Consider the following 56791-nt stretch of genomic DNA (forward strand, 5'->3'; position numbering starts at 1 on the left):
GGGTTCCGGCGGCATCGAACATGTAGCTGCCTTCGCAGCGCTGGAAGATCTTCGGCGGATCAACGTAGTGCACGGTGTCGCCGAAGGAGCTGTAGCGGGCTTCGTCTGCCAGCAGCTGTGCATCGGTGATGGCGGCATCGGCGTTCTTGTCAAAAATATTCATCGGTTCGGTTCCGGAGAGGGCATTCAAAGGAAGCAACGGGCGGAGCGATCAGGCGGTGGCGAGCAGCCGCGGAAGCGAGGGCTGAAGCAGGCTGCCGTCGAGCAGGCGCGGCAGCAGCGCAGTAGCGTCGTGGAAGGTGTCGATGGCGGCGTGGGGAATGCCGGCGTCGGTGCAATGGGCAATCAGGCGGCGCTTGGCGAACACGAAATCGGCGTGTTCGGACACGCAGAAATCGGAGGCGCCATCGCCGATCATCAGCACGCGGGGAGCTTCGTCAGCACGCGCCTGCGCCGCGCAGGTGCACTTGCAGGTGCCGCTGCGGCAGCCTTCGGCCTGGTACGGAGATTCAAGCTGCCAATGGCCGTCAGACCAGCGCAGGTGGTTGGCCACCACAGGCAGCGGCGGCAGGCCGTGGTTGGCGAGGATGCGATGGATTGCGTAGTCCAGGCCGTCGCTGACGATGCGCAGTGGCAGGCCCAACGCCTGCGCGCGATTGACGAAGGCGGCGAAGCCCGGATCGATCCGTACCTGGTCCAGGTGTGCATCGAGGGTGGCCGGATCCAGCTTCAGCAGGCGGACCTGGCCCTGCATGCATTCACGCGAACCGATCTCGCCCGAGCGCCACTGGTCTTCCAGCTGCTGCCAACCGGGCTGGCCGAAGTTTTCCAGCAGCGAATCAATGACGTCCTCGAGGCTGATGGTGCCATCGAAGTCACACAGGATGCTCCATTGCATGGGCAGCTCCGTCGATGAAGAGAGGCCTTGGCACGATGCCGGCGACGGGGCCAATGTAGGCAGGCCGTCTTTCTCGTTCCTTTCCACCTGAAAGCCCGAACGGAGGCACTCGGGAAACGTTCAGCCAGTGAGCGCGAAGCAGGCTTTGCTCGCCTTCAGCCTCTACTGGCCAGCCAGTACCTTCACGATCTCGCAGCTGTCTTCGTGGGTCAGCCAGGGGCTGTTGCCCACGGTCAGGGAGCGGGCGGCGAAGTCGCGGGCATTGGGTACGTCCGCGTCTGCGACGACGCCTCGCAGATAGGCATAGTCCGGCAGGGCGTGGATGAACATGCGGCTGACACCCAGGCCGCGCTGCCACAGCGATGAAAGCGCTTTGTCACGCGCACGTTCGCTGGGCAGCAGCAGCATCAGCATCGGCCAGGTGCCAAGAGTGCCAGGCATCCCGTCCACCACTTCAACGGCAGGCAGCGATTCCAGCTGCACGCGCAGCTGCAGCGCGCGCAGGCGGGCGGCCTGCAGGAAGGCGGGCAGGCGCTGTGCAGCGTGTGCCCCGACGTTCTGCCGCCAGCGGCTGACGCGATGCTGCGGAATAGCCAACGGAAACACATCACCCACCGCAGCTTCCAGGTCGCCACGGCGCAGGGAACGCCGCAGCGGATTTCCATACACCAGCGACAGCAGGGAAGGGCGGTAGCAGGCCGCCAGGCCCAGCAGCTGCAGGCTGCGGGTCAGCTCCCAGCGCGGGTTGAAGGGCGTGTGTCCTGCGGCCTGCTCGATCAATGCCGCACGCAGTTCTTCATCACGTGTCAGCAGCAGGCCGCCCTCATGCAGGCTCAGGCCCTTGCCGGCGGCCAGGCTGAAGAAGCCGATGTCGCCGCGCAGGCCGACGCTGTTGCCGGCCACGCGTGCACCCAGTGCCTGTGCAGCGTCCTCGATCACCCACGCACCGACGCGGTGCGCAATGGAGCATGCGCGATCAACATCGGCGATGCGCCCGCCCAGATGCGTGGGCACGATCGCCAGCGTGCGTGCATCGGCTGCGGCGTGCAGCGCCACCGGGTCGAAATCGAAATGGTCGCGGCGGGTATCGCACAGGTGTATGCGCAGGCCGAGGCTGTGCACGGCAATCGGTACCAGCGGACAGGTATAGGCCGGCAGGATCACCGTATCGCGCTGCGGCGCGCGCCTGCGCAGGGTGCGCAGGGCAATCAGCAGGGCATGGGTGCCCGAGCAGGTCAGCTGCAGCGGCGGCGTGCCCAGCTGCTCGGCGAGAATCGTGCACAGGTCGCCGCCGCCGGGAAGGAAATCGCCGGCCTGCAGGGGCAACCCAGCGGTGGGAGGCAACTCGCGCGACAGCAGGCTCACGGGGCTGCTTCGGTAACAGCATGCGGATCATCCGCCTCGGCACGGCCCAGGCAGATGATGCCGGCCACGATCAGCACCGCACCGATCAGGTGATGCAGCGTCAACGGTTCGTGCAGCAGCCACGCCGACAGCAGCAGCACGCTGATCACTTCCAGGTGCGAGGCCGCGAACGCAGGGCCGATCGGCGCGTGCCGCAGCAGGCTCATCCAGGTGAAGAACGCGCCGACGTAACCGAGCATCGCGCCGTATACCCAAGGCTGTGACAGCACGCGCAGCAGCCATGCGCTGTTGGCCTCGACCGGCAGCGCGGCGTCGCCGGCATACTTGAAGCACAGCTGGGCCAGGGTGTCGAAGGCCATCAGCAGCGGGAAGCCGACCAGGTACAGCCGCCTCATGTTCCGGCTCCGACCACGGCAACGCCGGCGCTGACCAGCAGCATGCCGGTCACCCGCAACGGCGTCAGCCGCTCGCGGAACAGGATGCGGCCGGCCACCATCAGCGCGACGATGTTGATCGAGCCGAGCAGCACGCCCTGCGACAACGGCACCAGCGACAGGAAGGCGATCCAGGCGACGAATTCAAGCACGTAGCAGGCGATGCCCAGCCACAGCCAGGGACGGCCGAACATGTGTTTCCAGCGCTGCAGGCCTTCGCCATCCTGCGGGTCGCTGGCGGCAGCCTTGAAGGCCAACTGGCCGCCGGTATCGAGCACCACGTTGACCAGCCACAGCAGGGTCGCAAGCGATCCCATCTCAGGCGACCGCCTGCAGCACGCCCGCACGTTCGCCGATGTCGCTGAAGAAGCGCGCGCTGCGGCGGATCACTTCGCGCCGTTCGCGATCGATGGTGATCATGTGGTAGCTGTCTTCCAGTACAACCAGTTCGGTCGGTCCGCTGACGCGCGAGATCACCAGTTCGGCATTGCCCATGCTGGCCACGTCATCCTCGCGGGCATGCATCACCAGGCATGGTGCCGTGACCTGGTGCAGGTGACGGCGTGTCCAGGTGCTCAGTGCACGCATTTCGGCCAAGGCATGCCACGGGTTGCCTGGCAGGCCGGCAGCGGCACTGTCACCAGAGAGCATGGCGGCGCTGACCTGCGCACGCAGGCGCTCGTCGCGCAGGCCGTACGGCGGCTCTTCCATGAACATGCGGTCGCGGCCGATGCCCAGGCGCTTGAACCACGGCAGCAGGAACGAGAAGCGTGCGACCGCCGGAATGTTCCAGCCGTCGTAGCGGAACGTGGCGCCGTACACCCCCACGCCGGAGACCCAGTCCGGCCGCCGCGCGGCCAGCGCCAGCGCCAGCACCGCCCCCATCGACAGGCCGCCGACGAACAGCTGGTCGACCTTGCCACGCAGGTCCGCCGCCGCATCTTCCACGCCCTGGTACCACTGTTCCCAGCGGGTCTGCAGCAGGTCTTCGACGCTGCCGCAGTGACCCGGCAACTGCACGCCATGCACGCTGAAGCCCGCGTTGTTCAGCCCTTTGCCCAGCATGCGCATTTCGGCGGGCGTGCCGGTCAGGCCATGGATCAGCAGGACACCCTGCGGGCCACCGGGAAGAAAGAACTCATGGGATGCAGGCACCAGTCGGCTCCAGCGCGGCAGTCGGGAAGGTCAGCATCGCAAGCGCGATTTTCGGCAACCTTTCAACGGTCCGTCTGGATCAAGGGCCCTTCAGCAACGGTATGGTGATGGACACCTTCAGGCCACCGCCGGGGCGGTTGAGGTAGCCCAGGCGTCCGCCCAGGTGCTCGACGGCCTCATGGGCGATGGCCAGGCCCAGGCCGGTGCCGCTGGCTGCAGTGCCGGGCGCACGGAAGAAGCGCTCCCCCAGCCGCGACATCACGTCCTCGGGCACGCCCGGGCCATTGTCTTCGACGTACAGCTCGACATCGTTGTCGTCCAGGGCCTGCACGCCGACGGTGACGGTCGCATCCGCGCCGGCGTAGCGCAGGGCGTTGTCGATCAGATTGTCCAGCGCCTCGTGCAGCAGTGCGCCGTTGCCCAGTATCCGCACCGGCTGCTGCGGACCCAGGTAGCCCAGGTCGATGCCATCGCGGATCGCTTCGGGCACGCGCATGCCCACCCATTGCGGCACCAGCTCGGACACATCCAGCGCCTCCACCGTCTCCGGCACGGTCTGTGCCCGGCTCAACGCCAGCAGCTGGGTGCTGACGCGAGCGGTGCGCTGGTTGAGCCGGCGGATGTTCTGCAGCGCTTCGCGCACGGTCTCTGGATCGCCGTGCGCCAGTGCCTGGTCCACGTGCAGTGCCATGCCCGCCAGCGGCGAGCGCAACTGGTGGGCGGCATCGGCAATGAAGCGGTTCTGCAGCGTGATCATTTCCGCCTGCCGCGCGAACAGGCCATCGATGGTGCTGATCAGGGGCTGGATTTCCTCGGGCACGTCCGCGTCGGAAATCGGTGCCAGCTCGCCGCGGCGCTGGGCCAGGCGCGAGGTCAGCGGGGTCAGGATACGCAGGCCGTGGGTGACGCCGAACCAGACCAGCGCGGCCATTCCCAGCGCCAGCATGGCCATCAGCGGAATGACGATCATCAGGATCTCGCGCGCACGCTGGCGACGGTCGGCCATGCTTTCGGCCACGGTCACTGCCAGCTGGTCCTGCGGATCGTTCATCGCCTGGGTGCAGACCGTCGACATGCGCACCTGCTGGCCGTTCAACTCACCTTCGTACAGCGCCGGGTGCGTGCCGCTGCAGTCCTGCGAGGGCGCATAGGCGCTGAAATCTGCGTTGCCGGCGATGGTGCCCAAGCGGCTGCTGTCGACGTTGAAGTAGCGATGACCGTCGGGGTCGTACTCGATCAGAAAACGTGCCTGCGGAGACAGGTCGCTGCTGACCGGCATCGTGCTGAGCATCTGTGCGAACGACACGGTGTCATCGGTCAGGTTGCGGTCGTGGATGCGGTTGGAGTAGTCCAGCGCCACGTAGTAGGCCAGCAGCGTGTTGAAGGTCAGCAGGCCCAGCATCGGCAATGCCAGGAAGGCGAGCAGGCGCCGGCGCAGGCTGGGCGGTCCGCTGATCACGCGCTGGCGTCTTCCAGCATGTAGCCCAGCCCGCGCACCGTGCGGATGCCCATGCCGCCCGGCTGCAGCTTGCGGCGCAGGCGGTGCAGGGCGATGTCCAGGCCGTTGTCGGTCAGGTCCTGGCCCCAGTCGCACAGGGCCTCCACCAGCTGCGCACGCGAGACGATGCGCTCGGCACGCACCGCCAGGGCGGACAGCAGGCCGAACTCGCGCGCGGTCAGTTCCAGCGTCTGCTCGTCTATCCACACCCGGTGCCCGGTCAGGTCCAGGCGCAGCCGGCCGATGCGCAGGTCGGGGTTGCCGTTGCTGGTGACCCGGCGCAGCTGTGCGCGCACGCGTGCTTCGAATTCGTCCAGGGCGAAGGGCTTGACCAGGTAGTCGTCGGCTCCCAGGTCGAGCACCCGCACGCGCTCGGCCAGGCCATCGCGTGCGGTGACCACCAGCACGGCCAGGCCATCGCCGCGCTGGCGCAACCGCTGCAGCACGTCGCGGCCATCCAGCTGGGGCAGGCCCAGATCCAGCACCAGCAGCGCGTACTGGGTGGAGTTCAGGGCTGCATCGGCATGCGCGCCGTTGTCCACGTGGTCGACCACGTGGCCCTGCCGGCGCATCGAGGCGCACAGGCCAGAGGCGATGTCCGGGTCGTCTTCTGCGATGAGTACGCGCATGCGCGGGGCTCCTGGGGGCGGATGGGCCGCCCGCTGGACAGGGCGGGCCTCTCGGCTGCCGAGGGTAGCGGCAAACGGGGTGGAGGTGGCAGGCGTGGGGGGGCCAGGCGCACCCGGCGCTGGCCCTTCGTTCAGTCCTGCAGGCCAGGCTGGCCCTCGGCCAGCGGCACCCGCGATCCGTCCAGCAGGCCGCGACTGAGCTTGCCGTCCTCGATGAACAGCAGTTCGCCGTTCTCGCCATTCTTGATGCTGCTGTCGATGGCAATCACGCGGCCGTCGTGGAAGCTGCTGACGTGTGGCATCGAGGTGTGGCCGACCACGATGCGCTTGAGCTGGAGACGGTCGAGCACCGCCTGTACGCCCTGGCTGTCCAGGCGCCCGTCGAAGTAGCCGCGGTACCAGATCGGGCTGGTCTTGCCGTCGTACAACGGTGCGGTGGCGGGGTCTGCCTTCACCTCGGCCTTGGGAATGCCCAGCGAGGCCTGGTAGGCGGCATTGGTGTGGGCCGGGTGCAATGCCATCTGCACCGCTTCGGGCGAGATGCCGCCATGCAGGAACAGGGTATCGCCGATCTGCAGCAGCACCGGCCGCGTGCGCAGCCACTGGCCGATCACCGAGTCGGCACCATACAGCTGCGGATAGCTGCGACCGAGCAGCTGCGCGCTGCGCAGGTATTTCGGATTGACGTAACGCAGGTCGTCGTACAGCACCATGGTCTCGTGGTTGCCGAGCACGAAATGCACCGCGCCACCGGCGGCCGCCGCCTGCTGCTGCAGGCCATACAGCAGCCAGAACGCTTCGGTCACCTGCGGGCCGCGATCGAACACGTCGCCGGCGATCACCAGCGTATCCGTGCCCAGTGCCCAGCGGTCCTGCGTGTCAATCACCCGGTTGGCGCGCAGCAGGCGGACCAGCAGCGCGTACTGGCCGTGGATGTCGGACACGGCGACGATGCGCGGCACGGCCGGCAGTACCGATGCCGACGGCGCGCTCGGCGGCAGCACATGCACCGCATGCGGGTAGCCGCAGCGCGCGGCAACCTCCGTGCCATCGGTGCCGGCCTGCACGCTGTGGGTTTCCACCTGGTCCTGGCAGATCCACTGCGCTTTCAGCTGCGCGCCCTCACGGAACAGGTAAGGGCCGTCGCTGTCCACGTGCTCTGCAGGTGCTGCCACGTCGCGGGCAGAGGCCGGTGGTGCGGCCAGCAGCAGGACCAGTGGCAGCAGGATCGACAGGGTTCGGGCGTGGTTCGGCATCGGCGGCATCCAGCGGCAGGAGACGAGCGATGCTAACCGCCCACGGACGCCACCGGTGTGCGCGAACGGGCGGATCAGGCCCGGCCGCCTTCCCCCTTGAGCTTGCGCACGCGGGTATCGGCGGCGCGCACGGGCTGGCCGTCACGGCCATGGGGTTGCATGTAGGGTAGTGGCCGGCGGCTGCTGGATTCGATCAGTTGCGAGTGCGCTTCGCCAGCAGCGAAGCAATGCCGTTCTCCCCATTGGCGCAGGGCCACCAGCAGCGGGAACAGGTCCTGGCCGGCTGCGGACAGCACATAGTCGTGGTAGGCGCTGCCATCGGCGGCGGGCTGCTGCACCAGCAGCCCCGCCTCGACCAGGCGCCGCAGGCGGTCGCTGAGGATGTTGCGCGCCGCGCCCAGGCTGCGCTGGAAATCGCCAAAGCGACTGACGCCATCGAAGGCATCGCGGATGACCAGCAATGCCCAGCGGTCGCCGAGCAGATCGGCGCTGCGGGCCACGGGGCAGGGGCTGTTGGCGTGCATGGCGGACTCCCTCGATTGTGGTTGCAGTTTAAAACCAGTGGCGCTACCGTGCACCTGGTTTCAAAATGCAACCACACTGATGATGCCTTCGCTGTCCCGCCCCGTGTTGGGCCTGCTCGCCATTGCTGCCGGTGCCAGCGTGGCCAATGTCTATTTCGCGCAGCCGCTGCTGGAGCGCCTGGCCCATGATTTCGCCCTGGATGCCGCCGTGGCCGGTGCAGTGCTGGCTGCCACCCAGGCCGGCAGCGTGCTGGCCCTGCTCGGTCTGCTGCCGTTGGCCGACCGTGGCGACCGCCGTCGACTGCTGCGGGTGCAACTGCTGGCGCTGGTGGTGGCGCTGCTATGGCTGGCCGCCGCCCGCAGTACCGCGTGGTTGCTGTCGGGCATGCTGCTGGCGGGTCTGCTGGGTACCGCGCTCACCCAGGGACTGATCGCCTACGCCGCCAACCTCGCTGCACCGGAGCAACGCGGGCGGGTGGTCGGCATGGTCCAGGGCGGCGTGTTCATCGGCCTCCTATCGGCACGCGTGGTCTCAGGTGCGGTAGCCGCCGTAGCGGGATGGCGCGCGGTGTACCTGCTGTCGGCATTGCTGATGGCGGCGCTGGCACTGCTGCTGTGGCGGCGCCTGCCGCACGTGCCGGTGCCCGCAATGCCGCCGTCGTGGCGCAACCTGCTGCGTTCGATGGCCGATATGCTGCGGCAGGATCGCGCGCTGCGCGAACGCGGGCCGCTGGCATTGTTCCTGTTTGCCGGTCTCAACGTGTTCTGGGCCGCAGTGCCACTGCCGTTGTCGGCGCCGCCGTTGAACTGGTCGACCGCCGCCATCGGCGCGCTGGGCCTGGCCGGCATCATCGGCGCACTACTGGCAGCGCGGGTCGGGCACTGGATGGATCGTGGCCTTGCCCACCGGGTGAGCCTGGGGGCGCTGCTGCTGATGCTGGTCGCCTGGGTGCCGTTGCTGGGCCTGCCGTACTCGCTGGCCCTGTTGCTGCTGGGCGTAGTGGTGCTGGATCTGGGCGGGCAGGCGATGCATGTGTCCAACCAGGCCCTGCTGCTGCGTGCACCGGCCGAACAGCATGGACGCCTGGTGGCGCTGTACATGCTGTTCTATGCCGTGGGCAGCGGTGTGGGGGCTGCGGCAGGCACCTGGACGCAGGCGCGCTATGGGTGGCCGGCGGTGTGCGCGCTGGGCGCGGGCATCGCGCTGCTCGCACTGACGTGGTGGGCGACGTGGCGCATACCGCGCAAGGCCGCTGCGTAGCGTCGAGACCGCCCGGCGCCACGTCACGCGCGCTGCAGGCTCAACGTTGCAGCGCGCGTCGTCCCGGAGCTTCCGGCAGTGCGTCGTCGGCCACCACCACCCGGTTGCGGCCCTGTCGCTTGGCGGCATACATCGCCGCGTCGGCGCGCGCCATCAGCCGCTCGTAATCGGGATGACCATCGTGTCCGGCCACGCCGATGCTCGCGGTCAGCGCCAGCGTCTGTCCATTGGGCAGGGTGATCGGCGACTGTGCGATCTGCCGGCGCAGGCTTTCGGCGATCACCTCCGCCTGCGACTCGCTTGCCGCCACCAGCACCACCACGAACTCCTCGCCGCCGTAGCGGAACAGGTAGTCGCTGCCTCGGGTCTGCTGGCCGAGCAGGGCTGCGACGTGCTGCAGCGCGCGGTCGCCGGCGTCATGACCGTGGCCATCGTTGATGGCCTTGAAATGGTCCAGGTCCAGCAGCAACAACGAGAACGGCGTGTGGTTGCGCGTGGACAACTCGATCTCACGGCGCAGCACGGTCGGCAGGAAGCGCCGGTTGAGCAGGTTGGTCAACGCATCGCTGCCCGCATCCAGTTCACCGATGCGTTCGAACAGCAGGGTCATCAGGTTGCGGATGGTGGCCAGGTCTTCGCGGATCATCGGCAGGGCGGTCAGCCGCCGTGCCGGATCTTCATCGGTGGCGCGCTGCAGGCGGCTGTCGATGCGGGCCATCAGCTGGCCCACCTGCTGCGTCTCGCTGCTTTCGCCGAAGCTGGGAATGCCCTTGTGGGTGAACCACAGGCCGAATTCCGAGCTCGCCAGGCTGGCGTTGTCGGCACCGGTCGCATGGCCGGCGAGGGTGTACAGCAGGCTGTTTTCCCAATCCAGCAGCAGGGCGCGCTGGCGCTCGCGCTCGGTGCTGACGTTCTGCACCAGCGAGAACAGCCGGTACGCCGCATCGGTGCGCGAAGAGCGCTCACGGGCGTGCGTATAGGCCAGCGTCATGCCTTCCATGGCGATGTCCATGATCGCGCTGAGGCAATCGATGGCGGCGAAGGCGGTGTCGTTGTCAGCGGCATCGGCGCGCAGGCGGATGAACAGCTCGTGCTTGAGTACGCGCGCACCGCGGGCCACCAGGTCCACCGGAATACCGACCCGTGCGTGCACATCGCCGATCACCCGTTGTGCGGCGACGGTAGCGGCAATGCCATCCGCATCGGTGGTCAGCAGCTGGGCCAGCCAACGCTGCATCGCCGGTTGCAGGCGCTGCTTGACCTGTTCGTGGGACAGGAAGCGGCGCGCACGCGTGTCCTGCAGCAGCACTTCGTAGAAGCGCTGCGCCAGCGTCGGCGGTGCAGCGGCGGCCACGGCATGCAGCAGCGCGGCGGCGGCGGGGCCGGCCAGCAGCAGACACTGCTGCCAGGCCTGAGCCAGCGGTTGGCTGGCTTCGTCCAGTTGGGGTGTATCCACGTCGATCTCTAACGGCGCACAACAGACCACGGTATCGGCCGCAGCTGTCGACGGTTGATGGCAGGGAAGCCGGCCAGTTTAAGCGCCATGCAGGCCGAAAAACGCGGATGAAGCACATGCCGGCCGATGCCGCAATGCGTTGACGCATTTGAGAATCACTCGCATTTATGAAAAAATGACGGCAGGAACCGACCTGCAGGCATCCCGCAGTGATCGTTCCGCCTCCCCCGTCGCCGCCTCGTGCCCTATGCCAGAGGCTTCCGTTGCCCTGCCAGAAGGTTCAGAACATGCCTGCAAACACTCTTTCACCGCGCCCGCTGGCGCTTGCCGTCGCTGCACTGCTGGCCACCGCTGCCGTCACCGCCCATGCGGAAACCGATGCCACCGATATCGACACCGTGCATGTCACTGCCTCGCAGATCGCGCGGCAGGCGCTGGGCACCTCCACCATCACCGCCGAGGACATCGCCAAGCGGCCGCCGGTCAACGACATCGCCGAACTGCTGCGGACGATGCCCGGCGTCAATCTGACCGGCAACAGTGCATCGGGCCAGTACGGCAACAACCGGCAGATCGATCTGCGCGGCATGGGGCCGGAAAACACCCTGATCCTGATCGACGGCAAGCGCGTGGGTGCACGCGACGCGGTGCGCATGGGCCGCAGTGGCGAGCGCAACACGCGCGGCGATACCAACTGGGTGCCGGCGGAAATGATCGAACGCATCGAAGTGCTGCGCGGCCCAGCAGCGGCACGCTATGGCTCGGGTGCCTCCGGTGGCGTGGTCAACATCATCACCAAGCGCCCGACCGGCGACCTGACCGGTGCGGTTGACCTGTACGGCCTGGTGCCCGAACACAGTGCCGAGGGCGGCAGCGAACGCCTCGGCCTGCAGCTGAGCGGGCCGATGACCGACACGCTGTCGTTCCGGTTGTACGGCAACCTCAACAAGACCGATGCCGATTCGCTGGATCTCAACCGCGACTTCGCCACCGGTGCCAATGCGGTACCGCCGGCGGGCCGCGAAGGCGTCAAGAACCGCGACGTCAACGCGCTGCTGCGTTGGGACGTGACCGCCAACCAGGTGGTCGAGTTCGAGGCCGGCACCAGCCGCCAGGGCAACATCTATGCCGGCGATCGTGCGGTCAGTACCACTGGTACCTCCACCGGTGTCGACCTGGCCGCGCTGGCCGAGCAGCAGGCCGAGACCAACCGCATGTATCGCACCACCGGCGCGATCACCCATCGCGGACGCTGGGGCGATGTCAGCTCGCGGCTGACGGCAGCGGTGGAAGGGGTCAACAATTCGCGCATCAACGAAGGCCTGGCCGGCGGCCCGGAAGGCAGCTTCAATGGCGCCGACTGGTCGACCTCGCGCCTGCGCAACTACCAGCTTGACGGCGAGGTCAGCTTCCCGACCACTCTCGGCGGTGCCGAGAACGTGTGGACGCTGGGCTTCGAGTACCTCGACAGCCGACTGACCGATCCCTATTCGATGAGCCAGTCCAGCAGCAGCGGTGGCGGCATTCCGGGTCTTTCGGCCGATCGTGCGCGCGGCAAGTCCGATGCACAGACCACCGCCGTCTACGTGGAAGACAACATCTACCTCGGTGAGCGCTGGATCGTGACCCCGGGCCTGCGTTTCGACCATCACAGCCAGTTCGGCAACAACACCAGTCCGAGCCTCAACGCGCAGTTCCGGCTCAACAGTGACTGGGTGGTCAAGGGCGGCATCGCACGCGCGTTCAAGGCGCCGAACCTGTACCAGTCCAACCCGGACTATCTGTATTACACCCGTGGCAACGGCTGCCCGAACGCGTTGCCGAGCCTGGGCGCCGGCTGCTACATGCAGGGCAATGCGGATCTCAAGGCAGAGACCAGCCTGAACAAGGAACTGGGCGTGGAGTGGGCACCGCAGAGCGGCTGGCAGGCCTCGTTGACCTATTTCCACAATGACTACAAGGACAAGATCCAGGCCGGTTACACCCAGATCGGCCTGACGGCCGACCGCAAGGGCCGCATCTTCCGCTGGGAGAACGCACCCAAGGCCATCGTGCAGGGGCTCGAGGGCAACCTGGTGATCCCGCTGCTGGGCGAGCAGGGCGACCGCCTGAAGTGGAGCAACAACTTCACCTACATGGTGGAGAACGAAAACAAGAGCACCGGCCAGCCGCTGTCGGTGATTCCCAAGTACACCGTCAACACCATGCTGGACTGGCAGGCCACCGAGCAGCTGTCGCTGCTGCTGACCGGCACCTTCTACGGCAAGCAGGAACCGGCCACGGCCAACATCAACAACGATCCGCGCTGCACCGCCAACTGCGATGCGTCCACCGTGCTGCAGACCCGCAGCGCGTACAACGTCTGGGGCGTGAGCGCGCGCTACAAGGTGACCGACACGGTCAGCGTGGGCTTCGGCGTCAACAACCTGGCCGACAAGCGCCTGTTCCGCGAGGCCAACAGCAGTGACGCCGGTGCGGCGACCTACAACGAGCCCGGCCGCGCGTACTGGGCCAGCCTGCGTTTCGGCTTCTGATCATCAGGCGGTGGTGCCGGCCGTTGGCCGGCACCCTCCCGCTTCGCGCCAGCCGTGCATGCCTGCAATGTTATAAACACCGTGATAGTTTCCCGACACCCGCCGGCGTAGCCTGACTCCCATCGCTAAGGAGCTGTTGCCATGGGTCACGACCACGATCACCTGCCATCCGAGATCCGCCACGAGAAACCTTTGTGGTGGGCGCTCGGCCTGACCTCCACCTTCCTTGTCGTGGAGGTGGTCGGTGCGTTCTGGACCAACAGTCTGGCACTGCTGTCCGATGCCGCGCACATGGCTACCGACACCCTGGCGCTGATGATCGCGCTGGTGGCCGTGCGGCTGAGCCGGCGCCCGCCGGACGCGCGCCGCACCTATGGTTATGCACGTCTTGAAGCACTGGGCGCGATGATCAACGGCGCAATGCTGTTCGTGGTTGCCGGCTACATCCTGTGGGAAGCCATCGGTCGCTTCCGCCAACCGCAGGAGATCGCCTCCACCGGCATGCTGGTGATTGCAGCGGTCGGCCTGGTGATCAACATGATCTCCATGCGCCTGCTGCAGGCCGGCAGCGGCGAGAGTCTCAACGTGAAGGGCGCCTACCTGGAAGTGTGGGCCGACATGCTCGGCTCGGTGGCGGTGATCGCCGGCGCGCTGTTGATCCAATGGACCGGCTGGAAGCCGATCGACCCGATCCTGGCCGTTCTGATCGGTTTGTGGGTGCTGCCGCGCACGTATGTGCTGATGCGCGAGGCCATCAACGTGCTGCTGGAAGGCGTGCCCAAGGGCATGGACGTGGCCAGGGTCCGCGACCGCCTGTCCGACCACGACGCAGTGCTGGACGTGCATGACCTGCACGTATGGGCGCTGGCGTCCAGCACGCCGGCACTGACCGCGCACATCGTGATGCGCGAAGGCGACGACGCCGACCGCCTGCGGCGCGAACTCGGTGATCGCCTGCACGATGATTTCGGTATCGAACACGTGACCCTGCAGATCGAAGCCGACCACTGCGGCGAAGCCTGTGGCCAGCCGTCGGCGGGCAAGGACGACGATCACGCCGGGCACGATCATGCAGCTGCCGATGCGCAGGGCCATCGCGGTCACGTGCATCGCTGAAGCGGGTGTGGCGGCCGGTGCCCGGCGCTACCTCTGTTCGTCGCGCCGCGAGGCCAGCCGATCCGCCAGCCGGGTCGGCTCGGGCAGGCGATAGCCGCGCAGCGTGCGCTGCACCCAAGCCAGCGCGGTATCCGCACTGACCCGATGCCCGCCGGCGACGAACAGCGGCTTGCAGCGCAGCTTGCTGCGCAGTACCCAGCCGAGCTGCTCGCCGCCGTCCAGCAACGGCGTGTGCGCGCCGGCCTCAGGGTCGGGCTCGATGAAGCGGCCCACCAGCTTCGATTTGGCCACGCCGATGCTCGGCAGGTCGGTCACCACGCCCAGGTGTGCGGCAATGCCCAGCCGGCGCGGATGGCTGATGCCATGGCCATCGACGAACACCAGGTCCGGTGCGCGCGGCAGCAACGCCAACGCAGCCAGCAGCGCCGGCAGTTCGCGGAAGCTGAGCAGGCCCGGGATATAGGGCATCACGGTGGGGATGCGGGCGATTTCCTGCGCCACCGGCTGCAGGGTGTCCGCGTCGAGCAACACGGCCGCAGCGCGGGTGATCGCGCCGTCTTCCTCGAAGCCGACATCCAGCCCGGCCAGCCAGCGCACGGTAGCGGGCAGCCGGTCCTGCCGCTGCACGCGGGTCGCCAGCTGCTTCTGCTGTTCGCGGGCGGCGCTGACGCTGCCTTCCCAGCGCCCGGGGTCGATCAGTGTATTCATCGGCCACAGGATGACATCCACACCGCCACGGCGCGGTGAGCGGGCGCCGGGGCTACAATGGCCGCCTGCCTTTCCTCGCGTTGGAGACCCTGCAGTGACCCGTAAACTCGTACTGTTGCGCCATGGCCAGAGCCAGTGGAACCTGGACAACCGCTTCACCGGCTGGGTCGATGTCGACCTGACCGAGCAGGGGCGCCGGGAAGCGGCTGCCGCCGGCCGCCTGATGCGCGAGGAAGGCCTGCAGTTCGACGTCGCCCACACCTCCGTGCTGAAGCGTGCCATCCACACCCTGCAGGGTGCGTTGGCCGAGCTGGAGCAGGACTGGCTGCCGGTGAACAAGTCCTGGCGCCTCAACGAGCGCCACTACGGCGGCCTGCAGGGCCTGGACAAGGCCGAGACCGCCGCCAAGCACGGCGAAGACCAGGTCAAGGTGTGGCGCCGTTCGTACGACATCCCGCCGCCGGCGATGGACCTGGAAGATCCGGGCCACCCGATCCACGACCGCCGCTATGCCGGGCTGGATCGCAACGCGCTGCCGGGCACCGAATCGCTGGCCACGACGCTCGACCGCGTGCTGCCGTACTGGCACGACGCCATCGCGCCGCAGTTGAAGGATGGCAAGACCGTACTGGTCACCGCCCACGGCAACTCGCTGCGCGCGCTGTACAAGTACCTCAACAACGTCTCGCGCGAGGAAATCCTCGAGCTGAACATCCCGACCGGCATTCCGCTGCTGTTCGAGTTGAACGACGACCTCACCGTGAAGTCGTTCCGTTACCTGGGTGATCCGGAAGCGGCGCGCAAGGCCGCTGAAGCCGTGGCCAACCAGGGCAAGGCGCGGTAGATACCCACCGTTGGTGGGTATTCCCCTGCTGGGTAGGTGCGGACCAACGGTCCGCACCTACCCGGTTGCGACCACGGGCGTTCTCCCTGTGACCTTTGGCCGGTCCCCACCATCGCCGCAGCGGCTACGCTGGACGATTCGCCGTTGGAGACACGCCATGAACGTCCGTAATCTGGTCCCGCTGGGCCTGACCATCGCCATCGCCGCTTCGCTCGCCGCCTGTGGCAAGAACGAGACCGCGCCCGCTGCCGACGCCGCCAAGCCGGCGTTCGACCAGTCGCAGATCAAGACCGCGCTGATCAGCCTCAACAGCGCCGATCTGGATCCGTCCATCGCCGCGTGTACCGACCTCAACGGCTTCGTCAACAGCAAGTGGCTGAAGGCCAACCCGGTGCCGGGCGACCAGACCACCTGGGGCAGCTTCGAAATCCTGCGTGAGCGCTCGCTGGAAGTGCAGCACGCGCTGGTGCAGCAGGCCGCCGCCAGCCAGGCCAAGGCCGGCTCGGTGGAAGCCAAGATCGGCGACATCTGGAAGACCGGCAACGACGAAGCGAAGATCGAGGCCGCCGGCCTGGCGCCGCTGCAGCCGACGCTGGACAAGATCGGCGCGCTGAACGACACCGCCGCCATCACCCAGTACCTGCGCGACAGCCAGGCGCAGGGCCAGGGCGTGCTGTTCTCGCTGTTCGCCAATGCCGATTACAAGGATTCGGCCAACGTCATTGCGTACGTCGGCCAGGGCGGCCTGGGCCTGCCGGAGAAGGGCTATTACTTCGACGACGCGCAGGCCAAGATCCGCGACGCCTACGTGGCCTACATCGCGCAGGTGCTGACGCTGTCCGGCGTGGACGCGGCGCAGGCTGCCGAACAGGCCAAGGCGGTGATGGCGTTCGAGACCCGCCTGGCCAAGGCCTCGATGTCGCGCATCGAAATGCGTGACCCGGCCAAGCGCTACAACCCGCTCAGCGCCGCCGACGCGGACAAGCTGACCCCGAACTTCAGCTGGACCGCGCTGTTTGACACCCTGAAGGTACCGGCCGCGCAGAAGTTCTCGCTGGCCCAGCCGGGCTTCTTCAGCGAAATGGACAAGATGCTGGCCGACGTGCCGGCCGCCACCTGGCAGTCCTACCTGCGCTTCCACACCATCGACGACGCCTCGCCGTACCTGAGCAGCCAGTTCGAGAAGGCCAACTTCGAGTTCTACGGCAAGACCCTGCGCGGCCAGCAGGAAATGCAGCCGCGCTGGAAGCGCGTGCTGGAGTCGGTGAACGGCGGCATGGGCGAAGCCCTCGGCCAGCTGTACGTGGACGCGGTGTTCCCGGCCGAATCGAAGGAGGCCATGCAGCACCTGGTGCAGAACCTGTCGGTGGCGCTGAAGGCGCGCCTGGAGCAGCTGCCGTGGATGGGCGAGGAAACCAGGAAGAAGGCACTGGAAAAGTGGGCCAGCTTCACCCCGAAGATCGGTTACCCGGACAAGTGGCGTGAGTGGACGGGCCTGCAGACCAACGGTGACAGCTACCTGGGCAACATGCAGGCAGCGCGTGCGTTCAACTACCGCTACATGCTGGACAAGATCGGCAAGCCGGTGGACAAGACCGAGTGGGGCATGACCCCGCAGACCGTCAATGCCTATTACAACGCCACCAAGAACGAGATCGTGTTCCCGGCGGCGATCCTGCAGGCACCGTTCTTCGATGCCAAGGCCGATCCGGCGCTGAACTACGGTGGCATCGGTGCGGTCATCGGCCACGAGATGATGCACGGCTACGACGACTCGGGCAGCCAGTTCGCCGCCAACGGCAACTTCGACAACTGGTGGACCGACAGCGACCGCAAGGCCTTCACCGAACGCACCGACCAGCTGGTCGCACAGTTCGACGGCTATGAATCGGTGCCGGGCGTGTTCGTGAAGGGCAAGCTGACCCTGGGCGAGAACATCGGTGATCTGGGTGGCCTGACCGTGGCCTACGATGCCCTGCAGATGGCGCTGAAGGAGAACCCGAAGGCGAACGTCGAGGTGGACGGTCACAGCCAGGACCAGCGCTTCTTCATGAACTGGGCCACCGTGTGGCGTCGCAACTTCACCGACGGTGAGCTGCGCGTGCGCCTGAACACCGATCCGCATGCACCGGCGAACTTCCGTGCCAACGGCGCGCCGTCGAACATGCCGTCCTATGCGGCTGCGTTCCAGTGCAAGGCTGGCGATGCGATGGTGCGTGCCGACGACAAGCGCGTGATGATCTGGTAAGCGCACCGGATTGACTGAAACGAAAAACCCGGCGAAAGCCGGGTTTTTTTTGCTTCCAATGGCTGCCGATCCTGACCTATCGAAGGTGGTTAGGAATCGATGCAATCATCATTGCTGCTTGCTGCCTCTTTTCAGGATTTCTTTCGAGAAACCCGCGGAGATAGGTCGCGATACTGCTCCTGTCGTGATGCTGATTCAGCAACTCTCCATAAAGTTGAAGATCCGGGCGAGAGTTCATGATGCGATACGTGATGACATCGAGCCAATCCGGGGCACGGTTTGCAAGCGTGCTGTTTGCATCGAGAACAGCCGAAAGGTAGCAATGCGCATCGAACGATTCCGCCAGTCCAATCAGGTCCTTCATCAAATCAATGTGCTCGGAATCGTCATCGAGTGCAAGAAGGATGCGTGGAAGGAAGGTGGCGTCTTTCCTTGTCGCTGCGTCCTGCAACAGGAGGTACTCCTGATTGATATCGCTCTGTTCGCTCAGTGATTGCATGGTAGAAGACCGCCCACGATTGGCCGCAGTTCGAGCATGGCGCGACCGTGCATTCAGATCAATCGAATCCGGCGGGAAGTGCCGTTCGGTGTGTTCATCAGCCCAGCGCCGGCTCGTTCCTGAGCATGCCGTGGAAACGCTGCAGCACGTAGGGATCGATCAGGCCACCGGCCTGCTCATCGAGGATCCGCAGCACCGTCTCGTGCTCCATCGCCGCGCGGTAAGGGCGCACGCTGGTCATTGCATCGTAGGCATCGGCAATGGTGACGATGCGGGCGCCGAGCGGAATGGCCTCGCCGTGCAGGCCATCGGGATAGCCGCTGCCATCGAACGCTTCATGATGGGCACGGATCAGTCGCGCGACCGGCGCGGCATCACTGCGGCCGGTGGCCAGGAAAATGTGCTCGCCGCGCACCGGGTGCTCGCGCATGATCGCGCGCTCTTCGTCGCTGTGCCGGCGCGGGCTCAGCAGTACCTCGTCGGGGATGCCGATCTTGCCGATGTCGTGGAAGCGCGCGGCCAGGCCGACCTGCGCACAGGCGTCCTCACCCAGGTCGCAGTGCAGGGCAAGGTGCTGCGCAAGAAGGCCCACGCGGTCACAGTGGTGGCGGGTATAGGCATCACGCATCTGCAGCGACATCGACAGGGCGTCGATCAGGCAGGCCTGCGCGTGCAGGAGGTCGGGAGGTCTGGGCTGGGGCATCGGAACTGGCGGCGCGGCGAAGCTGCGCAGAAAACGGAAAGGCCCGCGAGAGCGGGCCGGGGCGGCGCATAGGGTACCCGCATCGGTGTCACGCGGGGGGCATCGACGGTCCCGCGTGGGGCTGTGCGTTCAGTCGCATGCAGCATTTGGCCCCGGCCGCATCGCAACCGGGGCTGCGCGGATCAGCCGGTGGTCTGCAGGTGGATGCGATGGGCTTTGGCGAAGGCGTCCTGCGCGTCGCTCAGGGTCTGCATGTCTTCGTCCATCCTGGTCACGGCCTCGTCCAGCGTCTGCAGCAGCGGGGTGACCTGTTCTTCGCTGTAGCCATCGGGCAGGGCGGCCAGCTGTTCCATCACGGCGAACATGTGTTCGGTGCTCTTCAGGGAATCGAGCAGGTTCTGGTGCAGTGCGTCGGCGTCCTTGCCATGGGTGAACTGTTGGACGAAGACCAGCCGGTCGGCGATTTCCTTGTGCGCGTTCTTCAGGCCGAAGCGATGCTGCTGCATGCTCTTGCCGTCCTGCAGCGACGCATGGAAGGACTCGCCGTTCGGGCCGTTGGTCCATTGCTCGACCATGCTGACCGTGCCGTTCCAGCTGGCGACATTCTCATGCAGGTAATCGCGGTTGCTCATGCCGCTGTGGCAGGCCGCAAGCAGGCCCAGGCTGGTGGCGAGCAGAAGGGGGGCGAAACGATTCACGGCAACACTCCTTGTCGCGGGCGCAGGAAACGGAAAGAGTGCCGGTCTGCCGCCCGCGGCGGACCGGCACCCTGCAGATCGATCAGCGCAGGGCCAGGGTCAACAGCAGTGCCCGCGCGGCATTGAAGCGGTCTTCGGGCAGCGGCAGCGGATGCTTGACGCGCAGCTTGTCCGGACCGTCCATGGCATAGAGGTTCGGTTGTTTCTGGATCAGCTGGATTACCGCCATCGGATCGATGTTCGGCTTGGATTCGAACACGATGCGGCCACCGTTCTCGCCCAGGTCCAGCTTGCGGATGCCCAGAGAGCTGGCCTGCAGCTTCAGCTCGGCAATGGCGAACAGGTTCTTGGCCGCATCCGGCAGCAGGCCGAAGCGGTCGATCATCTCCACCTGCAGTTCGCGCAGCGCATCGCTGTCGCGCGCGCTGGAAATGCGCTTGTACAGCGTCAGGCGGGTGTGCACGTCCGGCAGGTAGTCGTCCGGAATCAGCGCCGGCACGTGCAGCTCGACCTCGGCGCCCCGCGCTTCTTCGCCGGCATCGATGTCGGGCAGATGGCCCTGCTTGATGCTGCGCACTGCGCGTTCCAGCAGCTCGGTGTACAGGCTGAAGCCCACTTCGGCCATCTGCCCGCTCTGGTCCTCGCCCAGCAGTTCGCCGGCGCCGCGGATTTCCAGATCGTGGGTGGCCAGGGTGAAGCCGGCACCCAGTTCGTCCATCGAGGCGATCGCTTCCAGGCGCTTTTCCGCATCCGGCGTGATCGAGCGACGGTCGGGCACGACCAGGTAGGCATAGGCGCGGTGGTGCGATCGACCGACGCGGCCACGCAGCTGGTGCAGCTGGGCCAGGCCGAAGCGGTCGGCACGGTTGATGATGATGGTGTTGGCGTTGGGGATGTCGATGCCCGATTCGATGATCGTGGTCGACAGCAGCACGTTGAAGCGCTGCTTCTGGAAGTCCAGCATCACCTTTTCCAGCTCGCGCTCGGGCATCTGCCCATGGGCGATGCCGATGCGCGCTTCGGGCACCAGCTCGGACAGCTCGCGCTGCATGCGGCCGATGCTCTCCACGTCGTTGTGCAGGAAATACAGCTGGCCACCGCGTGCCAGCTCGCGCTGGAAGGCTTCGCGCAGCAGCGCGTTGTCCCACTGGGTGATGAAGGTCTGCACCGCCAGCCGGTTCGGCGGCGGGGTGGCGATGATCGACAGGTCGCGCAGGCCGGCCATGGCCATGTTCAGCGTACGCGGAATCGGCGTGGCGGTCAGGGTCAGCAGGTGCACGTTGGCGCGCAGTGCCTTCAGCGCCTCCTTCTGGCGCACGCCGAAGCGCTGCTCCTCGTCGACGACGACCATGCCCAGGTCCTTGAACTTCACGTCCGGCTGCAGCAGGCGATGGGTACCGACGATGACGTCGATGGTGCCGGCGGCGACCTTTTCCAGCTCGGCCTTGATCTCCTTGGTGCTCTTGAAGCGCGACAGCACCTCGACCTTCATCGGATAGTCGGCGAAGCGGTCGCGGAAATTGCGGTAATGCTGTTCGGCCAGCAGCGTGGTCGGCACCAGCACCGCCACCTGCTTGCCAGCGCTGGCGGCAGCAAATGCGGCACGCACGGCAACTTCGGTCTTGCCGAAGCCCACGTCGCCGCAGACCACGCGGTCCATCGGCTGGCTGCTGGCCAGGTCACGCAGGGTGGCGTCGATGGCAGCCAGCTGGTCGGGGGTTTCCTCGAACGGGAAACCGGCGGCGAACGGCTCGTACATCGCGCGGTCCACCTGCAGTGCCAGTCCGGCACGCGCCTGGCGGCGGGCCTGGATCTCCAGCAGTTCGGCGGCCACATCGCGCACCTTCTCGGCGGCCTTGCGCTTGGCCTTGCTCCACTGCTCGCCACCCAGCGAATGCAGTGGCGCGGTTTCGGCGGACGCGCCGGAATAGCGGCTGATCAGGTGCAGCTGTGCGACCGGCACGTACAGGCGGTCGCCCTTGGCGTACTCGATTTCGAGGAACTCGCCGGGCATGCCGCCGACGTCCATCGCGATCAGTCCGCGGTAGCGGCCGACGCCATGGTCCTCGTGCACGATCGGCGCGCCTTCGGTCAGTTCGCCCAGATCGCGGATGATCGCTTCCGGCTCTCGTCCGGCGCGGCGCGTGCGACGGGTGCTGCCGGCGCGCTCGGGGAACAGCTGGCGTTCGGTCAGCACCGCGATGTGCGGCGCATCCAGGGCGAAGCCGTCTTCCAGCGGCGCCACGGCAATGGCGAAGCGTTCGTCGCTGGCCAGGAAGGACAGCAGATCGGCCACCACCGGTGGCTTCAGCTCGGCGGCCTGCAGCACTTCCAGCAGGGCCTCGCGACGGCCGGGCGAATCGGCGGCGATCAGCACCCGGCCAGGGTAATGGCCAAGGAAGGATTTCAGCGCGTCACCGGCCGGTGCTTCGCGCGCGGCCACCGGCAGCGGCGGCAACGGCTGGTCGCCCAGCGCATGCGCCTCGGCGATGCGGGCGTGATCGGCAGCCCAAACCTCGATGCGCGGTGCGTCGTTCAAACGCTCGCGCAGCAGGTCCGGCGACAGGTACAGCGCCGACGGTGGCAGCAGCGGCCGTTCTACATCATGGCGGCGTTGCTCGTAGCGCTCGCCGGTCTGCGTCCAGAACGTCTCTGCCGCTTCAGCGGCGCCCACGCAGACGACCGGCAGGCTGCCGGCAGGCAGGTAGTCGAACAGGGTGGCGGTGCGCTCGAAGAACAGCGGCAGGTAGTACTCGATGCCGGCCGGGGCCAGGCCCGATTTCAGGTCCTGGTACAGCGAACTGCGTCGGGTATCGACGTCGAAGCGCTCGCGCAGGGTCGCCAGCACCCGGGCGATGCTGGCGTCGTCCATCGGTACTTCGCGGCCGGGCAGCATGTGCACCGCCTCGACCTTGTCCAGCGAGCGCTGGCTTTCCGGATCGAACGCACGGATCGAATCGATGTCCTCGTCCAGCAGTTCCACCCGCAGCGGCTCATCGGCGCCCATCGGGTAGACGTCAAGCAGGCCGCCACGCACGGCGAAATCACCCGGGTCCATCACCTGCGGCACGTTGCGGTAGCCGGCGCTTTCGAGGCGACGCTTCTCCGCTTCCAGGTCCAGGCGCTGGCCGACTTCAAGATTGAAGCTGCCGCCGATGACATAGCTGCGGGGAGCCAGCTGCTGCAGCAGGGTCTGCACCGGCACCACCACCAGGCCGCGCTTCAGCGTGGGCAGGCGGTGCAGGGCCGACAGGCGCTGCGAAATGATGTCCGGGTGCGGGCTGAAGCGATCGTAGGGCAGCGTCTCCCAGTCCGGGAACGCCACCACCGGCAGGCTCGGGTCGCCTCCCAGCAGGGTATGCAGATCCGCTTCGATCTGGTTGGCACCGTGGTTGTCACGGGCCACCACCAGCAGCGGTGCGTCATGCGTGCGCGCTGCCTGGGCCAGATACCAGGCCAGGGCAGTGGGCGAGGCGGGGGCGCGCCACCAGGCGCGAAGCTGGCCGGCACGTGGCAGCGGCGGGGCGGGGTATTGAGTACGCGACATGAACCGCGGATTTTAGCAGAAGCCCCCGCCTGGCCCATGATCGTTACGTGACCGGGGTAGCGCCGGGCCGTGCCCGGCGAGCGCAGCGGTCGGATCAACATCGCCGGGCAGGGCCCGGCGCTGCCGTCAGTTGTCCAGTTCCAGCACCATCCGCACCAGGCCTTCGGCCCCGTTGGGATGGGGGACCGGCTTGAAGCCCAGCGAGGCGGCCAGCTGCTTCATCGGCTCGTTCTCGGCGGCGACATCGCCATACAGGCGGTCCAGGTACTTGCCGCGGCCCCATTTCACCAGCTTGCGCATCAGCTGGCGGCCGAGGCCCTGGCCGATCAGGAAGCGGCTGATCAGGATCGCGTACTCGGCTTCCCGGGTACCGGGGATGATCGAGGCACGGGCCACCGCGCCGACCACGGCCTCACCGGCCGGCAGCGACTCGGCGGCGACCAGGGTGATCTCGGTCTTCGGGTTGGGATGGGTCAGGCGCTGGGTGGTTTCCGGTGACAGCTCGGTCACCGATTGCAGGAAACGGTCGCGGATTTCTTCCGGCCCGAACAGGCTGAAGGCGGCCTGCAGCGGCGCGCCATCTTCGGGGCGGATGGGGCGGATCAGCAGCTCGTGGCCGCTGGGAGCCTTGAAGATCTCATGCCAGGGCGGCATGCGGTTGCGAGTGGCCATACCGGGTGATTCCTTGGTGGTCCATCGATTGTGTCATCACCGGGGCTGCATTCCGTGAACGAAAGGCTCACGGTCGTACAGCCTCGTGAAGGCCCCTATTCGGCCGTCTTCAGCCAGTCCAGGCGGGTGCTGGCACCGGGTTCGCCCAGATGCTGGCGCAGGGCCGGCAGGGCCGGGCCGACCACGCGGTCGAACTGCCAGGGGGCATTGAGCACCAGCATGCCGCTGCCGTTGAGGCGCAGCGGGGAGTCGTCCGGGCGGACCAGGAACTCGATGGTCATCGCCGACTTCACCGGCAGTGCGGTGGCCTTGCGCAGGAAATGCAGGATGGTGCGGCGCTGCTTGATCGGGAACCAGACCGCACAGGTGGCCTGCGGCCAGCGCGCCAGGGTCTCGGCCAGCGCGGCAAGGATCGCCTGGTACTCGGCGTCCTGGGCTTCGTAGGGCGGGTCGATCAGGACCAGGCCGCGGCCGATCTTGGCACCGTTGGACTTGGGCGGCAGCAGCGAGCGCAGCAGCGCATAGCCGTCACCGGGGTGCACGCCGACGCGGCTGTCATGGGCGAACAGGGTCTTCAGCGAAGCGGCCTCATCCTCCTGCAGCTCGCACACCGCCATGCGGTCCTGCGGGCGCATGGCCTGCGCGCTGAGCAGCGGCGAGCCGGGGTAGGCGATCATCGCGCCGACCGGATTGTCGGCCTGCACCGCCTTGAGGTAGCGCTCGACCACCTCCGGCAGCTTGGGCTGGGCCATCAGCCGCATGACCCCGGATTCGACTTCCAGGGTCTTGCGGCTTTCTTCGCTGGCCAGCAGGTAACGGCCGGCACCGCCGTGGGTGTCGAGCACGAAGAACGGGCTGTCCTTGCGCTTGAAGCTGTCGATCAGGGCCAGCTGCACGATGTGCTTGAGGACATCGGCGTGGTTGCCGGCGTGGAAGGCGTGGCGATAGTTCATGGGCGGCAGTGTACGGGGCAAGGGCCGCAGCGGCTATGCTGCGCGCCATGACAGCCCCTGTTACCCATGTCCTGGTGGTCGAAGACGAAGCGGCCATCGCCGAAACCGTGCTCTATGCGCTGCGCAGCGAAGGCTACGCTGCCAGCCATTGCCTGCTGGGCGGGCAGGCGCTGCAGCAGCTGCAGGCCGGCGATATCGACCTGGTGGTGCTGGATGTCGGCCTGCCGGACCTCAGTGGTTTCGAGGTCTGCCGCCGGCTGCGGGCCCTGCCGGGGCCGGTGGCGCAGGTGCCGGTGATCTTCCTGACAGCCCGCAACGACGAACTCGACCGCGTACTGGGCCTGGAGCTGGGGGCGGACGACTACATGGCCAAGCCGTTCTCGCCGCGCGAGCTGGTGGCGCGGGTGCGTGCCCGGCTGCGGCGTGCCACGCCCGCTGCGGTGGCGCCGTCCGCCGAGAGCGGCTGGCAGGAACACGGTGCCTTCGCCATCGATCGCGATGGCCGCCGCATCCGCTTCCAGGGCCATCCGCTGGACCTGACCCGCTACGAATATGCGTTGCTGGAGGCGTTGCTGCAGCGCCCCGGCGCGATCCTCAGCCGTGCCCAGTTGATGGACCGTGGCTGGGACAGCGCCGCCGACAGCGCCGACCGCACCGTCGACACCCACGTCAAGACGTTGCGCGCCAAGCTGCGTGCGGCCGGCGCCAGCGGTGAGCCGATCCGCACCCATCGCGGCCTCGGCTACGCCCTGGAGGTCTGACGCGTGCGTCTGGTCCTGAAACTGTTCCTGGGCTTCTTCCTGATCGTTGGCATCGCCGCGTTCTTCGTGATGCGCGTGTTCGTCAACGAAGTGAAGCCGGGCGTGCGCCAGGCGATGGAATCGACCCTGGTGGATGCGGCCAACGTGCTGGCGGAAATGGCCGCCGCCGACGTCAAGGCCGGCACCATCCGCAACGGCACCTTCACCCGCAACCTGGCCAAGGCCCGGCAGCGCGACCTGAAGGCGATGGTCTGGCGCTTCCCCAAGCGTGCGCTGGACTACCGGGTGACGATCACCGACGCCACGGGCATCGTGATCTACGATTCGCTGGGCCGCGACGTGGGCCGCGACAACTCGCGCTGGAACGATGTCTACCGCACCCTGCGCGGCGAATACGGTGCGCGCTCCAGCCCGGAAACGCCGGGCGATGACAGCAACACGGTGATGCACGTGGCCGCGCCGGTGTACGACCCGGCTGATGGCAGCACGCTGATCGGCGTGCTCAGCCTGGCCCAGCCCAACCGCAGCATCGATCCGTTCATCGCCGCCAGCCAGCGCGCCATCATCGAACGCGGTGCGTGGCTGATCGGCCTGTCGGCGCTGGTGGGCGTGCTGGTGACGATGTGGCTGACCAACGGCCTGGGCCAGCTCAGCCGCTATGCGCGTGCGGTCAGCGCCGGTGAACCGGTGCCGCCGCCGAAGCGGCGCAGCGACGAGATCGGCGATCTTGGCCAGGCGCTGGAGACCATGCGGCGCAAGCTGGAAGGCAAAGCGTACGTCGAGCAGTACGTGCAATCGCTGACCCACGAGATGAAAAGCCCGTTGGCGGCGATCCGCGGTGCCGCCGAACTGCTGCAGGAGCCGATGGCCGACGCCGACCGTGCGCATTTCGCACGCAGCATCGTCGACCAGCAGGAACGGCTGACCGAAACCATCGACAAGCTGCTGGCGCTGGCCGAGGTCGAGCAGCACGGGTGGTTGCAGACCCGTGATCCGATCGCCTTGCCGGTGCTGCTGCAGGAAGCCGCGGCGGCGGCGCAGGTGCGCGCGCAGGCCGCAGGTGTCCAGCTGCATATCGAGCAGGTCCCCGACCTGCGCGTGCAGGGCGATGGCTATCTGCTGCGGCAAGCGCTGCACAACCTGATCGACAATGCCATTGCGTTCTCGCCACCCGGGGCACAGGTGCAACTGGATGCCCAACTGGACGGGCAGGGCGTACGCCTGCAGGTTGCCGACCGTGGCGCGGGCATTCCCGATTACGCACGCGAGCGCGTGTTCGAGCGCTTCTATTCGCTGGCCCGACCCGGCACCGGCCGCCGCAGTTCCGGCCTCGGCCTGCCCTTCGTGCAGGAAGTCGTGCGCTTGCATGACGGCCGCGCCAGCCTGCAGCCGCGCGAAGGCGGCGGCACCGTGGCCAGCCTGTGGCTGCCGCTGGCGATACCGGGCCAGCGTCTGCGGCGCTGACTTCACACCCACTTCAAATTCGCCACAAACCCTGCTCACCGCAGCCGTCCATCCTGCAGTCCTCTCCAACGAGGACGGACGATGAAATCCCTGAAGATGCTGCTGCGGTTCGCCATTGTCGGCGGCCTGATCCTGCTGCTGCTGATCCCGCTGTTCCTGATCCGCAGCGTCATCACCGAGCGCAGCGCCTATCGCGAAGAGGCCTACTCGCGGGTGGCCGAAAGCCGTGCCGGTACCCAGCGCGTGGTCGGGCCGGTGCGCGTGGTGCCGTGGTCCAAGCGCGAGCAGGTGGAAGTGGTCGATGCGCAGGGCAACAAGAAGACCGAGCTGCAGACCACCCAGGGTTACTGGTTGCAGCCGCCGGCCACCCTGCAGATCAGTGGCGAGCTGCTGCCCAGCCAGCGCTCGGTCGGCCTGTTCAAGGTGCCGGTGTACAGCTGGAATGGCCAACTCAAGGCGACCTTCAGCGAGGACGACTACCCGGAGCACGATGGCATGACCTATGGCGAGGCCTACATCGCGCTGGGCGTGTCCGATGCGCGTGGCCTGGTTGGTACGCCGAACCTGCGGGTTGATGGACAGCAGGTCAAGCTGCTGCCGGGCGTGGCCGGCGCATCCGCACTGGGCCGTGGGCTGCATGCACCGATCGCCGGCATCGCCCGCACCGGAGGCACCCTGGCGGCCAGCAGCGTGGAACTGGAACTGCAGCTCGATGGCAGCCGCTCGCTGTCGGTGGTGCCGGTGGGCGATGACAACCAGATCGCGCTGCGGTCCAGCTGGCCGCACCCGTCGTTTGCCGGTGCGTTCCTGCCGAACGAGCGGCGTGTGGATGCGCAGGGCTTCGATGCACGCTGGGCCGTGTCCTCGCTGGCATCGGACGCACAGCAGCGACTGCGCGAGGGCGATGACCTGGATGCGCAGGCGGTGCAGGTTTCGCTGGTCGACCCGGTCGATACCTATACCCAGGCCGACCGCGCTTCCAAGTACGGCGTGCTGTTCGTGGTGCTGACCTTCGTTGGTTTCATCCTGTTCGAACTGATCAAGTCGCTGCGCATCCATCCGCTGCAGTACCTGATGGTCGGCCTGGCGCTGGCGATCTTCTTCCTGCTGCTGATCAGCCTGTCCGAGCACATCGCCTTCTGGCAGGCCTACCTGGTTTCCGCGCTGGCCTGCATCAGCCTGCAGGCGGTGTACCTGGCCAATGTGCTGGGTCACTGGAAGCGGGGCCTGGGCTTCGCCGCGATGCTGACGGTGCTGTACGGCGCGCTGTATGGGCTGCTGGTCTCGGAAAACAATGCACTGCTGATGGGCTCGCTGCTGCTGTTCGTGATCCTCGCGCTGGCGATGTGGGTGACCCGTCGGGTTGACTGGTACGCCCTGGCCGAGCAGAAGTAAGGAGCACGCCATGGGCTGGCGCCAAGGATTGCAGCAACGGGCACGACAGGGCATTCCCGCGCTGTTGGAGGTGGATGCACTGCTGCAGGCCCATGGGGTACTGGCGGCCTTGCCGGGGGCACGGATCGCGCCCGGCCTGGTCCGCTTCCAGCTGGCCGCCGTCACCTGCGAAGGATTGCAGCGGCGCGGGCTGGACTGGTTGCGGGAGGCGCGGCACGGACGCGGCGCGCTCGCCGGCAAGGTGCCCCGTTACCGGCCATGGAAGGCCGGGGCGGGGGCATTGTCGGAGATCGGCATCGACGGGCTGCCGGCAGACTGGCCGGAACATGCGGCGGTGTTTGGCTGCAGCAGCATCGACCAGCGGCACTGGCTGCTGCTGTTGCCCGAACGCGCGCAGCTGTGGCTGGGGTGGAAGGGGTGACAGCGGAAGGCCCATCCACGCGTGGCGTGGTTCTACGGGGCCTCTGCTGGGTGCGGACCTTGGTCCGCACCGCTCTTCGGTGGGAAGGCGCCATCCACGCATGGCGTGGATCTACCAGATGCCCATGACCGATGGGACGGGGGCCGGGCGCCGCGGCTGGCTAGACTCGAGCGGATGATGATCGAGCCGAAGGGCAGGGGTGCGGCGTGTTGACGTGGAGCGGGCTGAAGTGGGGCGTGCTGGCAGTAGCGCTGGCGATGGGTGGCAATGCGGTGGCGCAGCAGCGCGAGCCGGTGGACCTGGACATGGTCGGCAAGATCCGCCAGCAGGCGTTCCACAAGTCGCAGGTGATGGATACCTTCAGCTACCTCACCGAACGCATCGGGCCGCGCCTGACCAATTCGCCGGCGATGGGGCGTGCCAACGCCTGGACCCGCGGCAAGTTCAGCGAATGGAAGCTGGACAATGTCCATGACGAAGCCTTCGACGAATTCGGCCGTGGCTGGGAATTCACCTCGGCCAGCGTGGAGATGCTGGGCGATCGCGTGCAGCCACTGCATGCGCTGCCCAAGGCGTGGACGCCGGGCACCAATGGCCCGGTCGAGGGCGACCTGCTGCAGGTGGACATCAAGAAGCCCGAGGACATCGAGAAATATCGCGGCAAGCTGCGTGGAAAGATCCTGCTGCTGGGCGAGGCACGCGAATACAAGCGCGGCACCGACGCCGATTCGCACCGGCACGACGCCACCTCGCTGGAAGGCCTGCAGGAATTCACCCTGCCCAAGGACAAGGACGTGGCCGCCGACCGCGCCAAGCGGGTCAAGGAATACCAGGAGAAGCAGGCGCTGGCGGCGAAGGTCAACGCATTCTTCGTTGAAGAAGGCGCGCTGGCCTCGATCAGCATCAGCAGCTGGGACAACGGCATCATCCGCGTGGCCGGTGGCGGCTCGCGCAAGGCCGGTGAAGCGGTCGGCATTCCCGAACTGGCGATGATCGCCGAGCACTTCAATCCGCTGGTACGCGCGCTGGAAGCCAAGCAGAGCGTGCGCCTGCGCGTGGATGTGGCCGCACGCTTCACCGACGAGGCCGACCAGCCCGGCTACAACACCCTGGCCGAGATCCGTGGCAGCAGCAGGCCGGACGAGGTGGTAATGATCGGCGCGCACCTGGATTCCTGGCACAGCGGCACCGGCGCGGCCGACAACGCGGCCGGCGTGGCGGTGATGATGGAGGCCATGCGCATCCTCAAGGCCAGCGGCGCCAAGCCCAAGCGCACCATCCGGGTTGCGCTGTGGAGTGGCGAGGAACAGGGGCTGATCGGTTCGCAGGCGTACGTGGCCAAGCACTTCGGTCGATTCCCCGAGCCTACCGACCCGGCGCAGAAGGCGCTGCCGGCCTCGCTGCGCGAACCGACCGGTGCCCTGCAGAAGACCCGCGACTACGGCAAGTTCCAGGTCTATTTCAACATGGACAACGGCTCGGGCCGCTTCCGTGGCATCTACGCACAGGAAAACCTGGCGGCGATGCCGATCTTCGAAGCCTGGCTCGCCCCGTTCCATGACGTGGGTGCAACCACCGTGGCAACCCGCAACACCGGCAGCACCGACCACATCAGCTTCGACCGCATCGGCCTGCCGGGCTTCCAGTTCATCCAGGACAAGCTGGACTATTTCAGCAACGTCCACCACAGCCACCTGGACACCTGGGACCACGCCGAACCGGAAGACCTGAAGCAGGCCGCCGCCATCGTCGCCTCCTTCGCCTACCACGCCGCCATGCGCGAGCAGCCGTTCCCGCGCAAGCCCGAGCCCTGAAAAAGGCACGGAGGGGATCAAGTCGTGTTTCCCCTCCGCTGCACCGGCGTTCTCCCGGGAGCGCGGCAATAGTGACTTGCCCCCCTCCGTCCCCTTTTTCCGCAGGGGGCGGAGGGCTGGTAAAATCGGGGGATACCCGTTCCTCGAGCCCTCCATGACCTGCCGCACCCGCTTCGCCCCCAGTCCCACCGGCTACCTGCATATCGGTGGCGCCCGCACCGCGCTGTACTGCTGGCTGGAGGCCCGCCATCGTGGCGGCGAGTTCGTGCTGCGCATCGAGGACACCGACCGTGAACGCAGCACCCAGGGCGCGATCGATGCGATCCTGGAGGCGATGGAGTGGCTGGGCCTGGACTACGACGAAGGCCCGTTCTACCAGACCGAGCGCGTCGCCCGGTACAAGGAAGTGGCCGAGCAGCTGATCGCCGACGGCAAGGCGTACTACGCCTACGAGACCCGGGAAGAGCTGGACGCCATGCGCGAGGCCGCGATGGCCAGGCAGGAAAAGCCGCGCTACAACGGCGCTGCCCGCGAGCAGGGCCTGCCGTACAGGGACGACCCGAACCGCGTCATCCGCTTCAAGAACCCGCTTGAAGGCACGGTGGTGTTCGATGATCTGATCAAGGGCCGCATCGAGATCGCCAACAGCGAGCTGGATGACATGGTCATCTTCCGTCCGGACGGCTACCCCACCTACAACTTCGCGGTGGTGGTGGACGACTGGGACATGAAGATCTCTGAAGTCATCCGTGGCGACGACCACATCAACAACACCCCGCGCCAGATCAACCTGTACGAAGGCATCGGCGCACCGGTGCCGAAGTTCGGCCACATGCCGATGATCCTGGACGAGCAGGGCGCCAAGCTGTCCAAGCGCACCGGCGCGGCCGACGTGATGCAGTACAAGGACGCCGGCTACCTGCCTGATGCACTGCTGAGCTACCTGGCCCGGCTGGGCTGGTCGCACGGTGACCAGGAACTGTTCAGCCGCCAGGAACTGATCGACCTGTTCGATGTGAAGGACTGCAATTCCAAGGCCTCGCGCCTGGACATGGCCAAGCTGGGCTGGGTCAACCAGCACTTCCTGAAGACCGAGGAGCCGGCCGCGATCGTGCCGCACCTGGTCTACCAGCTGCAGAAGCTGGGCCTGGATGTGGCCGCTGGCCCGGCGCCGGTGGACGTGGTGATCGCCCTCCGCGAGCGCGTGCAGACCCTGAAGGAAATGGCCGAGAAGGCCGTGGTCTGGTACCAGCCGCTGAACGAATACGATGAAGCGGCCGTGGCCAAGCACTTCAAGGCCGGTGCGGAACTGCCGCTGGGCAAGGCCCGCGAGCTGCTGGCAGCCCTGCCGGAGTGGACCGCCGAGGCCGTTGGCGTGGCCCTGCACGATGCAGCCGCCGCGCTGGAAATGGGCATGGGCAAGGTCGCCCAGCCGCTGCGCGTGGCCATCACCGGCACCCAGGTCAGCCCTGACATTTCCCATACCGTGTACCTGGCCGGCCGCGAGCAGGCCTTGAAACGCATCGATGTGGCCATCACCAAGGTAGCAACGGCCTGAGCCCTGCGGCCCACGCCCGAACTGGAGAACGCGCATGTCCGCCAAAACCGCCTGTACGGCCCCGCACCACCATGTCCACGACGCTTCTGATTTCGTGGCGGTGGTCGAGCGTGTCTCGCGCGAGCGCGGGCTGCGCCTGACCCCCATCCGCGCCAACGTGCTCAAGCTGATCGCCGAGGCCGGCAAGCCGGTCAAGGCCTACGAGCTGCTGGAGTGGGTGCGCAACGGCAAGGGTGTGGGCGCTGACGCCCCGCCCACCGTGTACCGCGCGCTCGACTTCCTCATGGCCAATGGCTTCGTGCACAAGCTGGAATCGGTCAATGCCTTCGTGGCCTGCCACCACCCCAGCAGTGCGGCCCATTCGGTGCCGTTCCTGATCTGCAACAGCTGCCACAGCGCGGTGGAACTGGAAGACCGTGAGATCGTGACCCAGCTCGAAAAGCGGGCCAAGGAGCTCGGCTTCCAACCGCAGGCTCAGACATTGGAAGTACACGGACTCTGCGCCCGCTGCGCAGGTTGATGCGAGGGTAGGGCCCGCCGCTGGCCGGCTTCCTCGGGATTGGGGTCAGATCCCTTTGCCAGTGGCAAAGGGATCTGATCCCATGTCACAACAACGCAGCCGAGCATGGCTCGACTCCACCGGGCCGGCGCCCTAGTCCATCGGCTTGGTCGCGGTATCCACCCGCACGATCACCGACATGCCCGGCCGCAACCGCGCCGCCAGTTCCTGGTCCCCGTTGATCGAGATACGCACCGGCAGCCGCTGCACCACCTTGGTGAAATTGCCGCTGGCATTGTCCGGGCGCAGCACGCTGAACTCCGATCCGGTGGCCGGCGCGATCTGCTCCACGCGTCCGCGCAGCACCTGGCCCTGGAACGCATCCACCGAGAACGAGGCGGGCTGCCCGATCTTCATCTGCCAGGTCTGGCCTTCCTTGTAGTTGGCCACCACCCACAATGCGTCGGGCACCAGGAACAGCAGCTGCGAACCGGCGGCTACGTACTGTCCCACGCGCACGCTGGCTTCGCTGATCTGCCCATCGCGCGGCGCATGGATCACCGTATTGGCCAGGTCGATGCGGGCCAGCTCAAGCTGTGCCTGCGCGCTTTCCACCTGCGCTTCCAGGCTCTTGCGCGAGACCTGGGTCGAGACCAGGGTTTCTTCGGCGATGCGGATCTGCGCCTGCGACTGCTGCACGCTGGCCTGCGCCGAGGCCTGGCTGGTGCGGAACTTGTCGCGGTCGTTGATCGACACCAGCTGCTGCGCCGCCAGTTCCTCGTAGCGCTTGGCCTCGTTGCGGGAGCGCTGCAGCTCGGCCTGGCCGGCCGACAGCGTGGCCCGCGCCGCAGCAATCTGCGCGCGGTTCTGCGCCTGCGACTGGTCCGAATTGGCCAGGGCCGCGCGCGCGCTGTCCAACGTGGCCTGCGCCTGCGCCACCCGCTGCGCGTAGATGCGGTCGTCGATGCGCAGCAGCGGCTCGCCCTGCTTCACGTGCTGGAAGTCCTTCACCAGCACGTCGGTCACATAGCCGTTCACCTGCGGCGCCATCACCGTGATCTGACCGCGCACGTAGGCGTTGTCGGTCACCATCACGGTGCTGGTGAACGGCCACAGGTGCCAGGCGCGCAGGATCAGCGCGATGCCCAGCAGGGCCACCACCACCATCACCACCACGCTGCGCGAACTCGGCTTGAGGTACTTCGGCGCGGCGGCGGGCGCGGCAGGCGTCGCCGCCGGTGCCGCATCGGTGGGCGGCGGCGGGGTGACGTTCTCGGCAGCGTCGGTGTCGTCTGGACGGGGCGGGACGGGAGGCATGACGGTGGACTCAGCGCGGTGCCGCGGTCGCAGCCGCAGCGGGGGAGGAAGGATGGCGCTTGCGCCATTGTTTGCGTACGGCGGTACGCAGCGACAGCAGCAGCAACCAGCACAGGAAACCGATTGCCAGCCAGCCGCTCAGGGTGAACACATCGTTGAACCCGCGCACGTTGGCTTCGCGGCGGGTGGTCTGCGCCAGCTGCGCGCTGCCCTGGGCACTGCGCAGCACCGGGTCGGTGATCTGCGCTGCGTACAACTGCTGCTGGATGCGCAGGCGCTGTGCCACCACCGGGTCGGCTGGATCGAGCTGGCTGGTCAGCGCGCTGGAATACAGCTGCTCGCGATGCAGCTGGAATGTTCCCAGCACGGCCGAGCCGGCCAGTCCGCCCAGCGTCTGCGTGATCGACAATGTCACCAGGAAGGTGATCATGTGGTCCACGCCCTGTTTCAACGCGGCCGAAATACCGAGCATGATCAGCGGGCCCATGAACATGCCGGCGCCCACCGACGCCAGGAACTGGCTGATGTAGAAGTCGTGCGGGCGATCCAGGCTGGTGCGGTGCTGGTCGAAGAACGCGGCGGCACCCAGCAGCAGGATCGCCATCAGCAGCTGCGCAATCAGGCGCTTCGGGCCGAAGGTCAGTGACGCACCGGCGATGCCGGTGACCACGCCGGCCAGGATCACCACGAACAGCGGCCGCATCTGGTCCGGTCCCATGCCCAGCGTGCGCATCAGGTTGACCACGCCGTAGGACTGTTCAGTGGTCAGGAAGCGGATCAGGAAGGCGCCGACGATGAAGTGCATCACCGGCAGGGTCGACAGCCAACGGATCTGCAGCAGCGGGTTGCGCCGGTAGTGTTCGATGATCAGTGCGGTGGTGGTCAGCACGATGGAGGCGATCAGCGCCCAGCCCAGCCACGGCGTGTTCAACCACCAGCGCGTGTAGCCCTGGGCCAGCACCACCACCAGCAGGGCGACGGCAGGCGCGAGCAGGGCGAAGGTGAGGAAATCCAGCGGTTCGAAGGCCTTGACCTGGATGCCCGGCGGCAACTTCAGCACGACCACGGCGGCAAACGCGCACAGCGCCAGCCCCGCTTCGAACGAATACAGCTGGTGCCATTGGCCGGTATCGACCAGGCCGGGCGAGACGATCCAGGCAATCGGCACCGCCAGCTGCGACAGGCCGACGCCGATCACCAGCAGGTTGCCGGTGAATCGCCGCGGCAGCGCCTGCAGCATGTACAGCGTCCCCAGCGTCGAACAGGCCGCGCCGGCGAAACCGCTGGCGGCGCGGGTCAGCATGGTGGTCTCGAAACTGCCGACGAACAGGTGCAGCACCGCCAGCGCCGCATACAGCCCCAGGCCGATCTCGGCGAACAGGCGGATGCCGTATTGCTGGCGGAACTTGAAGGCCAGCAGGTTGGCGGTCACGTTGACCATGGCGTAGGCAGCCACCAGCCAGCTGCCCTGGGTGGGGGTGAGCGCCAGTTGCCCCTGCAGGAAGGGCAGGTTGGCCGTTACCAGCGCGTTGCCAAGGCCGCCGGTGATGGCCACCAGCAGCGACACCAGTGCATAGGCTGCACGCCGATAAGGCGGGTGCCAGGGCATCGACGCCGAACCAGGCATGGTCGGCTTCTCGTGCTCCTCCCAATCCGGAACCGGCTTGAGGTACGGCTGCACCATCAGCGTTCCCCGCTGGCTGCTCCCTGGAGTCCCCCGCGCAGCAGCTGCAGGGCACGCCCGGCCAGCTGGGCGCGCTCATCGCGGGTCTTGCCGCGCAGGGCCGCGCCCAGCATGCCCGAGATCAGTGAAATATCCGTCTTCTCCAGGTCGGGCCGGCACAGGCCAGCGGCCTTGGCACGGGCGATGGGGGCTTCCAGCAGGTCGCGCACGGTCTCGCGTGCGGTGCGCATGGCCGGCACGTCCGAATCGACCGCGCGCCAGTAATCGGCCAGTGCCGGTGAATCGACGATGCGCTGGGCCATGCCTTCGAACACCTCGAACAGGGCGTCGTCGCGGTCGCCAAGCTGCTCGACCTGGCGGCGGATGCGGTCGACCGTGCGCTGCAGCAGCGCCTGGATCAGCGCGGTGCGGTCAGGGAAATTCCGATACAGGGTGGCGCGGCCGACTTCGGCACGCTCGACCACCAGGTCCAGCGGCGCGGTGACGCCGTGTTGGCCGAACACATGGTCGGCAGCATCGAGGATGAGGGCTCGGCGGGCAGCGGCATCGGCACGTTGGGTGGTCATGGCTTCATTTTCGGACACAAATGTCCGGATGGCGAGAGACGAATGGCGACGGGATTGTCCGCTTGTTGTCGTACGCACATCTTTGTGACGGATGCGTGAGGGTCGATCGAGGTCATCAAAAAAGACGGGGGGCCAACCTGGCCCCCCGGGAGAGAACGACAGCATGCCGCCGTCAAAGTCAGTAGATCCACGCCATGCGTGGATGCACTTCAGTAGATCCACACCACGCGCGGATGCACGTCAGTAGATCCACGCCATGCGTGGATGCCTCATCAGAAGAACGCGCGGATCCCGAAGGCGACACCACGACCCGGCAGCGGCGAGTAATCCTTCAGCAGCGAGGTATGCGGACGCACTTCGCGGTTGGTCAGGTTGCTGCCATCCAGGAACAACTCGTAGCTGTTGCTGTCGCTGCGGTCCCAGCGGTAGGCCAGGTGCGCATCGACCAGGGTGTAGCCGTTGCTCGGCTCCTCGTTCTGCGCAACGTCCTTCTGCCGGCTGTAACGCACCGCGCCCACCGAGGCACGCCAGCCATCCTTCGCCCAGCGCAGGTCGGCGCCGACACGGGCCGGGGCGATGCGCGGCAGGTAACCGGTGTTGGCCAGTTCCACGCTGTAGTTGTGGTTGTGGTCGCCGTGCGGCACGGCGATGTCCAGGGTACGGCTGCCGTTGCCGTCCAGCTTGGCCTGCACGTAGTCGCCGAACACGCGCAGGTCCCAATCGCCGGCGCCGCCTTCGAACAGGTGCACCAGCGCTTCGGCTTCGGCGCCCTTGAACACCGCGTCCTGCTGGGTCCAGGTGCGCACCGGCAGGCTCTCGGTGATGCCGGTGTCGGCCAGGTAGATGAAGTCCTTGAACCTGGTCTGGTAGATCGCGGCAGAGAAGTCCAGGCGCTCGCTGTGGGTGTGGATGCCCAGTTCAATGCGTTGGCCGCGCTCGGTCTTCAGGTTGGCATCACCGATTTCCAGCGAACGGGTGGCGATGTGCGCACCGGCGGCGTACAGCTCCTCATTGGTCGGTGCACGCTCGGAGCTGTCCACGCCGATGCGCAGGTCGACCGCATCGTTGAGCTTCCAGATACCGGCGGCCGACAGGTTGGTGGCGTCGAACTTGCGGCGGCGGTAGTCGCCGGTCGGGTCCAGCTTGACCTGGTCGTGGCGACCGCCCAGTTCCAGCTTGAACGGGCCGAACTGCTTTTCCTGCAGAACGAACAGGCCGATGTTCTTGGTTCCGGTATCGGGCACGAACGCTTCTTCGCCCTTTGCGCCGAAATCGCTGTTGCCGAACTGCAGGCCGAAGGCGCCGTCCCAGCCGCCGATCTGCTGCTGCACCGCTTCCAGGCGGCCTTCGATGCCGCGGTTGGTGAAGCGGGTGGACGGCGTGCCGGCTTCCAGCTCCACGTGTTCGTAATCGGTGTAGGCCACGCGCGCGTTGACGTTCTTCAGGAACGATACCGGGTTGTAGATGCCGGCCTTGGTCTCGAAACGGTTCTGCACCATGTCGATGCGCACGTCGTGCTCTTCACCTTCCTCCTCCTCGCCATGGTCGTGGTCGTGACCGTGGTCGTGGTCGTGGCCATCGCCGTCGGCATGCACGTGGGCGCCGTTGGGGATGCCGTAGTTGGTGCGGTAGGTGCTGGCCGAGGCGCCGAAGTAGCCGCCTTCGCCCAGCCAGGTGGCGCCGACGCCACCGGCGCGGGTGCGGATGGAACTGTTGTCCAGGCGGCCGCGACGCGGCTCTTCGCCTTCCTCGCCCGCGTGGTCGTGGTCATCGTGGTGGTCTTCCAGGCCGTCGATCACCGCGTAGCCGGGAATGCGGAAATCATCGCCATTGCGCACCAGACCATCCACGTGCAGCACGACATTGCCGCTCACGCCGTCCAGGCGGAACATGCCGCTGCGTTCGTCGTTGACCGAATTGCCACGCAGCTCGGCACGGCCGCTGAGCGGACGATCCGGCAGTTCGCGCGCAATGCGCCCATCAACCACGTTCACCGCACCGCCGATCGCGCCGCTGCCGAACAGCAGGGTAGCCGGGCCTTTCAGTACTTCGATCTGGTCGGCCAGGAACGGCTCGATGCTGGTGGCATGGTCGGCGCTGACGGTGGAGGCGTCCATGTTGCCCATGCCGTTGGACAGCACGGCCACGCGCGGACCTTCCTGGCCACGGATGATCGGGCGGCCGACGCCGGGGCCGAAGAAGGTGCTCTGCACGCCGGGCAGCTTGGCGACGGTGTCACCGAGGGTGCCGGCCTTCTGCTCATCGAGGCGCTCACCGGCCAGCACTTCAACCGGGCGCGCCAGCGATTCGGCATCACCCTGCAGTGGCGATGCCGTGACCTGCACCGAGGACAGCTCGGTCAGGTGGCGGTCACGATGCGAATCATCGTCGGAGGCCGCAAAGGCGACGGAGGGCAGCAGCGCAGCAAGCGCCAGGGCCAGGGAATGCGGCTTGAGGCGAGGGTGACGGGAGGGCATGGGCGTCCTTTGTTACATTGTATCAATCGGGTGGCGCACGAATCCCGTCGGCGGGACAGGGGGAGGGGAACCGTGCGGGTCGGGAAACGATGTTATATTATTCCATAACGATTCACCGCCCTGCTGGAAGTCATGCCCTTGCCCTCACGCCTGCGCCACCTGCTCGATCGCTTCGGCGCCACCGGTTCGATGCTGTGCGCGGTGCACTGCGCGGTCATTCCGCTGCTGCTGGCCGCTGCCCCCTCGCTTGGCCTGTCCTTCTGGCTCAGCGATGGCGTGGAGAAGGCGCTGGTGGTGTTCGTGACCCTGCTGGGCTTGTTCAGCCTGGTCTGGGGCTATCGGCGGCACGGTGCGCTGCGTGCGCTGGCGTTCCTGATTCCCGGCCTGGTCGCGTTGTGGGCCGGCGTGCTGTACGACCCGCTGCACCACAACGCGGTGCCGCACGCGGTGGTGATGACCCTGGGCGGCCTGCTGGTCGGCATCGCGCACCTGGTCAACCTGCGCTTGAACCACGGCCACGTGCATGACGCCAGCTGCGCGCACTAGGCGCTCCGTGGTAGGCTTTCCGATCGTGCGCGGGGGCGCCCAGCAAGGCGGCCCCGCCGAACCCGTGTCAGTACGGGGTAACCAGATTTCACATTTGAGGAGTTGAAGACATGGGTAAGGGTGACCGCAAGACCGCCAAGGGCAAGCGCTACAACGCCAGCTACGGCAACGCCCGTTCGCACACCGCGAGCAAGGTCGCCGTAGGCGCCGCCGCCCCGGTTGCCAAGAAGACCGTGGCCAAGGCTCCGGCGAAGAAGGCTGTGGCCAAGAAGGCAGTGGCCAAGGCCGGCTGATCCGCCGACCGACCGGTCCAAAGAAAAACGCGGCGCTCGGCGCCGCGTTTTTTTTTGACCGTGGCCAGGGCATGGCGCCGCGATCAGCGCAGGGTTTTCTGCAGCGTCTGCGCGTTGCCATCGTTGGCCGCTTCCGGCACCTGCAGCAGGTGCACCAGCAGCGGGTAGACGTCGACATTGTCGAAACCGTCGATCACCAGGCCTTGCCGGAATGAAGGGCCACGGGCGACGAACACCGCGCGCATCGACGGCAACGCGTTGTCGTAGCCATGTGAGCCGCGATCGGCGTGCTCGCGCTTGGCGATCTTCTCGCGCGTCAGCGCGTCCCAGCCTTCATCCATCTGGCAGACGATGGCCGGCACGCGCGGATGGGTGCCGTAATGCCAGCGGGCCGGCAGATTCTCCTTCTTCCAGCATTCGTAGTGTGCGTGGCGACCGAGCAGGGCACGCTCGGCCTCTGCTTCGCGTCCCACCACCGGCGCGAAGCCGACCGACTGGCCTGCGCTGACGTTGCGCGCGATGGCAGGGTCAACCATCGATTCGAGGGCGATCACCTGGCCCTCCGGCACCGACGCCATGCCGTGATCGGAGACCACGATCACGTTGGTGCTGTCGGCCAGGCCGTGCTGCTGCAGGCCATCGAGCACCTGGCCGATGACCTGGTCGGCATGCACGATGGCCTCGGTGTACTGCCTGGATTCGGGGCCAAAGTTGTGGCCGGCTTTGTCCACGTGCTCCATGTACAGCGTTGTCAGGCGCGGCGCATCGGCATCGGTCTGCGACAGCCAGTCGAGCACCGTCTGCGCACGCTGCTCCAGCGGTTCCTTGGCATCGTAAATGCGCCACTGGCTGGGCCGTGTGCCCTGGATCTCGGCTTCGCTGCCCGGCCATGAGGTGGTGGCGGTGCGCACACCGACCTTCTCGGCACCGACCCAGATCGGTTCGCCGCCCCACCATCCGCTGGTGGTCACCGCAGTGCGGTCGTGCAGCGCGAAGCGACCGAGCGCGGCATCGTCCATGCTGTTGTTGATGATGCCGTGGTGGTCCGGACGCAGGCCGGTGACCAGTGTGTAGTGGTTGGGGAAGGTGAGCGAGGGATAGGAGGGCGTCATCCAGCGCGCACGCACACCACCGTCGATGATCCGCTGAAGGTTCGGGGTGAGGCCGCGATCCAACGCATCGGCGCGCAGGCCGTCGATGGAGATCAACAGCAGCTTCGGCGGGCTGGCGGGCGGCGTATTCGCCTCCGCGGCAGGTGCAGCGATGGTTGTCGAAGGCGAAGGCGTGGTGGTGCATGCGGCCAGGGGCAGCAGCAGCGCCAGCGTGCAGGTCAGGCGTACGGAAGTCATCCCGCCATGATAATCCGCAGCAATGACGTACCCAAGACACGCCATCGCGCCTGTGGCGCGCTGGCGTGTCCACGCATTTCACCGTATCCCCGCGCCCTTGAACAACAAGGGGGCTCTTCTCCAGACAGATTACGGATGCTTCCATCCACGCATGGCGTGGATCTACCGGAACGAATCAAACCGTCACCGGGAACCTGTCGAAGGCGGGGCGGTGTCGGATTGCGGGGTGTCCGCGGCATGGATGCCGCGGCCAAGCCCCCAAGGATGGGTTTACGGCGTCCCCGCAATCCGACACCGCCCCGCCCCCCCACGGACAACCTGCTTTTGACGTTGACGTTGCTCTGGCTTGTAGCGGGTGCAGGGCGCAGCCCTGCCTCCAACCCTCATGCAAACAGCGGTGCCTGTCGCTGCTCCAGCCGCAACAACGCCGCTTTGGTTTCCAGGCCGCCACCGAAACCGGTCAACGTACCGTTGCTGCCGATCACGCGATGGCACGGCAGCACGATCGGCAACGGATTGCGGCCATTGGCCGCGCCGACCGCACGGGTCGCCGTCGGCTGACCCAGCTGCTGCGCCAGCTGCAGGTAGCTCCAGGTCTGGCCGAAGGGAATCAACGCCAGCGCATGCCAGACGCGCAGTTGGAATGGCGTGCCATGCGGTGCCAGCGCCAGGTCGAAACCGCTGCGCTCACCGTGCAGGTACTGCAGCAACTGTTCGCGCGCCTCCGGCAATGCGCCAGGCGCGTAATGCCAGTGCTCGCGGCCGCGCGCAGGATGGCGGTTTTCCGGGAACAGGACGTGGGCCAGGCCATTCTCATCCCCGGCGATGGTCAGTTCACCGATCGGTGTATCGAAGCGATCGAACAACAGGTTCATGAGGGTTCTCCAACGAAAGTGCCGGACAGGTGCCACAGATGCAGCACGGCATAGGCGCGCCATGGTCGCCATGATTGCGAACGGGCCTCGGTGGCGCGTTCGCTGAGGCGCTGGCCCTGTGCATGGCCCAGCACCTGCTGCAGCACCAGGTCACCGGCGGGGAAGGCATCAGGCTGGCCGAGCCCGCGCAGGGCAATGTACTGCGCCGTCCACGGGCCGATGCCGGGCAGGGCCACGCAGCGGGCGACGAATTCCTCCAGTGCCTGCCCCGGCCCGAAGTCGAGCTGGCCGCTGGCGCAGGCTGCGGCGAGGGCGCGCACGGTGGCGGCGCGGCTGCGTGGCAGGCCGATCGATTCCAGCGGCGCGTCGGCCAGTACGTCCGGCGCTGGAAACTGACGGTCGAATTCGGACGGCATGCCGGGCAGGTGCGCACCGTAGGCATCGACCAGCCGGCGCGCGAACGTGGTGGCCGCGGCCACGCTGACCTGCTGGCCCAGCACCGCGCGCACGCCCACCTCGAAGCCGTCCCATCCGCCTGGCACGCGCAGGCCGGGGCGCTCGGCGATGCCGCGCGCCAACAGAGGTTCATCGCCCAGCGCGGCGTGCACCTGCTGCAGGTCGGCGTCCAGGTCGAACACACGGCGCACGCGGCGCACGATGTCCGGAATCAGGCGTGGGTCGACCGCGCCCAGTTGCAGGCGCAGCTCGGGTCGCTTCGGGTCGGCGGTGACGCGCAGCAGAGCGGGGCGCTCGGCTGTGCCCAACACGCGCTGGTAACTGTCTTCCCCGATCAGTTCGATGCCGGGCAGGCTGCGCTTGCGCAGGAAGGCCAGCATGCGGGGGAAATCCAGCGGCGGTCGATAGCCCAGGCGCAGCACCAGCCCGCCATCGTCGGCGGCCAGGGGATGGTGTTGGCGGCGCAGTACGGTAGGCGCCATGCCGCAGCCCTGCAGGAATGCCGTATTGAAGCGGCGCAGGCTGTTGTAACCAGCGGCCAGTGCCACGTCGGTCACCGGCAGCGTGGTTTCGGTCAGCAGCTGCTTGGCCAGCAGCAGGCGATGGGTTGCGTGGATCTGCCCTGGCGTTGCGCCCAGCCGTTCGACGAACAGGCGTTGCAGCTGGCGTGCGCTGAGGCCGATCTTTCCCGCCAGCTCGGCCACCGGCTGGTCCTGCAGGAAGCCAGCATGGATCAGCGCCAGGGCACGCTGCACGGCCTGTCCGGCCAGCGCCTGTTGTGCCAGCGGGGCGAGCTCGGGGCGACAGCGCAGGCAGGGGCGATAGCCGGCGGACGCAGCGGCCGCTGCCGTGGGGAAATAGGTGATGTTGCGCGGCTTCGGTGGTGGCGCCGGGCACACCGGCCGGCAGTAGATGCCGGTGCTGCGCACGGCGGTGAAGAATACGCCGTCGAAGCGTGCATCACGGGCCAGGCGGGCGCGATCGCAGGCGGCAGTGTCGAGGGCGAGTGCGGTATCCATGGCGCCAGTCTAGGCGCCTGCGGGCGGTAGTACTCGCCATATTCGGACATGGATGCTGGAGGGGCCTGGCCGGGCTGCGCCCGGCACCCGCAGAGGCCTTCAGGCCAGGGCAGCAGCAAGGGCAACAGCAACAGCAACGGCAACAGCAACGGCACAGCAACAGCGGGCTATCCGTGGGATGGCGGGGTGGGTCCGGTTGCAGGGGACGCTGCAAGTACGTCCCTGTAAGCTTGGCCGCGGCATCCATGCCGCGGACACCCCTGCAACCGGACCCACCCCGCCTTCGACAGACTTCCGCGAACTGTCGAGATGGCATTGGCCTGCTCTTGGTGGGTGTCGACCTTGGTCGACATGTAGATCCACGCCATGCGTGGATGGGAAGGGGGAAGACACTGGAATGGGAAATGACGGTGCGTGAGGGTCAGAACAGGTTCAGTGGCGGGCGCTGAATGCGCGTCGTGGACGGGTAGACTGTGGTTCTTGCCTGTCTGAATCCGGTTGCCCGATGTCCGCCAAACTCCGCTGGTTGCCCCTGTTATTCCTGGCCCTGGCGGGCTGCAGCCAGTTGGAGAACCCGGGCAACGTCACCGCGGCCGACAGGGCCACGCGGGCCCCGGCCAGTGATGGTGAAAACATGGTGTCGATCAATGCCGCCGATGCGCCGCCCCCGCCGGCACAGGCGCGCAGCCGGGCTGATCGGCCCTGGCCGCAGGCGCAGCTGGAAAACGGCAAGGCCTGGGTCAGCTGCACCACCGATTACGCCGGCGACGGCGGCGATGGCATTGAACTGGAAGGCCTGCAGCGCGAACAGTTGAAGCAGGCGCTGGCGCCGTGCGCCGAGCGTGGCCTGCTGCGCGTGCGCTACAACGGCAAGATCAACCCCGGGTTTGCCGAGATGATGTGGCGGCTGGCCGTGGTCGCCGACGAGCTGCAGATCCACAAGCGCATCCTGGATCTGGATTCCAGCGGTGGCCAGGTGGAATCGGCCATCGTTGCCGGCGACAGCATCGGCGAATCCGGCTGGACCATCTGGGTGCGCGAGGGCTCGATCTGCCACAGCGCCTGCGTGTTCGTGCTGGCTGCCGGCGACAACCGCCTGTTGACCGGCAAGGTCGGCATCCACCGCATGATGCGCATCAGTTCCAAGGCCACTTCGCGCGCGGAACTCAACCGCGAGCTGCACGAGGTCTATGACAACGTGAAGGATTATCTGCAGCGCAATGGTGTGGCGGTGGGTGTGGCCGACCTGATGATGACCGTGCCCAACCGCAGCCTGCGCCTGCTGACGGCCGAAGAGCTTCGCCAGTACGGCCTGGACGGGACCAACGCCGTGCAGGACGACCTGGAGCGGATCAAGCAGATGCGTACCTGCGGCGACGACTTCGTGCAGCGCAAGGATGCGTTCCTGGTGGCGTTCGACCAGCAGTGCAAGCGCGACGGTGCCGACATGGAATCGATCAACAGCTGTGGCCAGTCGCTGAAGCAGCGTTTCGGCTTCCCCGACCCGGTGTGCCCGGAGGAAAGCCCGCTGTCGGAGATCGACGTGGCTACGCTGCCCCCGGCACCGCCGGAGCAGCCGCCGGTGGCCGAGCAGCTGCCCGCGGCATCGGCGGCACCGGCGGCGCAGGCCGAGGCGGGCGCGGTGGAAGGCAGCGTCCAGGCGCGCTGACGGTCCACTCACTGCGCTGGCGTAGACTGCGGTTCTTTCCATCGAACCGGCGGTGTCCATGAAGCGCGTGCTCCTGCTGCTGTCCTTGTTGCCCCTGGCTGCACTGGCGCAAACGCCGGCGCCGGCCACGCCCGCACCGGCCCCGGCTCGCCCCGCGCCGAGCGCACCGACGGCCGCGAAGCCGGCCACTGCTGCCGCGCCGGCGTTGAGCCCGGCCCAGCAGGCGCAGGTGCAGAAACAGGACGCGGAAATGGGCAGTGCCGCATTGAAGGCCGCGCAACTGGTCGACGCCAATCGGGCCGGTGAGCTGTGGGACGGCGCCTCGGCGGTTGCCCGCCGCGCAGTGCCCAAGGCGGCCTTCGTCAGCCAGCTTGCGGCAGACCGCACACGTCTTGGCGCGTTGGCCGGGCGTGGCCAGCCGACCATCACCCGCGTGAAATACGCTGCAGGTGCTGCCGTGCCCGAGGGCCTGTACATCAACGTCAGCTTCCCGACCCGTTTCGCCAACAGCGCGCAGCCGGTACGCGAGCTGGTGTCGTTCCGCTTCGACGAAGACCAGACCTGGCGCCTGGCCGGATACAGCCTGCGCGCATCGGCACCCTGAGGGTTGGTAGCAGATGACTTGTTGGCGGAGCTACCTGCAGAAAGATCTGGAAAAACAACTATGAAATATCACCTGACAGAGGGGCGGCTTAATTGTCCGGCCGAAGCTTCGGCGGTTGATGGTCTGTCGACACCCCTGGGAGTGGCACTTCCCGAGAGTTACATTGAATTCCTCAGGGCGCACGACGGTGGCGAAGGGTTCATTGGCGATAACTACGTCATTTTCTGGAAAGCAGAAGAGGTAGTCGATTTCAATCGTGAATATGAGGTCGAGACATATGCACCAGGTATATTTTTGTTCGCTTCTTACGGCGGAGGGGAGGCGTACGGGTTTGATACATTGGATGCAGTAATGCCGATAGTTCGGGTTCCGTTTATAGGCATGGATCGTAAGCATGCCATCTCGGTAGCGAGCGACCTTCCCGATCTGTTTGCTCGATTGGCAGACGAAAATGATTGACCTGAATAAGTACTCACGTCCCAAGGGCATGGAGCTGTTCGAGATTAAACCCGCTATCGTTGGTGGTGATCCGATCAGCCCTGAGAACAAAACCTGGTTGACGAGACAGCAGCACTTTGAGGCTGTGCGCTACTGGAATGGAGTTATAAGCAGCCTGCGTATTAGGCCGAAGTAATAAGCGATCCTCCGATCAACTTGTCGCCGTGGATGAATGATGACAACCGAACTGACGATGCTGGCGTGGGCGATGCTGCTGGGTTTCGTCTACATCTTTGCCGCCTCCACCGTGGTCACCCACGAGCGCGGGATGAAATGGAATGCCTCCGCACGTGACGACTCGTCCAAGCCGCTGAGTCCACTGGCTGGACGACTGCAGCGGGCGCAATCCAACTTCTTTGAGACCTTCCCGTTCTTCGCCGCCGCTGCGATTGCGGTGGTGCTGGCCGGGCGTGGCAGCGACACCACCGCGCTGGCGGCGCAGGTCTACTTCTGGGCACGCGTTGTCTACCTGCCGCTGTACGCAGCCGGCGTGCCCTATGTGCGCAGCCTGGTCTGGCTGGTGTCGATCGTGGCGATCCTGGCGATGGTGTTCGCGCTGCTGTGACGCGCAGCTGATCCAGATCAAGGCCGGTCAGGCAAGCAGCGCTATGCTGGCCGCGACTGGATCAACGGCAGGAGGCGCGCATGCGCAGGATGGACGTGGTGGTGGTCGGCGCCGGACCGGCCGGGCTGTGCTTTGCGCGCGCGCTGGCCAGCACTGGCCTGCAGGTGGGGCTGGTCGAGGCACAGCCGCGCCAGGCCCTGGCAGAGGCGGCCTTCGACGGCCGCGAAATCGCCCTGACCCATGCCTCGCGGCAAAGCCTGGAACAGCTTGGCCTGTGGCAGCGCCTGCCCGAAGCCGAGGTTGCCGAACTGCGCGACGCGCGGGTGCTGAACGGAGGTTCGCCCTTCGCGCTGACCTTCGCCAGCAGCCAGGTAGATGGCCAGCCGCTGGGCTGGCTGGTGCCCAACCATTTGATCCGCCGCGCGGCCTGGCAGGCGGTGCAGGGCCAGGACGGGCTGGAACTGTTTGATGGCCGCAAGGTGCAGGCGGTACGCGCCGACAGCCAGGGCCACGTGGTGCGCCTGGACGATGGCAGTGAGCTGCATGCGCGGCTGCTGGTATGTGCCGACAGTCGCTTCTCCGGCACCCGCCGCATGCTCGGCATCGGTGCGCAGATGCGTGACTTCGGCAAATCGATGCTGGTCTGCAGGATGCAGGTCGAGCGCGATCATCACCACACGGCCTGGGAATGGTTCGGCTATGGCCGCACGATGGCGCTGCTGCCGCTCAACGAAGGCCAGGCATCGGCGGTGATCACCCTGCCGCCGCGGCAGATCGAAGCGCTGCTGGCGATGGATGAGATCGCGTTCGGGGAGGCCATCAGCGGCTTCTTCGAACACCGCCTGGGGCGCATGCAGCCGGTGGCCACGCCACAGGTCTATCCCTTGGTCGGGGTGTATGCGCACCGCTTTGTCGGCGAACGTTCGGCACTGATCGGTGATGCCGCAGTGGGCATGCACCCGGTCACCGCACACGGTTTCAACCTGGGCCTGGCCAGCGCGCAGCGGCTGGCGCAGGGCATCGCCGAGCAGCAGCGACGTGGAGCGGACATCGCCGCGGCCGGCATGCTGGGCCGCTACCAGCGCGGGCATCGGCTGGCGGCGCGGCCGCTGTATGAAGCGACCAATGCGATTGCCAGCCTGTATACCGACGACCGCCGTCCGGCGCGCCTGTTGCGGGCGGCCGGGTTGCGGGTGGCGCAGGGGGTGGCACCGTTCCGGCAGTTGATTGCCGCCCACCTGACCCAGCGCGTGGCCTGACGGCCACGCGGTGACTTACGCGGCGGCCAGGACGCGGATCTGGCTGTCGTTGAACTCAACCACCTGGCCTGCGCGGATCTTGCAGGCCTTGCGCAGCTCGACCTCGCCATCGACCAGCACCAGACCTTCGCTGATGACCATCTTGGCTTCGCCGCCGCTGGTGACCAGGTCGGCCAGCTTCAGCAACTGCTTGAGTTCGACGTAATCGCCGTCGAGGTCGAATTCGAGGATCTGCATGGAACGGGTTTCCTGGGGCAGGCGCTGCAGGACAGGGCCCGCGGCGGTAAAATGGGCGCCTATTGTGCGCCACGGCGGGCCGTAACGGCATGCCGTTGGCTTCCTGTACACCTTGTTCAGGCACAGTGCGGTATCATTCCGCTCTGAGCGAGTAAAACCTCAGCTCCAACCGAGCAGCGCCAGGGCACGCGATAAGAAGGGCGCCCAAAGCGCGGAATCCCCCTTTTTTTTCGCCTGCCATGCTCGTGGCAGTGCCTTCGGAGTTCCCCATGTCCCAAGAAACCCAAGCGCAGCTGCAGTTCGCGCAGCTCGGCCTGTCCGATTCTGTCATGCAGGCTGTCACTGCCATCGGCTACGAAACGCCGTCGCCGATCCAGGCTGCCACCATCCCGGCGATGCTGGAAGGCCGCGACGTGCTGGGCCAGGCCCAGACCGGTACCGGCAAGACCGCGGCCTTCGCGCTGCCGGTGCTGTCCAACATCGACCTGCAGCAGATCAAGCCGCAGGCCCTGGTGCTGGCCCCGACCCGCGAGCTGGCCATCCAGGTTGCCGAGGCGTTCCAGTCCTATTCCTCCAAGATCCCCGGTTTCCGCGTGCTGCCGGTGTACGGCGGCCAGCCGTACGGCCAGCAGCTGACGGCTCTGCGCCGCGGCGTGCACATCGTGGTCGGTACCCCCGGCCGCGTCATCGACCATCTGAACCGCAGCACGCTGGACCTGTCCGAGCTGAAGACGCTGGTGCTGGACGAAGCCGATGAAATGCTGCGCATGGGCTTCATCGACGACGTCGAAGCGGTGCTGAAGAAGCTGCCGGAGAAGCGCCAGGTGGCGCTGTTCTCGGCCACCATGCCGCCGGCCATCCGTCGTATCGCGCAGACCTACCTGAAGGACCCGGTCGAAGTCACCATCGCGACCAAGACCACCACCTCGGCCAACATCCGCCAGCGCTACTGGTGGGTGAGCGGCATGCACAAGCTGGACGCGCTGACCCGCATCCTCGAAGTCGAGCCGTTCGACGCGATGATCGTCTTCGCGCGCACCAAGGCCGGCACCGAAGAGCTGGCCAGCAAGCTGCAGGCCCGTGGCCTAGCCGCTGCCGCCATCAACGGTGACATGCAGCAGGCCCAGCGTGAGCGCACCATCGCCATGCTGAAGGAAGGCAAGCTGGACATCCTGGTCGCCACCGACGTGGCCGCTCGTGGCCTGGACGTGGAACGCATCAGCCACGTGCTGAACTACGACATCCCGTACGACACCGAAAGCTACGTGCACCGCATCGGCCGTACCGGCCGTGCCGGCCGCAGCGGTGAAGCAATCCTGTTCGCCACCCCGCGCGAAAAGGGCATGCTGCGCCAGATCGAGCGTGCGACCCGCCAGCCGATCGAAGAAATGCAGCTGCCGAGCGTGGAAGCGGTCAACGACAACCGCATCAACAAGTTCACCTCGCGCATCACCGAGACGCTGGGCCAGGGCGGCCTGGACTTCTACCGCCAGCTGCTGGAGCGTTTCGAGTCCGAACAGAACGTGCCGGCCATCGAAGTGGCCGCCGCACTGGCGAAGATGATGCAGGGCGATACCCCGTTCCTGCTGCAGCCGCCGGTGCGTGCACCGCGCGAAGAGCGTGCGCCGCGCGAGCGTTTCGAGCGCACCGAGCGCCCGGAACGTGGCGACCGCAACGAGCGCGGCCCGCGCTTCGAGCGTGGCCCGCGTCGTGACGATGCCGAGGGTGGCTTCGAGCAGCGCCCGCGCCGTGACGTGCCGCCGCGCGGTGCACCGGAGCAGGGCATGGAGACCTACCGCATTTCGGTCGGCCACCAGCATGGCGTGAAGCCGGCCAACATCGTCGGCGCCATCGCCAATGAAGCCGGCCTGGAAAGCCGCTTCATCGGTCGTATCGACATCCACGACGACTTCTCGCTGCTGGATCTGCCGGCACAGATGCCGTCGGACGTGCTGACCCACCTGCAGAAGGTCTGGGTGTCCGGCCAGCAGCTGCAGATGCGCCCGTTGGCGGCCGGTGAAGAGGTCAATCCGGCGCCGCGTCCGTTCAAGCCGCGCTTCGACAAGCGTGGTCCGGGCGGTCCGGGTGGCCCGGGAGCTCCGCGTCGCAGCGGTCCGGGTGGCCCCGGCGGCGACCGCGACAGCCGTCCGCCGCGTCGTGATGGCTTCAACAAGCCACGTGGCCCGCGCAGCTTCTAAGCCGCGCTGAAGTAGACGAACAACGCCAGCCTCCGGGCTGGCGTTGTTGTTTGCATGGCGCCAGGGCGGCCCGGCCGCCGCTGCCGATCACCGGCCGGGTCCGGTTTCGCATGGCCCACACATCTGCGGTTCTAGGCTGGCGCGGTTCCGTAGGAGATTGTCACCGCAGCACATTCGGGGGATCCAGGATGGGTAGAAGTGGCATGGACCAACAGCGTCGACGGGTACCGATGACCCGCGGGCTGGGACTGCGATTTGCGCTGTTGACGGGCATGGCGATCGGCTTGGTCGCGCTGTCGGCTGTGATCCAGGAGCTGCAGGCGGCATCGACCGCATGGATCGCAGGGCAGGGCTACTGGTCGCGGGGGCAGCAGGACGCCACCGCAGCGCTCAGCCGTTACCTGGCGCGTGGCCATCTGCAGGATCTGCAGGATGCCCAGACGGCACTGCAGGTTCCGTTGGGTGACCTGCAGGCCCGCAAGGCGCTGGAGCAACCCGAACCGGACGAGGCGAAAGCCCGCGCCGGTTTTCTGCGTGGGGGCAATGCCCGCGCCGACATTCCGCGGCTGATCTTCTCGTTCCGCCATGCGCGCAACGTCGGAGCCTTCCGCGAAGCCACCTGGTTGTGGCGGCAGACCGACGCAAACCTGCTGGCCATGCAGTCGCTGGCGGAGGAACTGCAACGGCGCCATGGCTCGGGGCCGCTGGACGAGGCGACCGTGGATGACTACCTGCATCGGCTGCGTGGCATCGACCACCAGCTGCGCGGGCAGGCGCAGGCGTTCTCGCAGGCACTGCTGCGCATGGCCCGCGCGGTGCGCATCGCGACCCTGGCCGTGGGCGGCCTGTCGGTCCTGCTGATCAGCCTGATGGCGGTGGCTTTGGCGCGCCGGGTCGGCAAGGACCTGACCGAGCATGAGAGCCGCTTCCGGGCTGCCTTCTACCAAGCCAACGTCGGCATGCTCAAGCTGGATGCCGGCGGCCGGGTGGTGGAGGCCAACCAGGCGATGGCCGACATTCTCGACCATCGTCGGGACGTGCTGCTGCAGATGTCGCTGGCCGAGCTGCTTATGGAGGGCGAGCTGGTGATCGATGAGAGTGGCCACATCGACTGGGAGCGCCAGCTGCGACCGGGCGAGCTGCGCTTCCGGCGCCGCGATGGCAGCCTGGTGTGGGGACGCTGGAGTGGCACCGGCGTGCGCACTGCCAGCGGCCGCCTGTCGGTGTTCGCCATCGTCGAGGATGTCAGCCAGAACCATGCCCTGGCACGTGAGATAGAGCACCACGCCAGCCATGACCCCCTGACCGGCCTGATCAATCGTCGGGAGATCGAGCGCCTGCTGGAAAAATCGCTGCTGCAGGTCCGCTCCGACGGCGGAACCCATGCCCTGGGCTACATCAACCTGGACCACTTCAAGCTGGTCAACGACAGCTTCGGCCACGCGGCCGGCGACCAGATGCTGCGCAGTTTCGCCGAGTACCTGGTCGGCGCGGTGCGCGATGGCGACTGGGTCGGCCGCCTGGGGGCGGACGAGTTCGCGGTGTTCCTTGCCCGCGCCAACCAGGATGAAGCCAAGCGCGTGTTGCAGCGGCTGATCCGCAACCTGGGCCAGGCCACGTTCCCGGTCAGCGAGGGCAGTCCCCAGTTGAGCTGCAGTGTCGGCGTGGTCGAAGTGACAGCCGAGGCGCCGGACGTGAACTGGTTGATGAGCGCGGCCGACAGCGCGTGCTATGCGGCCAAGCAGGCCGGTCGCAACCGCGTGCATTGCTTCAACGAAAACCGGCTGGCGCTGGAGGAGCGACGGCTGGAGGCTGAACGCCTGCAGGGCGTCAGTCGCGCCATGGCCGAGAACCGGATGCTGTTGTATGCGCAGCGCATCGCCAAGGTCGGCGATCCGTCGTACCTGCACTACGAGGTGCTGGTGCGCATGCGTGACAGTGAAGGCGTACTGCACCTGCCGGGCCAGTTCATGCCTGCGGTGGAGCGCTACGGCATGGCGGTGGTGCTGGACCGGCACGTGCTCGGCCTGCTTTTCCGCCACCTGCAGGTGTGCCCGGCGCACGTACGGCAGCTGGGCCTGTGCAACGTCAATGTATCGGCCCAGTCGATCGCCGAGCCGGGATTCCTTGCCTTCGTCTGTGACCTGCTGGAGCGCAACCGCGCGCTGGCGTCCAAGCTCTGTTTCGAGATCACCGAAACCGCGGCCATCGGTAACCTGAGCCAGGCGCGTGCCTTCATCGACGCGGTCAAGGCGCGCGGCTGCCGGGTGGCGCTGGACGATTTCGGCTCGGGCCTGTCCTCGTTCGGTTATCTGCGGCAGCTGTCGGCGGACATGCTGAAGATCGATGGGGCGTTCGTGCGCGACATGGACACCGATCCGGTCAGCCGTGCCAGCGTGCGCGCGATCAGCGAGCTGGGCCGCGAACTGCAGATGGAGGTGGTGGCCGAGTGGGTGGAGACCACCGAAATTGCCGAGGCGCTGGCCGGGATGGGCGTGCAGGGGCTGCAGGGTTATGCCATCGAACGGCCGCAGCCGCTGGAACGGCTGACCCTGGCTGACCTGCGACCGATGCGGTTGGCCGGTACGCAGGGGCCATCGGCTGTCGGCTGAAGGTGCTGCGGCCGGGCTGCGCCCGGCACCCTCAACCTCAACAGCAACAGCAACAGCAACAGCAACAGCTGCATTCCGTGGGATGGCGGGGGGGGTCCGGTTGCGGGGGACGCCGCAAGTACGTCCCTGTAGGCTCGGTCGCGCCATCCATGGCGCTCACGCCCCCGCAACCGGACCCACCCCGCCTTCGACAGATCTCCACAATCTGTCGGGATGGCATGACTTGCTCCTGGTGGGTGTCGACCTTGGTCGACACGTAGATCCACGCCATGCGTGGATGAAATCCAATCCATTCGATGATCTCGAAATCGGTAGGAACGTCCATCCGCGCATGGCATGGATCTACTACGCGCGGGAACTGTCAGGGGTGGGGCGGTATGGGCAGGCAGGACCGTTGGCGCCATGGGCCCGAGGCATGCCCTCGGCCGGGTTGGGCAGGACGCCCAACCCCGGTCTTGCCGTGTGCGCAGGACGGCGCACACGAGCAAGGCGCCATCGAGCCCCCATGGATGGGTTTACGGCGTGTCCTGCCTGCCCATACCGCCCCGCCCACCTCGGTAGCCGCTTTCGGTGTTGCTTCGGCTCCGGCCTCTGCGGGTGCCGGGCGGCAGCCCGGCCAATACCCCCGCCACTTTGGTCTACACATTGGTGGTGCATTCCGCTGCGATAATGCCGCCAGGGGCGACGCGCAGTGGGCGCGGACGTAAGCAGGAACAGGACGTGGCGTGGGCGGCAGGCAGGTGCGTTTGGAAACAGGGGCGGTGCTTGTCCTGCTGCTGGTGTGGTTGGCGTTGCCGTGGCTGGGCCATGCGCGCAGCGTCGACGCTGGCCGCGATTACCTTCTGGTCGGCACCGCGACAGCCGAACCTACGCCCCATCGCGCGTGCACGCCGGAGATGCTGGCCGGGCCGCGCCAGCAGACACGGGTGAATGCACCGCCAGAAGGCTGGTCCGGCGAGCCGCAGGCGCTGGATGTCTTCAACATCTTTGCCGGCGAAGTGCGGCTGCAGCACGGTGATCGCGAGATCTGCGGCAACATGCAGGATGCCCGCACCCGCGATTCGCGCTTTCGTGCGGGCATCGGCATGGTGGCGGTACCCGCTGCCGGCAGCCACGAGCCCTTCCTGGTTTCCTGGCAGACGCCGCTGAAGGCGCGCTGGGTTCCCACATTGCAGCTGGGTGCGCCCAGCCCGGTGCAGCAGAACGACACTGCCCGGCTGCTGGTGCGCGCCGCATGCATCGCCGTGGCAATCGCGCTGGCGCTTTCCGCGCTGATGGCCTACCTGACCACCCGCGACCGCAGCTTCCTGATGTATATCGGTGCCACCCTGGTGCTGGTGCTGTGGCAGTCGATCCTTGGCGGCCTCAGCGGCTATCCCGAGCCCTGGTTGCGCGTCGGCGGGCGCGGTGACTGGTGGCTGCTGGCGCTGACTGCAGCGACCCAGGCACTGGTGTTGCCGGCGCTGTGGCGCCTGAACGGCGGTGACCGCGTGCTGCCACGTTCGCGCGCGGGCCAGCAGCTGGTGTTGTGGTCCCTGCTCACGCTGGCGGCACTGGTGCCGTGGTTGCAGCGCGATGGACTGGTCGTGGTCGCACAGGTCCTGCAGTGGAGCTTCATTGCCGGCTGCGCGCTGTCGTTGGCGATGGGCATCTGGGCCCGGTTGCGCGGCGATGTCTGGTCGCTGGCCGGACTGGCCGCACTGGCGCCGATGCTGGTGCTGATCGTGGCCGACGCCGCCAGCGCGCATTGGTTGATGGAATACCGGGTGGAGGCCCTGCAGCTGGCGGTCACCTGGCTGCTGATGATGGCGGCCTATGCGCTCAACCTGCGCCTGGGCCGGCTGCGCCAGCAGCGCGATGAGATGCGCCAGCTCGCCGAGACCGACATGCTGACCGGCCTGCCCAACCGCCGTGCCGGCCTGCAGCAGCTGGCCCAGCATCTGCAGGGCGGCGAGCGTGAGAGGGGGCCGCTGGTGATCGGCTTCCTCGATATCGATCTGTTCAAGGACATCAATGATCGCCATGGCCACGAGATCGGCGACCAGGTGCTGGTGGCCGTGGCCCGCGCGCTTCGCGCCGCTGTCCGCAGCGAGGACCAGGTGGTGCGGATGGGGGGCGAGGAGTTCCTGCTGCTGTTGCCGGGCATGCCGCGTGAGGTTGCGGCCACCCGCCTGGAACGCCTGCGCCAGCGCATCACCGAGACCTGCCGGGACCTGCAGGTGCCCGCTCTGGAGGTGACCGCGAGCATCGGCATGGCACAGTGGCGACCGGCCGAAGATGACCTGGCCGCGCTGCTGCGGCGCGCCGACCACGCCATGTACGTGGCCAAGCGCAGTGGCCGCAACCGGGTGTTCGATGGCGAAACCGAAGATCCGTTGACCACGGCATGAGGCGGGAAGGGCGGTGATGCCGGATAATGGGGCGATGACCAGCCGACTCAACAAATACATCGCCGACACCGGCTTCTGCTCCCGACGCGAGGCCGATCGCCTGATCGCCGCCCGCCGGGTCACCGTCAATGGCCATGCCGCCGGCACCGGCGCGGTGGTCGGCGAGGATGACAAGGTGCTGGTCGACGGCCAGCCCCTGCGCGTGCGCACTGCCCGCAAGCCGGGCGCCCGCCGCCACGTGTACATCGTGCTGAACAAGCCGGTGGGCGTGACCTGCACCACCGAAAGCACGGTGAAGGGCAACATCGTCGACTTCGTCGGCCATGAACAGCGCATCTTCCCGATCGGCCGCCTGGACAAGGAGTCCGAAGGCCTGATCCTGATGACCAGCAACGGCGACATCGTCAACCAGATCCTGCGCGCCGAGAACGGCCACCAGAAGGAATACCTGGTGGCGGTTAACAAGCCGGTCACCGACGAATTCCTGCGCGCGATGGCCCGTGGCGTGCGCATCCATGACCAGATGACGCTGCCGTGCAAGACCTCGCGGATCGCCAAGTTCGGTTTCCGCATCATCCTGCAGCAGGGCCTGAACCGGCAGATCCGGCTGATGGCGGCCGAGTTCGGCTACCGCGTGACCCAGCTGCGCCGCGTACGTATCGACAACATCAAGATCGGTGCACTGAAGCCGGGCCAGTGGCGCAACCTGACCGAGCAGGAGCTTCACGGCCTGTTGCCGCAGCAGCAGGACTGGTAAGCAACGGCCGGTAGTGCCGGCCGCTGGCCGGCAACTGCACGGTGCTGGCAATGAACATCAGGGAGCCGACCAACGGCCGGCACTACCGGAATGCAGATTGGCCGCCCGCATCCGCTAGACTTTGCGGCGCCCTGCCGGAACGTGACGCTGCATGATCAAGCCCGACAAGCCCGCCAACGAAGCGCTGCGCCTGGAGGCGCTGTACCGCTACCGGATACTCGATTCCGAGCGCGAACGCTCGTTCGATGACCTGGTGGCCATCGCCAAGGCGGTGTGTGGCACGACCATGGCGGCCGTGACCCTGATCGACGTCGAGCGCCAGTGGTTCAAGTCGATGCAGGGCATCGACGCGACCGAGAACCTGCGCAGCGAGTCGATGTGCGGCCACGCGATCCTGCAACCGCAGGAAATCATGGTGGTCGAGGATGCATTGCAGGACGTCCGCTTCCACGACAATCCGGTGGTGACCGGCGACCCGCATGTGCGCTTCTATGCCGGTGCGCCGTTGAT

The 56791-nt window shown here is 66.9% G+C and carries 50 protein-coding genes (2 of these 50 cut by a window edge); 24 read left to right on the top strand and 26 right to left on the bottom strand.

The window, feature by feature from the left end:
• The 10 genes from ABIA73_RS04030 to ABIA73_RS04075 form a co-directional block, all read right to left on the bottom strand.
• Positions 1 to 163 carry the beginning of an aspartate aminotransferase family protein gene (locus ABIA73_RS04030; protein WP_032976023.1) on the bottom strand. Its footprint begins 1238 nt before the window's first position, so 163 of the gene's 1401 nt are visible here — the first part of the coding sequence; the start codon lies at positions 161 to 163; its stop codon lies off the left edge, out of view.
• A 48-nt stretch (positions 164 to 211) separates the two neighbouring features.
• The gene (locus tag ABIA73_RS04035; protein WP_059063537.1) at positions 212 to 898 is read right to left on the bottom strand and encodes an MtnX-like HAD-IB family phosphatase; all 687 of its coding nucleotides are present in this window, start codon (positions 896 to 898) and stop codon (positions 212 to 214) included.
• Positions 899 to 1060: 162 nt separating this feature from the next.
• On the bottom strand, positions 1061 to 2263 hold the full coding sequence (locus ABIA73_RS04040; protein WP_218788995.1) for a DegT/DnrJ/EryC1/StrS family aminotransferase: 1203 nt from the start codon (positions 2261 to 2263) through the stop codon (positions 1061 to 1063).
• Positions 2260 to 2658 (bottom strand): DMT family transporter, encoded by a 399-nt coding sequence (locus tag ABIA73_RS04045; RefSeq protein ID WP_025873781.1) that lies wholly within the window; start codon positions 2656 to 2658, stop codon positions 2260 to 2262. The genes ABIA73_RS04040 and ABIA73_RS04045 overlap by 4 nt, the downstream gene beginning before the upstream one ends.
• A complete protein-coding gene (locus ABIA73_RS04050; protein WP_025873780.1) occupies positions 2655 to 3014 on the bottom strand; it encodes an EamA family transporter in 360 nt (119 codons plus the stop codon). Before ABIA73_RS04050 ends, ABIA73_RS04045 begins: the two co-directional genes overlap by 4 nt.
• A gap of 1 nt (position 3015) precedes the next feature.
• Positions 3016 to 3852 (bottom strand): alpha/beta hydrolase, encoded by an 837-nt coding sequence (locus tag ABIA73_RS04055; RefSeq protein WP_025873779.1) that lies wholly within the window; start codon positions 3850 to 3852, stop codon positions 3016 to 3018.
• A 79-nt stretch (positions 3853 to 3931) separates the two neighbouring features.
• Positions 3932 to 5311: a sensor histidine kinase gene (locus ABIA73_RS04060; RefSeq protein WP_025873778.1), complete on the bottom strand. Its 1380-nt coding sequence runs from the start codon at positions 5309 to 5311 to the stop codon at positions 3932 to 3934.
• On the bottom strand, positions 5308 to 5979 hold the full coding sequence (locus ABIA73_RS04065; RefSeq protein WP_025873777.1) for a response regulator: 672 nt from the start codon (positions 5977 to 5979) through the stop codon (positions 5308 to 5310). The genes ABIA73_RS04060 and ABIA73_RS04065 overlap by 4 nt, the downstream gene beginning before the upstream one ends.
• 131 nt (positions 5980 to 6110) lie before the next feature.
• Positions 6111 to 7235 (bottom strand): metallophosphoesterase, encoded by a 1125-nt coding sequence (locus ABIA73_RS04070; protein WP_263929714.1) that lies wholly within the window; start codon positions 7233 to 7235, stop codon positions 6111 to 6113.
• 74 nt (positions 7236 to 7309) lie between these two features.
• Positions 7310 to 7759 (bottom strand): winged helix-turn-helix transcriptional regulator, encoded by a 450-nt coding sequence (locus tag ABIA73_RS04075; RefSeq protein WP_025873775.1) that lies wholly within the window; start codon positions 7757 to 7759, stop codon positions 7310 to 7312.
• A 79-nt stretch (positions 7760 to 7838) separates the two neighbouring features.
• Here ABIA73_RS04075 and ABIA73_RS04080 point away from each other — a divergent pair, with 79 nt between their 5' ends.
• The gene (locus ABIA73_RS04080; protein ID WP_354275465.1) at positions 7839 to 9020 is read left to right on the top strand and encodes an MFS transporter; all 1182 of its coding nucleotides are present in this window, start codon (positions 7839 to 7841) and stop codon (positions 9018 to 9020) included.
• Positions 9021 to 9060: 40 nt separating this feature from the next.
• On the opposite strand, the gene ABIA73_RS04085 is transcribed toward ABIA73_RS04080, so the two are convergent.
• Positions 9061 to 10476 (bottom strand): GGDEF domain-containing protein, encoded by a 1416-nt coding sequence (locus ABIA73_RS04085; protein ID WP_354275466.1) that lies wholly within the window; start codon positions 10474 to 10476, stop codon positions 9061 to 9063.
• A 287-nt stretch (positions 10477 to 10763) separates the two neighbouring features.
• Between ABIA73_RS04085 and ABIA73_RS04090 the strand changes: the two genes are divergently transcribed.
• On the top strand, positions 10764 to 13010 hold the full coding sequence (locus ABIA73_RS04090; RefSeq protein WP_032951555.1) for a TonB-dependent siderophore receptor: 2247 nt from the start codon (positions 10764 to 10766) through the stop codon (positions 13008 to 13010).
• Between the two features lie 141 nt (positions 13011 to 13151).
• Complete coding sequence (locus ABIA73_RS04095) at positions 13152 to 14126, top strand: cation diffusion facilitator family transporter (protein WP_025873771.1); 975 nt, start codon at positions 13152 to 13154, stop codon at positions 14124 to 14126.
• A gap of 27 nt (positions 14127 to 14153) precedes the next feature.
• Here ABIA73_RS04095 and nfi read toward each other — a convergent pair whose 3' ends face one another.
• Positions 14154 to 14834 (bottom strand): deoxyribonuclease V, encoded by a 681-nt coding sequence (gene nfi / locus ABIA73_RS04100; RefSeq protein ID WP_025873770.1) that lies wholly within the window; start codon positions 14832 to 14834, stop codon positions 14154 to 14156.
• Positions 14835 to 14928: 94 nt separating this feature from the next.
• Here nfi and gpmA point away from each other — a divergent pair, with 94 nt between their 5' ends.
• Positions 14929 to 15678, top strand: coding sequence for a 2,3-diphosphoglycerate-dependent phosphoglycerate mutase (gene gpmA, locus ABIA73_RS04105; RefSeq protein ID WP_025873769.1), 750 nt, complete (start codon positions 14929 to 14931; stop codon positions 15676 to 15678).
• 157 nt (positions 15679 to 15835) lie between these two features.
• Positions 15836 to 17926, top strand: coding sequence for a M13 family metallopeptidase (locus ABIA73_RS04110; RefSeq protein WP_354275467.1), 2091 nt, complete (start codon positions 15836 to 15838; stop codon positions 17924 to 17926).
• A gap of 76 nt (positions 17927 to 18002) precedes the next feature.
• Here the strand turns inward: ABIA73_RS04110 and ABIA73_RS04115 are convergent, their stop codons facing one another.
• The 6 genes from ABIA73_RS04115 to ABIA73_RS04140 form a co-directional block, all read right to left on the bottom strand.
• Positions 18003 to 18425: an Imm30 family immunity protein gene (locus ABIA73_RS04115; protein WP_354275468.1), complete on the bottom strand. Its 423-nt coding sequence runs from the start codon at positions 18423 to 18425 to the stop codon at positions 18003 to 18005.
• Between the two features lie 97 nt (positions 18426 to 18522).
• Positions 18523 to 19128: an HD-GYP domain-containing protein gene (locus tag ABIA73_RS04120; RefSeq protein ID WP_354275469.1), complete on the bottom strand. Its 606-nt coding sequence runs from the start codon at positions 19126 to 19128 to the stop codon at positions 18523 to 18525.
• Positions 19129 to 19310: 182 nt separating this feature from the next.
• Positions 19311 to 19826: a hypothetical protein gene (locus ABIA73_RS04125; RefSeq protein ID WP_025873765.1), complete on the bottom strand. Its 516-nt coding sequence runs from the start codon at positions 19824 to 19826 to the stop codon at positions 19311 to 19313.
• Positions 19827 to 19908: 82 nt separating this feature from the next.
• The gene (gene mfd, locus ABIA73_RS04130; RefSeq protein WP_033830682.1) at positions 19909 to 23373 is read right to left on the bottom strand and encodes a transcription-repair coupling factor; all 3465 of its coding nucleotides are present in this window, start codon (positions 23371 to 23373) and stop codon (positions 19909 to 19911) included.
• A gap of 126 nt (positions 23374 to 23499) precedes the next feature.
• Positions 23500 to 24045 carry a GNAT family N-acetyltransferase gene (locus tag ABIA73_RS04135; RefSeq protein ID WP_025879325.1) on the bottom strand — a complete coding sequence of 182 codons (546 nt, stop codon included), beginning with the start codon at positions 24043 to 24045 and terminating at the stop codon, positions 23500 to 23502.
• Positions 24046 to 24140: 95 nt separating this feature from the next.
• Entirely contained in the window at positions 24141 to 24998 is an 858-nt protein-coding gene (locus ABIA73_RS04140; RefSeq protein WP_025879326.1) for a 23S rRNA (adenine(2030)-N(6))-methyltransferase RlmJ, read from the bottom strand.
• A 35-nt stretch (positions 24999 to 25033) separates the two neighbouring features.
• Between ABIA73_RS04140 and creB the strand changes: the two genes are divergently transcribed.
• The 7 genes from creB (at position 25034) to ABIA73_RS04175 (ending at position 32931) form a co-directional block, all read left to right on the top strand.
• A complete protein-coding gene (gene creB, locus ABIA73_RS04145; RefSeq protein WP_081323686.1) occupies positions 25034 to 25759 on the top strand; it encodes a two-component system response regulator CreB in 726 nt (241 codons plus the stop codon).
• Between the two features lie 3 nt (positions 25760 to 25762).
• Complete coding sequence (gene creC, locus ABIA73_RS04150; protein WP_354275470.1) at positions 25763 to 27223, top strand: two-component system sensor histidine kinase CreC; 1461 nt, start codon at positions 25763 to 25765, stop codon at positions 27221 to 27223.
• Positions 27224 to 27304: 81 nt separating this feature from the next.
• Positions 27305 to 28618 carry a cell envelope integrity protein CreD gene (gene creD, locus ABIA73_RS04155; RefSeq protein ID WP_025879329.1) on the top strand — a complete coding sequence of 438 codons (1314 nt, stop codon included), beginning with the start codon at positions 27305 to 27307 and terminating at the stop codon, positions 28616 to 28618.
• Between the two features lie 10 nt (positions 28619 to 28628).
• The gene (locus ABIA73_RS04160) at positions 28629 to 29039 is read left to right on the top strand and encodes a hypothetical protein (protein WP_080149363.1); all 411 of its coding nucleotides are present in this window, start codon (positions 28629 to 28631) and stop codon (positions 29037 to 29039) included.
• Between the two features lie 257 nt (positions 29040 to 29296).
• Entirely contained in the window at positions 29297 to 30853 is a 1557-nt protein-coding gene (locus tag ABIA73_RS04165) for a M28 family metallopeptidase (RefSeq protein WP_051562478.1), read from the top strand.
• 154 nt (positions 30854 to 31007) lie between these two features.
• On the top strand, positions 31008 to 32411 hold the full coding sequence (gene gltX / locus ABIA73_RS04170) for a glutamate--tRNA ligase (RefSeq protein ID WP_033830686.1): 1404 nt from the start codon (positions 31008 to 31010) through the stop codon (positions 32409 to 32411).
• 34 nt (positions 32412 to 32445) lie between these two features.
• Complete coding sequence (locus ABIA73_RS04175; protein ID WP_025879333.1) at positions 32446 to 32931, top strand: Fur family transcriptional regulator; 486 nt, start codon at positions 32446 to 32448, stop codon at positions 32929 to 32931.
• 132 nt (positions 32932 to 33063) lie between these two features.
• Here ABIA73_RS04175 and ABIA73_RS04180 read toward each other — a convergent pair whose 3' ends face one another.
• From ABIA73_RS04180 to ABIA73_RS04195, 4 genes are all read right to left on the bottom strand, one after another.
• Positions 33064 to 34227 (bottom strand): HlyD family secretion protein, encoded by a 1164-nt coding sequence (locus ABIA73_RS04180; protein ID WP_032976052.1) that lies wholly within the window; start codon positions 34225 to 34227, stop codon positions 33064 to 33066.
• Between the two features lie 10 nt (positions 34228 to 34237).
• Positions 34238 to 35911: an MFS transporter gene (locus ABIA73_RS04185; protein ID WP_025879335.1), complete on the bottom strand. Its 1674-nt coding sequence runs from the start codon at positions 35909 to 35911 to the stop codon at positions 34238 to 34240.
• The gene (locus ABIA73_RS04190) at positions 35911 to 36477 is read right to left on the bottom strand and encodes a TetR/AcrR family transcriptional regulator (protein ID WP_025879336.1); all 567 of its coding nucleotides are present in this window, start codon (positions 36475 to 36477) and stop codon (positions 35911 to 35913) included. Before ABIA73_RS04190 ends, ABIA73_RS04185 begins: the two co-directional genes overlap by 1 nt.
• A gap of 272 nt (positions 36478 to 36749) precedes the next feature.
• On the bottom strand, positions 36750 to 38954 hold the full coding sequence (locus ABIA73_RS04195; protein WP_354275471.1) for a TonB-dependent receptor: 2205 nt from the start codon (positions 38952 to 38954) through the stop codon (positions 36750 to 36752).
• 132 nt (positions 38955 to 39086) lie between these two features.
• Here ABIA73_RS04195 and ABIA73_RS04200 point away from each other — a divergent pair, with 132 nt between their 5' ends.
• On the top strand, positions 39087 to 39500 hold the full coding sequence (locus tag ABIA73_RS04200; RefSeq protein ID WP_025879338.1) for a MerC domain-containing protein: 414 nt from the start codon (positions 39087 to 39089) through the stop codon (positions 39498 to 39500).
• 110 nt (positions 39501 to 39610) lie between these two features.
• Positions 39611 to 39793 (top strand): 30S ribosomal protein THX, encoded by a 183-nt coding sequence (locus tag ABIA73_RS04205; protein ID WP_025879339.1) that lies wholly within the window; start codon positions 39611 to 39613, stop codon positions 39791 to 39793.
• An 83-nt stretch (positions 39794 to 39876) separates the two neighbouring features.
• On the opposite strand, the gene ABIA73_RS04210 is transcribed toward ABIA73_RS04205, so the two are convergent.
• From ABIA73_RS04210 to ABIA73_RS04220, 3 genes are all read right to left on the bottom strand, one after another.
• On the bottom strand, positions 39877 to 41142 hold the full coding sequence (locus tag ABIA73_RS04210; protein WP_354275472.1) for an alkaline phosphatase family protein: 1266 nt from the start codon (positions 41140 to 41142) through the stop codon (positions 39877 to 39879).
• Between the two features lie 383 nt (positions 41143 to 41525).
• Positions 41526 to 42017, bottom strand: coding sequence for a methylated-DNA--[protein]-cysteine S-methyltransferase (locus ABIA73_RS04215; protein WP_025877732.1), 492 nt, complete (start codon positions 42015 to 42017; stop codon positions 41526 to 41528).
• Entirely contained in the window at positions 42014 to 43492 is a 1479-nt protein-coding gene (locus ABIA73_RS04220; protein ID WP_025877730.1) for a DNA-3-methyladenine glycosylase 2 family protein, read from the bottom strand. Before ABIA73_RS04220 ends, ABIA73_RS04215 begins: the two co-directional genes overlap by 4 nt.
• Before the next feature lie 505 nt (positions 43493 to 43997).
• On the opposite strand from ABIA73_RS04220, the gene ABIA73_RS04225 reads away from it, so the two are divergent.
• From ABIA73_RS04225 to ubiM, 5 genes are all read left to right on the top strand, one after another.
• Positions 43998 to 45161: a COG3904 family protein gene (locus ABIA73_RS04225; protein WP_025877729.1), complete on the top strand. Its 1164-nt coding sequence runs from the start codon at positions 43998 to 44000 to the stop codon at positions 45159 to 45161.
• A gap of 58 nt (positions 45162 to 45219) precedes the next feature.
• Positions 45220 to 45765, top strand: a complete 546-nt coding sequence (locus ABIA73_RS04230; RefSeq protein WP_279208523.1) for a DUF4019 domain-containing protein — start codon at positions 45220 to 45222, stop codon at positions 45763 to 45765.
• Positions 45766 to 45825: 60 nt separating this feature from the next.
• A complete protein-coding gene (locus ABIA73_RS04235; RefSeq protein ID WP_354275473.1) occupies positions 45826 to 46224 on the top strand; it encodes an SMI1/KNR4 family protein in 399 nt (132 codons plus the stop codon).
• 214 nt (positions 46225 to 46438) lie between these two features.
• The gene (locus tag ABIA73_RS04240) at positions 46439 to 46828 is read left to right on the top strand and encodes an MAPEG family protein (protein ID WP_279208521.1); all 390 of its coding nucleotides are present in this window, start codon (positions 46439 to 46441) and stop codon (positions 46826 to 46828) included.
• A gap of 80 nt (positions 46829 to 46908) precedes the next feature.
• On the top strand, positions 46909 to 48087 hold the full coding sequence (gene ubiM, locus ABIA73_RS04245; protein ID WP_354275474.1) for a 5-demethoxyubiquinol-8 5-hydroxylase UbiM: 1179 nt from the start codon (positions 46909 to 46911) through the stop codon (positions 48085 to 48087).
• Between the two features lie 15 nt (positions 48088 to 48102).
• On the opposite strand, the gene ABIA73_RS04250 is transcribed toward ubiM, so the two are convergent.
• A complete protein-coding gene (locus tag ABIA73_RS04250) occupies positions 48103 to 48324 on the bottom strand; it encodes an RNA-binding S4 domain-containing protein (RefSeq protein WP_025877723.1) in 222 nt (73 codons plus the stop codon).
• A gap of 269 nt (positions 48325 to 48593) precedes the next feature.
• On the opposite strand from ABIA73_RS04250, the gene ABIA73_RS04255 reads away from it, so the two are divergent.
• From ABIA73_RS04255 to ABIA73_RS04275, 5 genes are all read left to right on the top strand, one after another.
• Positions 48594 to 50522: a DEAD/DEAH box helicase gene (locus tag ABIA73_RS04255; protein ID WP_025877722.1), complete on the top strand. Its 1929-nt coding sequence runs from the start codon at positions 48594 to 48596 to the stop codon at positions 50520 to 50522.
• 188 nt (positions 50523 to 50710) lie between these two features.
• Positions 50711 to 53134, top strand: coding sequence for a putative bifunctional diguanylate cyclase/phosphodiesterase (locus ABIA73_RS04260; protein WP_033830694.1), 2424 nt, complete (start codon positions 50711 to 50713; stop codon positions 53132 to 53134).
• Positions 53135 to 53859: 725 nt separating this feature from the next.
• Positions 53860 to 55524: a sensor domain-containing diguanylate cyclase gene (locus ABIA73_RS04265; protein ID WP_059063561.1), complete on the top strand. Its 1665-nt coding sequence runs from the start codon at positions 53860 to 53862 to the stop codon at positions 55522 to 55524.
• 34 nt (positions 55525 to 55558) lie between these two features.
• Entirely contained in the window at positions 55559 to 56281 is a 723-nt protein-coding gene (locus tag ABIA73_RS04270) for a pseudouridine synthase (protein WP_033830696.1), read from the top strand.
• Between the two features lie 151 nt (positions 56282 to 56432).
• A protein-coding gene (locus tag ABIA73_RS04275; protein WP_025877715.1) for a sensor domain-containing diguanylate cyclase crosses the window boundary here: on the top strand, positions 56433 to 56791 show its start. Its footprint extends 712 nt past the window's final position; 359 of the gene's 1071 nt are visible here — the first part of the coding sequence; the start codon lies at positions 56433 to 56435; its stop codon lies beyond the right edge, outside the window.

Source organism: Stenotrophomonas sp. 2694, from assembly GCF_040548715.1.
In the GTDB taxonomy this organism is placed as follows: domain Bacteria; phylum Pseudomonadota; class Gammaproteobacteria; order Xanthomonadales; family Xanthomonadaceae; genus Stenotrophomonas; species Stenotrophomonas indicatrix.

What these genes read in the sequence shown, in the direction of transcription:
- ABIA73_RS04080 (WP_354275465.1), top strand. Translation starts at nt 7,839, where the DNA reads ATGATGCCTTCGCTGTCCCGCCCCGTGTTGGGCCTGCTCGCCATTGCT.
- creD (WP_025879329.1), top strand. Translation starts at nt 27,305, where the DNA reads ATGAAATCCCTGAAGATGCTGCTGCGGTTCGCCATTGTCGGCGGCCTG.
- ABIA73_RS04095 (WP_025873771.1), top strand. Translation starts at nt 13,152, where the DNA reads ATGGGTCACGACCACGATCACCTGCCATCCGAGATCCGCCACGAGAAA.
- ABIA73_RS04140 (WP_025879326.1), bottom strand. Translation starts at nt 24,998, where the DNA reads ATGAACTATCGCCACGCCTTCCACGCCGGCAACCACGCCGATGTCCTC.
- ABIA73_RS04255 (WP_025877722.1), top strand. Translation starts at nt 48,594, where the DNA reads ATGTCCCAAGAAACCCAAGCGCAGCTGCAGTTCGCGCAGCTCGGCCTG.
- ABIA73_RS04230 (WP_279208523.1), top strand. Translation starts at nt 45,220, where the DNA reads ATGAAGCGCGTGCTCCTGCTGCTGTCCTTGTTGCCCCTGGCTGCACTG.
- ABIA73_RS04065 (WP_025873777.1), bottom strand. Translation starts at nt 5,979, where the DNA reads ATGCGCGTACTCATCGCAGAAGACGACCCGGACATCGCCTCTGGCCTG.
- ABIA73_RS04200 (WP_025879338.1), top strand. Translation starts at nt 39,087, where the DNA reads ATGCCCTTGCCCTCACGCCTGCGCCACCTGCTCGATCGCTTCGGCGCC.
- ABIA73_RS04180 (WP_032976052.1), bottom strand. Translation starts at nt 34,227, where the DNA reads ATGCCTCCCGTCCCGCCCCGTCCAGACGACACCGACGCTGCCGAGAAC.
- ABIA73_RS04240 (WP_279208521.1), top strand. Translation starts at nt 46,439, where the DNA reads ATGACAACCGAACTGACGATGCTGGCGTGGGCGATGCTGCTGGGTTTC.
- ABIA73_RS04250 (WP_025877723.1), bottom strand. Translation starts at nt 48,324, where the DNA reads ATGCAGATCCTCGAATTCGACCTCGACGGCGATTACGTCGAACTCAAG.
- ABIA73_RS04110 (WP_354275467.1), top strand. Translation starts at nt 15,836, where the DNA reads ATGAACGTCCGTAATCTGGTCCCGCTGGGCCTGACCATCGCCATCGCC.
- creB (WP_081323686.1), top strand. Translation starts at nt 25,034, where the DNA reads ATGCTGCGCGCCATGACAGCCCCTGTTACCCATGTCCTGGTGGTCGAA.
- ABIA73_RS04035 (WP_059063537.1), bottom strand. Translation starts at nt 898, where the DNA reads ATGCAATGGAGCATCCTGTGTGACTTCGATGGCACCATCAGCCTCGAG.
- ABIA73_RS04160 (WP_080149363.1), top strand. Translation starts at nt 28,629, where the DNA reads ATGGGCTGGCGCCAAGGATTGCAGCAACGGGCACGACAGGGCATTCCC.
- ABIA73_RS04135 (WP_025879325.1), bottom strand. Translation starts at nt 24,045, where the DNA reads ATGGCCACTCGCAACCGCATGCCGCCCTGGCATGAGATCTTCAAGGCT.
- ABIA73_RS04070 (WP_263929714.1), bottom strand. Translation starts at nt 7,235, where the DNA reads ATGCCGAACCACGCCCGAACCCTGTCGATCCTGCTGCCACTGGTCCTG.
- ubiM (WP_354275474.1), top strand. Translation starts at nt 46,909, where the DNA reads ATGCGCAGGATGGACGTGGTGGTGGTCGGCGCCGGACCGGCCGGGCTG.
- ABIA73_RS04050 (WP_025873780.1), bottom strand. Translation starts at nt 3,014, where the DNA reads ATGGGATCGCTTGCGACCCTGCTGTGGCTGGTCAACGTGGTGCTCGAT.
- ABIA73_RS04090 (WP_032951555.1), top strand. Translation starts at nt 10,764, where the DNA reads ATGCCTGCAAACACTCTTTCACCGCGCCCGCTGGCGCTTGCCGTCGCT.
- gltX (WP_033830686.1), top strand. Translation starts at nt 31,008, where the DNA reads ATGACCTGCCGCACCCGCTTCGCCCCCAGTCCCACCGGCTACCTGCAT.
- ABIA73_RS04115 (WP_354275468.1), bottom strand. Translation starts at nt 18,425, where the DNA reads ATGCAATCACTGAGCGAACAGAGCGATATCAATCAGGAGTACCTCCTG.
- ABIA73_RS04260 (WP_033830694.1), top strand. Translation starts at nt 50,711, where the DNA reads ATGGGTAGAAGTGGCATGGACCAACAGCGTCGACGGGTACCGATGACC.
- nfi (WP_025873770.1), bottom strand. Translation starts at nt 14,834, where the DNA reads ATGAATACACTGATCGACCCCGGGCGCTGGGAAGGCAGCGTCAGCGCC.
- ABIA73_RS04120 (WP_354275469.1), bottom strand. Translation starts at nt 19,128, where the DNA reads ATGCCCCAGCCCAGACCTCCCGACCTCCTGCACGCGCAGGCCTGCCTG.
- ABIA73_RS04045 (WP_025873781.1), bottom strand. Translation starts at nt 2,658, where the DNA reads ATGAGGCGGCTGTACCTGGTCGGCTTCCCGCTGCTGATGGCCTTCGAC.
- ABIA73_RS04210 (WP_354275472.1), bottom strand. Translation starts at nt 41,142, where the DNA reads ATGACTTCCGTACGCCTGACCTGCACGCTGGCGCTGCTGCTGCCCCTG.
- ABIA73_RS04075 (WP_025873775.1), bottom strand. Translation starts at nt 7,759, where the DNA reads ATGCACGCCAACAGCCCCTGCCCCGTGGCCCGCAGCGCCGATCTGCTC.
- ABIA73_RS04190 (WP_025879336.1), bottom strand. Translation starts at nt 36,477, where the DNA reads ATGACCACCCAACGTGCCGATGCCGCTGCCCGCCGAGCCCTCATCCTC.
- ABIA73_RS04225 (WP_025877729.1), top strand. Translation starts at nt 43,998, where the DNA reads ATGTCCGCCAAACTCCGCTGGTTGCCCCTGTTATTCCTGGCCCTGGCG.
- ABIA73_RS04205 (WP_025879339.1), top strand. Translation starts at nt 39,611, where the DNA reads ATGGGTAAGGGTGACCGCAAGACCGCCAAGGGCAAGCGCTACAACGCC.
- ABIA73_RS04270 (WP_033830696.1), top strand. Translation starts at nt 55,559, where the DNA reads ATGACCAGCCGACTCAACAAATACATCGCCGACACCGGCTTCTGCTCC.
- mfd (WP_033830682.1), bottom strand. Translation starts at nt 23,373, where the DNA reads ATGTCGCGTACTCAATACCCCGCCCCGCCGCTGCCACGTGCCGGCCAG.
- ABIA73_RS04215 (WP_025877732.1), bottom strand. Translation starts at nt 42,017, where the DNA reads ATGAACCTGTTGTTCGATCGCTTCGATACACCGATCGGTGAACTGACC.
- ABIA73_RS04175 (WP_025879333.1), top strand. Translation starts at nt 32,446, where the DNA reads ATGTCCGCCAAAACCGCCTGTACGGCCCCGCACCACCATGTCCACGAC.
- ABIA73_RS04220 (WP_025877730.1), bottom strand. Translation starts at nt 43,492, where the DNA reads ATGGATACCGCACTCGCCCTCGACACTGCCGCCTGCGATCGCGCCCGC.
- ABIA73_RS04165 (WP_051562478.1), top strand. Translation starts at nt 29,297, where the DNA reads ATGGGTGGCAATGCGGTGGCGCAGCAGCGCGAGCCGGTGGACCTGGAC.
- ABIA73_RS04235 (WP_354275473.1), top strand. Translation starts at nt 45,826, where the DNA reads ATGAAATATCACCTGACAGAGGGGCGGCTTAATTGTCCGGCCGAAGCT.
- ABIA73_RS04185 (WP_025879335.1), bottom strand. Translation starts at nt 35,911, where the DNA reads ATGGTGCAGCCGTACCTCAAGCCGGTTCCGGATTGGGAGGAGCACGAG.
- ABIA73_RS04195 (WP_354275471.1), bottom strand. Translation starts at nt 38,954, where the DNA reads ATGCCCTCCCGTCACCCTCGCCTCAAGCCGCATTCCCTGGCCCTGGCG.